Source organism: Paenibacillus sp. EKM10P (genome assembly GCF_011800655.1).
In the GTDB taxonomy this organism is placed as follows: Bacteria; Bacillota; Bacilli; order Paenibacillales; family Paenibacillaceae; genus Paenibacillus; species Paenibacillus polymyxa.
In genome coordinates this window covers 1-57,671 of the sequence record NZ_JAALET010000002.1, presented here as the reverse complement: position 1 = coordinate 57,671, position 57,671 = coordinate 1, and the positions used below count along the sequence as shown (strand labels likewise).

General features: G+C 41.8%; 37 protein-coding genes and 3 pseudogenes (1 of these 40 running past the window's edge). 33 read left to right on the top strand and 7 right to left on the bottom strand.

From position 1 onward, the window contains the following. The 18 genes and pseudogenes from HFE01_RS05235 to HFE01_RS05155 all read left to right on the top strand — a co-directional run. Window positions 1-102, top strand: partial view of a cache domain-containing sensor histidine kinase gene (locus HFE01_RS05235; RefSeq protein WP_107733577.1) — the 3' end only. 1,650 nt of this gene lie to the left of the window's left edge; the window shows 102 of its 1,752 coding nt (coding positions 1,651-1,752); the start codon falls outside the window, past its left edge; it ends in the stop codon at window positions 100-102. Between the two features lie 185 nt (window positions 103-287). After that, window positions 288-1,601 carry an ABC transporter substrate-binding protein gene (locus HFE01_RS05230; protein ID WP_107733578.1) on the top strand — a complete coding sequence of 438 codons (1,314 nt, stop codon included), beginning with the start codon at window positions 288-290 and terminating at the stop codon, window positions 1,599-1,601. A gap of 62 nt (window positions 1,602-1,663) precedes the next feature. Then, the gene (locus HFE01_RS05225; protein ID WP_049828176.1) at window positions 1,664-2,599 is read left to right on the top strand and encodes a carbohydrate ABC transporter permease; all 936 of its coding nucleotides are present in this window, start codon (window positions 1,664-1,666) and stop codon (window positions 2,597-2,599) included. A 1-nt stretch (window position 2,600) separates the two neighbouring features. After that, window positions 2,601-3,437 (top strand): carbohydrate ABC transporter permease, encoded by an 837-nt coding sequence (locus HFE01_RS05220; RefSeq protein ID WP_174821081.1) that lies wholly within the window; start codon window positions 2,601-2,603, stop codon window positions 3,435-3,437. Window positions 3,438-3,492: 55 nt separating this feature from the next. Further along, complete coding sequence (locus tag HFE01_RS05215; RefSeq protein WP_167438483.1) at window positions 3,493-5,112, top strand: glycoside hydrolase family 43 protein; 1,620 nt, start codon at window positions 3,493-3,495, stop codon at window positions 5,110-5,112. 102 nt (window positions 5,113-5,214) lie between these two features. Beyond that, the gene (locus HFE01_RS05210; RefSeq protein ID WP_107733580.1) at window positions 5,215-6,363 is read left to right on the top strand and encodes a glycoside hydrolase family 88 protein; all 1,149 of its coding nucleotides are present in this window, start codon (window positions 5,215-5,217) and stop codon (window positions 6,361-6,363) included. A 438-nt stretch (window positions 6,364-6,801) separates the two neighbouring features. Next, window positions 6,802-9,192, top strand: a complete 2,391-nt coding sequence (locus HFE01_RS05205; RefSeq protein ID WP_107733581.1) for a cellulase family glycosylhydrolase — start codon at window positions 6,802-6,804, stop codon at window positions 9,190-9,192. 325 nt (window positions 9,193-9,517) lie between these two features. After that, on the top strand, window positions 9,518-10,717 hold the full coding sequence (locus HFE01_RS05200; protein WP_107733582.1) for a macrolide family glycosyltransferase: 1,200 nt from the start codon (window positions 9,518-9,520) through the stop codon (window positions 10,715-10,717). A gap of 99 nt (window positions 10,718-10,816) precedes the next feature. Then, window positions 10,817-11,266: an RrF2 family transcriptional regulator gene (locus HFE01_RS05195; RefSeq protein ID WP_016820848.1), complete on the top strand. Its 450-nt coding sequence runs from the start codon at window positions 10,817-10,819 to the stop codon at window positions 11,264-11,266. A gap of 270 nt (window positions 11,267-11,536) precedes the next feature. Continuing rightward, a complete protein-coding gene (locus HFE01_RS05190) occupies window positions 11,537-12,196 on the top strand; it encodes a nitroreductase family protein (protein ID WP_016820849.1) in 660 nt (219 codons plus the stop codon). A 102-nt stretch (window positions 12,197-12,298) separates the two neighbouring features. Continuing rightward, the gene (locus HFE01_RS27220) at window positions 12,299-12,409 is read left to right on the top strand and encodes a DUF6254 family protein (RefSeq protein WP_014599788.1); all 111 of its coding nucleotides are present in this window, start codon (window positions 12,299-12,301) and stop codon (window positions 12,407-12,409) included. Window positions 12,410-12,781: 372 nt separating this feature from the next. After that, window positions 12,782-14,311, top strand: a complete 1,530-nt coding sequence (locus HFE01_RS05185) for a right-handed parallel beta-helix repeat-containing protein (RefSeq protein ID WP_107733583.1) — start codon at window positions 12,782-12,784, stop codon at window positions 14,309-14,311. Window positions 14,312-14,621: 310 nt separating this feature from the next. Then, a pseudogene (locus HFE01_RS05180) lies at window positions 14,622-14,927 on the top strand (LLM class flavin-dependent oxidoreductase); the annotation flags it as partial. A 268-nt stretch (window positions 14,928-15,195) separates the two neighbouring features. Further along, window positions 15,196-16,158 carry a zinc-binding dehydrogenase gene (locus HFE01_RS05175; protein WP_025364932.1) on the top strand — a complete coding sequence of 321 codons (963 nt, stop codon included), beginning with the start codon at window positions 15,196-15,198 and terminating at the stop codon, window positions 16,156-16,158. A 116-nt stretch (window positions 16,159-16,274) separates the two neighbouring features. Then, window positions 16,275-16,592: a thioredoxin gene (trxA, locus tag HFE01_RS05170; protein WP_025364931.1), complete on the top strand. Its 318-nt coding sequence runs from the start codon at window positions 16,275-16,277 to the stop codon at window positions 16,590-16,592. 170 nt (window positions 16,593-16,762) lie between these two features. Beyond that, the gene (locus HFE01_RS05165) at window positions 16,763-17,869 is read left to right on the top strand and encodes a flavin monoamine oxidase family protein (RefSeq protein WP_107733584.1); all 1,107 of its coding nucleotides are present in this window, start codon (window positions 16,763-16,765) and stop codon (window positions 17,867-17,869) included. A 90-nt stretch (window positions 17,870-17,959) separates the two neighbouring features. Continuing rightward, entirely contained in the window at window positions 17,960-18,613 is a 654-nt protein-coding gene (locus tag HFE01_RS05160; protein ID WP_107733585.1) for a metalloregulator ArsR/SmtB family transcription factor, read from the top strand. A 28-nt stretch (window positions 18,614-18,641) separates the two neighbouring features. After that, a complete protein-coding gene (locus tag HFE01_RS05155) occupies window positions 18,642-18,968 on the top strand; it encodes a thioredoxin family protein (RefSeq protein WP_107733586.1) in 327 nt (108 codons plus the stop codon). Window positions 18,969-19,098: 130 nt separating this feature from the next. Here HFE01_RS05155 and HFE01_RS05150 read toward each other — a convergent pair whose 3' ends face one another. Next, window positions 19,099-20,067: a LacI family DNA-binding transcriptional regulator gene (locus HFE01_RS05150; RefSeq protein WP_025364927.1), complete on the bottom strand. Its 969-nt coding sequence runs from the start codon at window positions 20,065-20,067 to the stop codon at window positions 19,099-19,101. A 209-nt stretch (window positions 20,068-20,276) separates the two neighbouring features. On the opposite strand from HFE01_RS05150, the gene HFE01_RS05145 reads away from it, so the two are divergent. Together HFE01_RS05145 and HFE01_RS05140 are read left to right on the top strand one after the other, a co-directional pair. Next, window positions 20,277-20,564 (top strand): hypothetical protein, encoded by a 288-nt coding sequence (locus tag HFE01_RS05145; protein WP_107733587.1) that lies wholly within the window; start codon window positions 20,277-20,279, stop codon window positions 20,562-20,564. A 146-nt stretch (window positions 20,565-20,710) separates the two neighbouring features. Further along, on the top strand, window positions 20,711-21,199 hold the full coding sequence (locus tag HFE01_RS05140; RefSeq protein ID WP_107733588.1) for an OsmC family protein: 489 nt from the start codon (window positions 20,711-20,713) through the stop codon (window positions 21,197-21,199). Window positions 21,200-21,330: 131 nt separating this feature from the next. On the opposite strand, the gene HFE01_RS05135 is transcribed toward HFE01_RS05140, so the two are convergent. After that, window positions 21,331-21,993: an ArsR/SmtB family transcription factor gene (locus HFE01_RS05135; protein ID WP_019687315.1), complete on the bottom strand. Its 663-nt coding sequence runs from the start codon at window positions 21,991-21,993 to the stop codon at window positions 21,331-21,333. 716 nt (window positions 21,994-22,709) lie between these two features. Between HFE01_RS05135 and HFE01_RS05130 the strand changes: the two genes are divergently transcribed. The 13 genes and pseudogenes from HFE01_RS05130 to HFE01_RS05075 all read left to right on the top strand — a co-directional run. Continuing rightward, window positions 22,710-24,416: a sensor histidine kinase gene (locus tag HFE01_RS05130; RefSeq protein WP_019687314.1), complete on the top strand. Its 1,707-nt coding sequence runs from the start codon at window positions 22,710-22,712 to the stop codon at window positions 24,414-24,416. Between the two features lie 2 nt (window positions 24,417-24,418). Further along, window positions 24,419-25,840: a response regulator transcription factor gene (locus tag HFE01_RS05125; RefSeq protein ID WP_019687313.1), complete on the top strand. Its 1,422-nt coding sequence runs from the start codon at window positions 24,419-24,421 to the stop codon at window positions 25,838-25,840. A gap of 276 nt (window positions 25,841-26,116) precedes the next feature. After that, window positions 26,117-27,853, top strand: coding sequence for a type 2 periplasmic-binding domain-containing protein (locus HFE01_RS05120; protein ID WP_019687312.1), 1,737 nt, complete (start codon window positions 26,117-26,119; stop codon window positions 27,851-27,853). A 63-nt stretch (window positions 27,854-27,916) separates the two neighbouring features. After that, window positions 27,917-28,831: an ABC transporter permease gene (locus tag HFE01_RS05115; RefSeq protein ID WP_019687311.1), complete on the top strand. Its 915-nt coding sequence runs from the start codon at window positions 27,917-27,919 to the stop codon at window positions 28,829-28,831. A 13-nt stretch (window positions 28,832-28,844) separates the two neighbouring features. After that, window positions 28,845-29,738 (top strand): carbohydrate ABC transporter permease, encoded by an 894-nt coding sequence (locus HFE01_RS05110; protein WP_016820867.1) that lies wholly within the window; start codon window positions 28,845-28,847, stop codon window positions 29,736-29,738. Window positions 29,739-29,802: 64 nt separating this feature from the next. Then, window positions 29,803-31,440 carry a glycoside hydrolase family 13 protein gene (locus tag HFE01_RS05105; RefSeq protein WP_019687310.1) on the top strand — a complete coding sequence of 546 codons (1,638 nt, stop codon included), beginning with the start codon at window positions 29,803-29,805 and terminating at the stop codon, window positions 31,438-31,440. Window positions 31,441-32,383: 943 nt separating this feature from the next. Then, entirely contained in the window at window positions 32,384-35,002 is a 2,619-nt protein-coding gene (gene ppsA, locus HFE01_RS05100) for a phosphoenolpyruvate synthase (RefSeq protein WP_019687309.1), read from the top strand. 23 nt (window positions 35,003-35,025) lie between these two features. Next, complete coding sequence (locus HFE01_RS27540; protein WP_019687308.1) at window positions 35,026-35,157, top strand: hypothetical protein; 132 nt, start codon at window positions 35,026-35,028, stop codon at window positions 35,155-35,157. A gap of 435 nt (window positions 35,158-35,592) precedes the next feature. Then, window positions 35,593-36,288 carry a response regulator transcription factor gene (locus HFE01_RS05095; protein WP_019687307.1) on the top strand — a complete coding sequence of 232 codons (696 nt, stop codon included), beginning with the start codon at window positions 35,593-35,595 and terminating at the stop codon, window positions 36,286-36,288. Between the two features lies 1 nt (window position 36,289). Continuing rightward, window positions 36,290-37,345 (top strand): HAMP domain-containing sensor histidine kinase, encoded by a 1,056-nt coding sequence (locus tag HFE01_RS27695; protein ID WP_019687306.1) that lies wholly within the window; start codon window positions 36,290-36,292, stop codon window positions 37,343-37,345. Window positions 37,346-37,568: 223 nt separating this feature from the next. Continuing rightward, complete coding sequence (locus tag HFE01_RS05085) at window positions 37,569-38,729, top strand: alpha/beta hydrolase family protein (protein ID WP_016820873.1); 1,161 nt, start codon at window positions 37,569-37,571, stop codon at window positions 38,727-38,729. Between the two features lie 85 nt (window positions 38,730-38,814). Then, window positions 38,815-39,057 (top strand): hypothetical protein, encoded by a 243-nt coding sequence (locus HFE01_RS05080; RefSeq protein ID WP_019687305.1) that lies wholly within the window; start codon window positions 38,815-38,817, stop codon window positions 39,055-39,057. Beyond that, a pseudogene (locus HFE01_RS05075) lies at window positions 39,056-39,271 on the top strand (tyrosine-type recombinase/integrase); the annotation flags it as partial. The gene HFE01_RS05080 and the pseudogene HFE01_RS05075, both read left to right, overlap by 2 nt. Window positions 39,272-39,761: 490 nt before the next feature. On the opposite strand, the pseudogene HFE01_RS27210 reads toward HFE01_RS05075, so the two are convergent. The 5 genes and pseudogenes from HFE01_RS27210 to HFE01_RS05045 form a co-directional block, all read right to left on the bottom strand. Continuing rightward, window positions 39,762-40,969 (bottom strand): annotated as a pseudogene (locus HFE01_RS27210) (IS5 family transposase); the annotation flags it as partial. A 288-nt stretch (window positions 40,970-41,257) separates the two neighbouring features. Then, entirely contained in the window at window positions 41,258-41,506 is a 249-nt protein-coding gene (locus HFE01_RS05060; RefSeq protein ID WP_019687304.1) for a hypothetical protein, read from the bottom strand. A gap of 201 nt (window positions 41,507-41,707) precedes the next feature. After that, entirely contained in the window at window positions 41,708-42,430 is a 723-nt protein-coding gene (locus HFE01_RS05055; RefSeq protein ID WP_019687303.1) for a thioesterase II family protein, read from the bottom strand. A 23-nt stretch (window positions 42,431-42,453) separates the two neighbouring features. Continuing rightward, a complete protein-coding gene (locus HFE01_RS05050; RefSeq protein WP_049789211.1) occupies window positions 42,454-52,563 on the bottom strand; it encodes a non-ribosomal peptide synthetase in 10,110 nt (3,369 codons plus the stop codon). A gap of 29 nt (window positions 52,564-52,592) precedes the next feature. Next, window positions 52,593-57,587 carry a non-ribosomal peptide synthetase gene (locus HFE01_RS05045; protein ID WP_207714826.1) on the bottom strand — a complete coding sequence of 1,665 codons (4,995 nt, stop codon included), beginning with the start codon at window positions 57,585-57,587 and terminating at the stop codon, window positions 52,593-52,595. Window positions 57,588-57,671 lie beyond the last annotated feature (84 nt).

Here is a 57,671-nt window from a genome sequence, read left to right as displayed (position 1 = left end):
CGAATACGTTCCATGTACGGAGAACAATATGGGCTATCCATAAGCAGTCATGAAAATATTGGAACGTCTGTGCTGCTCTGTTTTCCTATCCCTGAAAAGTAAAGCCTGCATCAAGAGCGGATGACTCGTCCGTTCTTTTTTCATTCTTAAATTCCCCCCATATGAGGCTTAAAAAAGTTCATACAAGTAAAAACCAGCCAATGTTATTCTAAATAACGAAAGCGCTTACTTATGCCGCAGCCGCTTTCAACAGCTTTTATTACATTAAAGAGGGGGTTTCAGTAGCTATGCTGAAAAAGGCAAAATTTACGTTAAGTGCACTAGTGCTTACAACGACCATGTTCTTGGGAGCTTGTAGTGGAAGCAACAGCGATACGAATGGAACGAGGTCTGATCATGAGGGAGAGAAAGTGAGCTTTACCATTGGATATGCCTCAGGAGATCCGGCTGCCAAAAAAGCGATAGCCGATACCATCCAAAGATTCATGAAGGCCAATCCTGATATTAAAGTAAAGGATTACAGTGAAAACTCCAGCAGCTCCTACCTCGATTGGCTGAAAACGAAGGATGCGGTTGGCGAGTTTCCTGATCTGGTAGAGATGCGGGATACAGAGGTCTTTGCTGATGCGGGTAAAATCGTTGAACTGCCTTCAGACTTAGTGCAGTTGCTAGATTCACCTCCGGCAGTAGAAGGTAAAGTGTGGAATGCACCTTTATCAATGAATGCACCCCAAGGCATTATCTACAGCAAAAAAGCATATGCGGATGCAGGGATCACTGAGCTTCCTACAACGTATGACGAGTTTATTGCCATCCAAGAAAAATTGAAGGCTTCCGGAATGACTCCGCTTGTGGTTGGTGGAAAAGACATTTTTCATATGGGATTTTGGGTAAACAAGTTTCTTATTGATGATGTGTATTCAAAAGATCCAAACTGGAATTCCAAGAAAACAGCCAAGAAAGTCAGCTTTACGGATGAAAATGTCGTACAGGCGATGGCGGATTATAAAGAACTGTTCAAAAATTATGTGGATAAAGGTTGGCTTAGTACTCCTGACAATCAAACGGCTTCCTTTCTGATTACAGGCAAAGCCGCTCAACTATACTCTGGGACCTGGATGTTTTCACAAATCGAAGAAGCTGACCCGAACTTTGAATACGGCTTCTATGCGGTGCCTGACCGCAACGGCAAAGTGAATATTATAGGGCTTCCATCGCCTGCCGGATGGTCCTTGTCCGCTGAAGTAGCCAAGGACCCTGAGAAAACAGAAGCGATCAAAAAATTTATTCGTTTTTTCTTCGAGCCAGAGCAATATTCGCAGTATCTTGCGAGCATTAACGGAATTCCGTCTACGAAAGAGAAAGTCAAGTATAAGACCGGGGAAGCCATGCAGGTGGCTCTTGATCTGATGAACGACCCGAATGTTACAAAGTCTTTGGCTATTAATAACTGGTGGGGAGAAAACTTGATACAGCCTCAGTTCCGCAACTGGTTCTACAAAAAGCTGCAGGAGATGGTCGTGAACGACGGAGATGTCAAGACTTATATGCAGCAGGTGGACACAGAATATGACAATCAGGTGAAGGCGAATTCGATGTGAAATAAAACCTTTGGAGGAATCAGCTCCTAAGTGGTTCCTCTTTATAGGAAGGAATGGATTGTATGAGAGCACCCACAGCATCAACAGGAGGGCGCATTGCTACAGCGACAGCTCACCTAAAAAAGAAAAAGCAGCACCCCTTTGCCATAATATTTATACTTCCATCATTGATACTGTACACCTTGTTTGTTATCGTTCCTACCCTTGGCAGTGTTTATCTCAGCTTTACCTCTTGGAATGGAATAAGCGAGGATATCCGATTTATTGGCTTCGCAAATTTTGTTGAGATATGGAATAGTCCCCGGGTTCATAATGCGCTTAAGAACACACTCATCATGACCATAAGTCTAGTCATTCTGGAAAACATAGCGGCGATTGCCATGGCCCTGATGGTTGATAGGATAAGGTGGTTCAAAAATTTATTTCGCAGTATTTTTTATTTTCCCACTTTGCTTAGCGGGATCGTTATGGGCTTCGTATGGGCGATGATCCTTAATTATAATTTTGGCGTTGTAAATAAAATCCTAGACACAGTCGGACTTGGAAGCTGGGCTGTCGATTGGTTGGGAGACCCCAAATACGCAATGCTGTCCATCATTCTGTCCACGGTCTGGAAAGGTGCTGGTTATTACATGATCATCTATCTGGCAGGGCTACAGGGAATCCCAGCAGACCTGTCCGAAGCCGCAAGCATTGATGGAGCGAATGGCTGGCAGCAGTTCCGTTATATTACCTTTCCGCTGCTTGCTGGCTCTATGACCGTATGTATGGTGCTTTCCATGATCAGTGCACTAAAAATATTCGATCAAATTGCTGTTATGACGGATGGGGGACCCGGCTTTGCGACTGAAACGTTGACCTACATTATTTACAAGGTAGGCTTTGGCGAATTGAGACAGGGCTTCGGCACTGCTCTTGCTATGGTATTGTTTGTCATTATATTGATCATTACCGTTATTCAAGTGAAAATTCTCCGAAAAAGGGAGGTGCAGTATTGATATGAGCATGCAAGCACGTCAAAAAATAGGCGAAGTGATCCTGTTCGTGGTTACTCTGCTAGTAGCGGTCGTATTCTTTTTTCCGATTCTATATAACCTAATGTCTGCCTTCAAAAGCAATGGTGAAATTATGCGCGATGCTCTGTCATTTCCGACCTCACTGTATCTAGGCAATTTCAAATATTTGTTGACTGAGACTGAGTTCCCAAAAGCAATTGTCAATAGTTTGATCTTGACCGTTGTTTCAATCGTTATGCAAATCTTGATTATTCCGATGGCAGGGTATGCGATTGAAAGAAGAAACGCCAAATGGACCCATTTCGTGTTCCTTTATTTTCTTGCCGGGATGATGATTCCTTTTCAGGCTTACATGATTCCGTTATTCAAAGAGCTTAAAATCCTTGGCCTTTACGGAAGTCTAGCAGGACCGATTTTTATTTATATCGCAGGCGCTGTGGGCTTCGGATGCTTGCTCTACACAAGCTTTGTAAAAGGGATTCCTAAGGAAATTGAAGAAGCAGCAGAGATTGACGGCTGTAGCAGGTACACTATTTTCTGGAGAATTGTATTTCCGTTGTTAGGTCCGGTTACGGCTAGTATGGTCGTATTGAACGGGCTTGGCATCTGGAACGATTTTCTCTTGCCAATGCTAGTACTTCCATCCGGTGAACCCAAAACGATGGTTGTAGAAATTTATCGATATATCGGGGAGTTTTCGTCAAGATGGGATATGATTTTCGCCGGAACCGCCTTGTCCGTTGTTCCTGTGCTTATTGCATTCGTTTTTATGCAAAAGTTCTTCATTAAAGGAATTTCGTCAGGGGCCACAAAAGGATGAAAAATCCTTCTTCTTTCCATTTAACAAATTACTCTACAGGAGGTTCTCCTTAGACATGAACAAAATTGTTAACCCTGTTCTGGTTGGCTTTCATCCTGACCCCTCTCTGATCCGAGTCGGGGATGACTACTATATGGCTACGTCTACTTTTGAGTGGTTTCCTGGTGTGGAAATCCACCATTCTCGGGACTTGATTCATTGGAGGCTGACAGCCAGAGCTCTTACAGAATCCTCTCAAGTTAATTTAAGAGGCAATGTCGCATCCGGATCAATCTGGGCGCCTGCAATTTCCTATGATGATGGTTTATTTTATTTGTTATTTACGGATGTAAAATCGCGCAGCAGAGTGTATAAGGACCTGCATAACTATATCATTTGTTCGAAAAGCATTGAGGGTCCTTGGAGCCAACCGGTAAGACTGAATGGCAGCGGTTTTGATCCATTTCTGTTCCATGACGATGACGGACGCAAGTGGCTGCTCAATATGCGTTGGGACTTCAGAAAAAATCACAACAACTTTTCAGGTATTATCATGCAGGAATATGATGCAAAGTCTCAATCCCTGATTGGACCAATACACGAAATTTATAAGGGTACGCCAGTAGGCGTTACAGAAGGACCCCAGCTGTATAAACGGGGAGCGTTCTATTATTTATTAACCGCAGAGGGCGGAACAGGGGTCCAGCACATGGTAACTCTTGCGCGCAGCCGCAATCTGACCGGACCTTATGAAACTGACCCCCATTTTCCGCTCATGACCACGGCGCACGATCCAACATACCCATTGCAGCAGGCGGGTCATGGGACACTGGTCGAAACGCAGCTCGGGGAATGGTATATGGCCCATCTGTGTACCAGGCCTTTTTCTGACATTTCTTTAATGAATCCGCTCGGCAGGGAAACAGCGATTCAGAAGTGTATATGGACCGAAGATGGCTGGCTACGTCTGAGCCAAGGCGGCAAATTACCGGCTCTGGAGACAGAAGCTCCGAACCTGCCAAGCCATCCTTTTCCAGCAGAAGAACCTAGAGACCACTTTGACAGGGAGGACATCGGCCTTGCGTATCAAAGTCTGCGTGTCCCATTCGATCCCTCATGGGTTAGCCTGACCGACAGACCCGGATTCTTGCGCTTACGCGGAAGAGAATCGCTTGCGTCTTTACATGATCAAAGCATGGTTGCCCGCCCAATCCAGCATTTCCATTGCTCGGTGGAGACCTGCATGGAATTTAAGCCCGAAAGCTTTTATGAAATGGCCGGTTTGGTTTGCTACTACGATGATGGAGATTACTACTATTTACGAGTGACTGGCGACGAAATCCGGGGAGTTACGCTAGGTGTAATCCTATCTAAGGCAGGCAAATATGATGAGATTTCGACAATGCAGCTTTCAGTAGTAGATTGGAAGCAATACTATTTGAAAGCCGTAATTCATCGACGGGATTTGATATTCTATGCATCTCCTGACGGGCAGGAGTGGACTGCCGTATGTAATCCACAGGACTTTGGCACACTGTCAGACGAATATGGAGGCAAACTCGGATTTACAGGAGCTTTTGTCGGAATCTGTGTCCAAGATCTGGATAGGCAGAGCAAGGAGGCCTGGTTTGACTATTTTGAATATCTTCCTCTGGAAAGTCTTGTAGACCATACTTCTCCGCAGAAAGAGAAATAGAGGGTTACGCCCATTTGCATTAATGGTTAAGCCCATGTTTGGTTATTTTCGTGACAGGCTGGAGTTATCTTCATATTAGAGAAAAAAGAAGGGATGAAATTCATGCTTACTTTAGATAGCACAACCGTTTGGGTTAACGAGATCGTAGACCAAATCATCGCTAAGATGGACTGGCTCAGCGAAAAATCAAGAAACAAAATCCCGTATACAACAATCGATGGTGAACATGATGACCGATCGGTCTGTAATCCTACCCGTACGGAAGCGGATGGAATAAGTTGGTGGACCAATGGATTCTGGGGGGGAATGCTGTGGCAGATGTATCATGTAACAGGCAATCCGAAATACAAGGACGTTGCCGAAATCTCTGAGCAGAAACTGGATGCCTGCTTTCATAATTATTATGGTCTGCATCATGATGTAGGCTTCATGTGGCTCCCCACGAGTGTGGCTAACTTTAAACTCACCCAGAATCCAGTATCCCGTAAACGGGCAATGCACGCGGCAAACCTACTTGCAGGTCGCTACAATCCGGCAGGGGAATTCATTCGGGCCTGGAACGACCTAGAAGGCGAAGATACCAGAGGCTGGGCCATCATTGACTGCATGTTGAACATTCCGCTCTTGTACTGGGCTTCCGAAGAAACTGGCGATCCTCGTTTTCGGCAGATTGCAGTGAAGCATGCGGACATGACCATGAATGCTTTTGTGAGAGCAGATGGGTCCGTCAACCATATCGTTGAATTGGATCCATTTGTAGGCGGAGTGGTTAAAACCTATGGAGGACAGGGGTACGAGGAAGGATCTTCATGGACGCGAGGACAAAGCTGGGCCTTGTACGGGTTCATGATGAGCTATAACCATACGCAAAAGGAAGAGTATTTGAATACGGCCAAAAGGGTTGCCCATTATTTTATCGCCAATATTCCTGAAAATGGGGTTACTCCAGTCGATTTCAGACAGCCCAAAGAACCGGCGCTTGAGGATTCGACGGCTGCAGCAATTGCCGCCTGTGGTCTGATCGAGATTGCCAAAGTGGTCGGGTTGCATGAGAAGGATATGTATTTGCGAGCAGCGATAAAACTACTGCAGGCGCTACATGTCGACTGGACGACTGGCTGTGACTGCATCCTCAAGAACGGCTCTGCCTCATACCATGCCACTACTCATCATCAATCCATCATTTATGGCGATTATTTTTTCATAGAAGCTATGTTCAAGCTCAAGGGGAGCGATTTATATTTCTGGTAAACAAGATTACAACCCTGAGAATATCGAGTTTAATCGACAACTATATAAATATAACAAAACTAGACAAGACAACTGTTGAGAGAAAGTTGTCTTGTTTTGCACTTTTAGGACCCATACCATGGAGTTAGGAAAACAGATTTTAAAACTTTTTGATCATCAAGGCATAGTACTGGAAAACAAAAATATATATGCTTTAGGTCGCTTTAATAAAATTTCATCGCTGGGAATGATACAGAAAATCTATTAAAGCGAATAAATTTTTAGTTGTAAAAGAAAGCGGTTACTTAAGGGTTGTTCCACGTTTGTTTGTTTTTGTCCCAATTATGAACGGAAAGGAGAAGACTTTGCCATGCCTCAGGGATAGAGATTGGAATTGAAAGCTATGAGACGCAGGGGTAACCAATTAGCTGTTTATTATGCTCAATAGGAGGTTTGGGAATGAAAAAAACCATAACATGCTTGATTTTGTTTGGACTGCTTATGAGTATGTTGCCGATCAAAAATGTGAGCGCTTCCGATAATACTAGGCTTACCCAATCGGCAACCGCAAGCTCCGTCGAAGATTCGAGTAAAGCGGCTGATTTTGCGATCGACGGTGACCCGCTAACTAGATGGTCCTCACAATATTCAGATCCGCAGTGGATAAGTGTAGATCTCGGTAGCACCACCAAAATCAATGGCGTTACGCTTAACTGGGAAGCCGCTTACGCGAAGTCTTACCAAGTTCAGACATCGACGGATGATGATCATTGGACTACCGTCTATTCCACCACGACTGGAGATGGAGGAATCGATAAGATATCTTTCGAAGCAACAGACGCTAGATATGTAAAAATGAGTGGCATTGAAAGGGCTACCAGCTACGGATATTCCCTTTGGGAATTTGAAGTGCATTCGGCTGACCAGCCGGAGGATAACTCACCTCCAACAGCGCCCTCCAATCTGGCCAGTTCCTCTGTATCGGATACGACAGTAAGCTTGCAGTGGACGGAATCTACAGACAATGTAGGTGTTTCAGGCTACGACATCTACAAAGGATCAGACCTCGTAGGTTCCAGTGCGTCGACATCCTTCATCGTTACCGGCTTAACAGCCAACATGGCGTACAGCTTTTACGTGAAAGCTAGAGATGCCGCAGGTAACGTGTCAGATGCAAGCAATGTGATTGATGTTACCACCACCACAGCTAACACAAATATTGTTTCAGGTGAAACATATAAACTAACGGCACAGCATAGCGGCAAAAATCTGGAAGCAGGAGACTCAACTGCCGATGGAGCGAAGGTGCAGCAGTGGACGGACAGCGGCAGCGCTCGGCAGAGATGGAAAGTCATTGACGTTGGCGACGGATATTATAAATTGATTGTACAATCCAGCGGTAAAGCATTAACAGTAGCCGGAGGCTCCTCAGAAGATGGTGCTAGTGTACAGCAATGGACAGACAGCGATTTAACTAATCAAAAATGGAAAATGATTGACGTCGGCGGTGGATATTATAAGCTGCTTGTACAATCTAGCGGTAAAGCGCTGGATGTAATCGGAGGTTATACTAATGACGGGGCAAATGTGCAGCAATGGACGGATAACGGAAATGATCAGCAGAAGTGGAAGTTTACGCTTGTTGACTCAACCCCTGATACGACGGCACCAACGGCACCAACAAATCTGAAAAGCTACTCCAAAACAAACACTTCGGTGAGTCTTGTATGGACCGCATCAACAGACGATGTAGATGTTACCAGCTACGATGTGTATAATGGAACAACTTTAGTCGATTCAACAACCACGACAAGTTATACGGTGACGGGACTTACCGCTAATACAGCATACAGCTTCACTGTAAGAGCCAGGGATGCAGCAGGAAATATTTCAGCAGCAAGTAATATCATAAAAGTTACGACGAATTCTACAACTGAGAATACAGGTTTTTATATTAACGGAACAACGCTCTACGATGCCAAGGGAAATCCGTTTGTGATGAGGGGAATCAATCACGCTTATACCTGGTATAAGGGACAAGAGTCTGTAGCGATCCCTGCCATTGCGAAAACGGGAGCGAATACTATTAGAATCGTACTGTCAGATGGTCAGCAATGGACGAAAGATGATCTGTCAGCGATACAAAATTTAATCACATTATCAGAGCAAAACAAATTAGTCGTTGTTCTTGAAGTCCATGATGGCACAGGGTCTGACAGCGCTGCTGTATTGGATAATATCGCTAATTACTGGATTGAAATGAAAAGCGCACTCATTGGGAAAGAAAGCACCGTCATCCTCAATATCGCGAACGAATGGTATGGAACCTGGGATGGAGGAGGCTGGGCGCAAGGTTATCAGTCTGTTATTCCTAAGCTCAGAAATGCTGGCATCAAAAATACAATTATTGTTGACGGTGCAGGATGGGGGCAGTACCCGCAATCTATTTTTGACTACGGAACAGAAGTCTTTAATGCAGATCCACTTAAAAATACGATGTTCTCCATTCATATGTACGAATATGCCGGCGGAAATGCCGCCACAGTAAAGAGCAATATGGATAATGTACTGAATAAAAACCTGGCTCTGCTGATTGGAGAATTTGGTATTAAGCATACAAGCGGTGATGTGGATGAGGCTACCATTATGAGTTACGCTGAGCAAAAGGGCGTAGGTTATCTTGCATGGTCTTGGAAAGGAAACAGCCCGGGTCTTGATTATCTGGATATGGCCACTGACTGGCAAGGATCCAGCCTTACGGAACAAGGTCGTATTATCATTGAAGGCCCTAATGGTATTAGGGCGACATCAAGATTAAGCACGGTTTATAGCGATTCAGCCAACAAATAGTCATCCAGTAAACCATGAGTATTTAACGTTATCCAACAGTGTCCAGCATGAAAACAAGTCTTTGCTGTATGCAAAGCCGCCAACTTGGCGGCTTTTTTTGTTGCAGAGTAAGAATATACATCGAATCAATTCAAATGTCGTCTTACAACCTACTAACTTAAAAGAATAATAAACAAGTTATGGAGACGGAGACGATTGAAAGTATATTAACTTGAGAAAGCAGCTACAATGTTCATTAGAGAAGCAGCACCCTGAAATTCAGAGAACATGTTAGAATCAGAAACGGATAATTTTACTGAAGAAAATGAACTAAGGAGCGGTTGAAATGGCGCGTGTTTTATTTATTAATGGTGGATCAGAGGGACATATCAATCCAACCATTGGAGTTGTACAGGAGCTTATTTCGCGCGGAGAAGAGGTAGTGTACTTTTCTATAGAAGCCTTTCGGGAGCGTATCGAGAGGACGGGAGCTTCAGTACGAACATTTGACGATCAAAAATTTATAAAAGCTTTTATCTCAGGTGGAAGAGATTATTTGCTGGAAAGAATTAACGGTCTTTTACTTACGGCAGATATCATCATTCCAAGCGTTCTCGAACAGATCAAAGGAGAGCATTTTGATTATATCATCCATGATTCCATGTTTGGGTGTGGACGTATACTTGCTCAAATTCTTAAGCTTCCTGCAATCAATTCTTGTACTTCTTTCGCCCAGACAAAAGAATCATTCAATCATATTATGGAACAATTCTCCATTAATGTCCCTAAAGATATAGTTAAACCTATAAATGATAAATTTCAAAACCTGACGGCAATGGTAAAGGAGAAATATGGAGTGGAGATCCATTCACCTTACGAAGTGTTTTGTAATCCTGCACCACTTACAATCGTATATACAACAAGAGAGTTTCAACCTTATGGAGAAGCATTCGACCAAACTTATAAATTTGTAGGTCCATCCATCTCTTCACGATTAACGCAAGAAAGCTTCGATTTTACTGCAATCAAGGAAAAAAAACCAATTTACATCTCATTGGGTACAGTCTTTAACCGAGCAATTGACTTCTATAAGCTTTGTATTGAGGCATTTGGGAACACGGATCATACGGTTGTCATGTCGATTGGGAATAGAACCCAAGTTTCCGATTTAGGGGAAGTTCCTGAAAACTTCATCGTAAAAAATGATGTACCACAAACGGATATCTTGCAACACACTAAATTATTTATTACACATGGTGGAATGAACAGTACCCACGAAGGTCTATATTACGGGGTTCCGCTGATTATAATCCCGCAAAGCGCGGATCAACCGATCATCGCAGGACAAGTCGCCAATATGGGAGCAGGTATTAAGTTACAAATGGAAAGCTTGACTGCAAATCAATTGCGTGAAGCCGCAGATCATGTGTTAAGCCTCCCATTCAAAAAAGCTGTTGCACATATGAGAGAATCTTTTCAAAAAACTGGTGGATATCACCAAGCTGTTAATGAGATTTTCGCATTTAAAGGTCAATATCATATTTAAATATATATTGGATGTAAGCTCGTCTATTGCAGCATATTAGGGAATTCGGTAGAATTTACTCATACTACTTATGAGTAAGCTGGAAGGAGAGAGTAAAGGTTGAAGCAGGAGTATTGTACGCCGACTCAGCACCCAAAGTGGTTTGGACTGGCTGTTCAAGCACTTGTTATATTGTCGCAGGAAGACAAAAGCATAGCTTGTCCAAGTATTGAACTCGCCAAATATCTTCAGTCGGAGCCTTCTTTGCTGCGCCGCATACTTTCCGTTCTCGCAAAGGAAGGGTTTATCGGGACCCGGGAAGGCCGTGACGGTGGGTACCACCTTAGGAAACCGGCAGAATCTATACAACTGGTTGATGTATATGATGTATTTCGTTCAGGCAGCAGGCTTTCCTTCGGTATTACCGAGACAGCTGGCACGCATCCGCTCGGTAAATGTATGAAATCTACACTTGAGGATATTACTCAAGAAATGGACGACAGCATACGCGGAGTATTAAGCAAGTACACGATTGCAGATCTCGCCAACCAACTGGAAGCCAAGCTTTAGATGGACCTGGAAAAAGACGGTTGACAGCGGCTTGCTTAGATTTTATACTGTGCAATATAAACCACAGTTAAATGCAAGCCGCGCGCAGCGTTAATTTTTAAGGTTATCTGTGTGAAAATAAACACAGTTATGTCTGTGCGCAGAAGCGGAAATATCTTGGATTTTTCAAGGTACTTCGTTTTAGTAGGAATTCAAGCTCTGACTAGCCGCAAAGTCTGAATTTAACTGTGCTGAATAAAAAACAGTATTTATTTAAAAGGAGGATTCATAATGTCAACTTCAACTCATACTGGCCAGAGCTCCGCCTTGTTCGCCGATGTCATCCGCGAGCGCCGCTCTGTGCGTCATTACGACAAATCGGTTCGTCTATCTCACGAGGAAATTAAGGATATTCTGAAAGAAGCGTCGCTTGCACCTTCTTCGAGTAATGTTCAGCCCTGGCGCTTCTTGGTTATTGAAACAGAGGAATTGAAAGCAAAACTGCAGCCCATCGCCTATAATCAATCCCAGGTTACTGAGGCTGCAGCGGTGATCGTTGTGCTTGGTGATACGGAAGGATATAAGAAGCTCGATGAAGTTTTCGGCGAAGCAGTAAAACATGGCTATATAGCGGAAGATACCGCTAAATCGTTCGTAGAAAGATCGATTCATACGTATGCTTCGTTACCAGAGGAAAGCCTTCACAAAGTCATTCATATCGATGGTGGTATTGTATCCCAGCAGCTCATGCTGGTTGCACGTGCTCACGGCTACGATACGGTCGCGATGGGTGGCTATAATGCGGCCGAGCTTAAGCAAGCGTTCGGTATTAGAGACCGCTACATTCCAATCATGCTGATTGCACTCGGTAAAGCGGCACAACCGGGTCATCAGACAACTCGGCTGCCGATAGACGACATCACATTCTTTAACGAGATGCCCGCTAACTAAAAACAAAACCCAACGAATTTAATTTTATGAATGAATAGAGACGAGAAATGACAACTTAAGGAAGTAGTATACATTCACAATTTCCAAAGGAGGATATCTGTTATGGCTCACCAGAAGAGAAGGAAAGAAGCTGCATGGAAGTCACGAAAGCAAGAACAGCATCCCCATGGTAAAATCAAATCGCTCAAGGAATTGTCCAGCGAACAGGATTGAGGAGTATACTACTTGGAAAAGAAGGGCTGTCGATGAAATTTATCGGCAGTCTTCTCATGGTGTGTGATCATAAAGGCCCTTCATACAGGCGGCATCCAATATGTTTTATTTCAGTGGTCAGTAATATTGGAGGCATTGAGTTAGCTATTCACCCCTGAAAATATACATAATATTTTCAGGGGTGTTTTTATTAGGTTTTCTTTGTCAAAGCGAAAAATTACTGCAATTCACCAATGCGTGTGGGGTACTGTCGGCCCTTTTACGGAAAGCTTACCGACGGACGGTAGAGGACGTTCTTCGCTTGCAAGAAGCCGTAAACTGATGATAACGTTAATTTGACGAAAGCTAAATTAGGATGGGAGTTGAAAATTCTTGAAGAAACTCGGTAAATTTTTGCTTGTAGGTTTAAGCTTGGGGTTGGGCCTTGCAATCGGTAATCTACAGACTCCTGCCGCCTCTGCCGCTAGTACCGAATATTATGTGTCGACAATTGGTAGCGATTCCAACGCGGGAACAAGCGACGCGCCGTGGAAAACGCTCCAGCATGCGGCTGACACAGTCTCTCCAGGCAGCAAGGTCTATGTCCGAGGCGGTGTTTACAAGGAGAAACTGAAAATCACCCGCTCTGGCTCCGCCTCGCAAGGCCCCATCGTGTTCGCAAGCTATGGCAACGAAACCGCCATTGTTGACGGAACAGGCCTATCGGTCAGCGGGAACGAGGGGTTAATCGAATTGGCCGATGTCGATTACGTTACCATCCAGGGGTTTGAAATCCGCAATTTTACCACAGCTTCCAAGAACGCAGTGCCTACAGGCATTTACGTTCACGGTGCAGGGAGCTTCATCAATCTGTCCGATAACAAAATCCACGACATCAAAAACACGGCCACCCCAACCGGAAAGGACCGGCTGGGACGGGACGCTCACGGCATCGCTGTTTATGGCACGAAAGCTCCTGCATCGATTCACAACCTTACAATCAGCGGCAATGAACTATACAATCTCGTGCTCGGCTCCAGCGAATCGCTTGTTTTAAACGGTAATGTGAACGGCTTTGCAGTGACCAGCAACCTCATTCACGATAACGACAACATAGGAATCGATCTGATCGGCTTTGAAGGAACCGCACCGAATACTGCTTACGATCAAGTGCGAAACGGGTTGGTAAAGGGCAACCGAGTGTACAATAATTCGGTTCGAAATAACCCATCCTACAAGAGCGATGACAACTCGGCCGGCGGCATTTATGTAGATGGGGGCAAGGACAACATTATTGAGCAGAACTACAGTTATAACAATGACATCGGTGTCGAAATAGCCTCCGAGCATGCCGGCAAAGCCACCAGCAATATTACGGTCCGCAGTAACGTGATATATAACAACCGATTGACCGGCATTGCTATGGGCGGCTATGATGACGAACGTGGCTCAACGGTAAACAGCAAGATCGTGAACAATACGCTGTACAAGAACGATACATTGGACGATGGAAGCGGCCAGCTTTTAGTTCAGTATGATACACGAAACAACGTGATTAAGAACAATATTTTTGTAGCGAGTTCGACTGATGTGTTGATCTACAATGGATATACCCAAAATTCCGGCAATGTTGTTGATTATAATTTATATTTTGCACCTGGTGGCAGTTCGGGAGCCAACTGGACCTGGAAAGATAAAGAATATACGGGATTCGCCACGTACAAATCGGGAACGGGTAACGATGCGCATTCTCTGTTTGTCGATCCTAGATTCGTGAATGCCACGAATGGCGACTTCCATTTGCAGCCCTCGTCACCAGCGATCGATTCAGGATCAACGGATAACACCATCATCGGAACCGAGGATATCGACGGGGAGCCCCGCGTGAAAGGGAAGGCCGTGAATATCGGTGCAGATGAGTGAAACAAAACTAGACTCAAATGAATAGCTGATTTATCCCAAAAGCCCTCTAGATTCGAGGGCTTTTGTCTTTATACATATAACATTCATAATTTGTGTATTTGCAATTTTGTAATTCTTGATACACTATAATTGATAATGAGAATCATTATTGATTAATTGAAATGTCACTTTATGATCACCGAGCCCTTGTTGCTATGGAGAGGCATTCGTCCTGGATGTTAACTCGGTTGGCTTTGCCTACTTGAGCATACACTGATCGGAACATTTCCTAGGTGCAACATTATTTTTCTATAGAGAAAGGTTGATAGTATTGGCTGCAAATAGACAATTATGTATTGGGTTATCCTTATCTGCAACATGGATGAAAGGAGACGGTTGGCGGCGCCAAGACAGCGGTGTGGAAAAGATGGGGGCCATTGACTATTACATTGATTTGGCGAAAATGGCGGAGAAGGCAAAGCTCGATTTTCTTTTCAAGGCGGATTATCTGTATGTTAGCCCACAGATGCTGGGCGATTCCGCTAATTTGGGTAGTCCTGACCCTACAATGATGTTTGCGGCGATTGCTCGTGAAACCGAGCGAATTGGATTAGTGACAACAATTTCCACTACCTTTTTACTTTGTCATTTTCATAATATATTAATAATTACACATATATTATTGCAAGGAAAAGGCGCTATTTAGCGTCTTTTTTGTTTCAACGGAAAAAGTTATTAAACCATATTGAGGACAGGATCTTGTTCCTTATATTATACCAGCTTTGCCCAAAAAATAAGTGGAATGCAACCAAAATAATTTTATTATTCAATTAAACAATTGAGTAATATCAAACTATATCATATACTAAGAAAGTTCTATAACAGAATCTAAGGAGGTCAATCTTATGACTATGATGAGAGCGATACAAGTTCCTGCTAAAGGCGAATCCATGAAATTAGTTGAAATTCCTATTCCTGTACCTGAAGAAGGGCAAGTACTTCTCCGTATAGAAGCGTGCGGCGTATGTAACGGTGATTCCATGGCCATTGGTGGTGCTTCCCCAGAATATCCGCGGATACCAGGTCATGAAGTGATCGGAATCGTGACGGAGTTAGGATCTGGATCTACCAGATGGGAAATCGGACAACGAGTAGGTATTGGATGGCATGGAGGACATGATCATGTTACCGGCCTGACTATGGATGGAGGCTATGCTGAATACATGGTAGCATTTGAAGATAGTCTGACCCACATACCTAATGAAGTGTCTTCTGAAGAAGCAGCTCCTTTGATGTGCGCAGGAGAAACTACATTTAGTGCACTGCGAAATAGCTCAGCCCGACCAGGGGACCTCGTTGCGATTTCCGGAATTGGTGGACTTGGTCACTTGGCTGTACAATACGCAAAAAAAGCTGGGTATCAGACCATAGCAGTATCTCGTGGTAGTGATAAAGAGAAGCTTGCTCGGGAACTTGGGGCACATTATTATATTGATTCCGAAAAAGAAGATCCTGCTAAAGCTTTACAAGCGCTAGGGGGAGCAAAAGTTATTCTTGCTACAGCACCAAATGCAAAAGTCATTTCCACATTAATTGATGGGTTAGGAAAAGATGGAGAGCTCATTATTGTAGCCGGTTCTGGTGAACGTTTAGAACTGTCTGCCATGGACTTTCTGAAGGGACCCCATACTGTTCGGGGTTCGTTTACAGGACAATCGAAGGAAATTGATGCGGCAGTTCGATTTAGTGTACTGACCGATGTACGACCTATGATCGAAGTTTTCCCGTTGGAACAAGCTAGTGAAGCATATGAAAAAATGATGTCGGCTAAGACACGATTCCGTGCCGTGTTGAGCATGACCAAATGATAAATCCTTCGCAAATCTCTTCACTCTTGACAGATAAAGAGTACAGTTTTATAATTCAATTAATCAATTGAATATTATATGATTGATGAATATTATATTTATTGGAGGTATTTCTAATGGGAGCAACTGCATTGACAAAAAATACGTTTTCAAATCAAATCCAGTCTGGTGTGACCTTGGTAGACTTTTGGGCTCCATGGTGTGGACCTTGTAAAATTCAGCTTCCTATTGTGGAAGAATTAGCTGATGAACTGAAAGGACAGGCGACATTGGCAAAAGTTAATGTCGACGAAGAAACCGAATTAGCTTCACAATTTGGCATTCGAAGTATTCCAACTTTGTTGCTGTTTAAAGATGGTAAGCTCGTTGATACCATGGTTGGTGTGAATCAAAAAAATGTTCTTAAGGACAAAATTCTTAAATTGGCTAATTGATATGAAAATCGACAACATTATAATGAAATAATGTTGTCGATTTTTTGCTCTTAGAGCGCCCCTTTCAACGTAGCGGATACAATTTGAGAGTGACTCAATATCATCATATAAAGAAGATAATCTTTTAACATATGTGGCTCCCTGCTGAAACATGGAGAAGGAGAGAAACAATGAGAAACCAAGTTAAAAAAAATGCTCCGGTAATCATCGTTGGTGCAGGTTTGAGTGGACTTCGCGCAGCATCGTTACTCACCGCTCACGGTATAGAATGCATTGTTTTAGAATCTAGAGATCGTATCGGTGGTAGAGTTTTGACTTTAGAGGTTTTAGACAATCCTGAACTCGGAAAATTCGATCTTGGACCCACATGGTTCTGGCCACGCTCTGAGAAAATTATTACTCAGCTCACGAAAGAACTGGATTTGGAGACTTTTAATCAATTTAACGAAGGACGAATGCTCCTAGAACGCTCCCAACATGAAACACCACAACAGCATCTTTTGCCAGAGGGGGCAATGGAGCCCTCGCTAAGATTTGTTGGTGGAGTACAGTCTCTGATTGAGGCGCTTAGTGCTACTTTGCCATCAGGAGCAATCCAGCTCAATACACGTGTAACTTCGATTCATCAAGAAGAAGACGGTACAATCTGCTTAGAAGCCAATGGAAAACAATTTTACACAACTGCAGTTATTATCGCTATTCCACCACGGCTGGTTGAAAAAAATATTAAATTCGAGCCAGAACTTCCTTATGAACTGAAGTCTTTTTTAATTGATAAACCAACATGGATGGCCGGTCAAGCTAAAGTGATTGCCATTTACGACCGACCATTTTGGCGTGAAGCTGGGCTCTCCGGTTTTGCATCAAGTTGGGTGGGCCCTTTACAAGAAATTCATGATGCTTCACCAGGTACAGGAACAGGTGCGCTATTTGGCTTTTTTGGTTTACAGGCAAAAAAGCGGAAGATTTTGGGCGAAGGTAAACTCATGCAGCTTGTGTTGGAACAATTGGCTAGACTTTATGGGCCTGCTGCCGAGAATGTAAATACATTACTATTTAAAGATTGGTCAAGCGACACCGATACAGCTGTTGAGGAAGACGCCGAACCACTTCGTGACTATCCAAATTATGGCCCTGTTTACGGAGATCCTTGGGGAGAGGGCATATTTTTTACGGGCACTGAGACGGCTGATCAACAGGGAGGACATTTGGAAGGGGCGATTCAATCAGCTGATCGAATCGTAGCAAGATTTTTAGAACGATATGATGAAGCATAGTACAGATAGTTGTAAAAAAACGGTCATGCTTCGCTAACTTAACATGCTATTGAATATGAAGTGTTTCAGATAAAGTTTGGGGGCTTCAAAATGAAAGAAACAGATATCAAAGATCGATTATATCAACAATTTTCTCGAATCGGGAAATGTTTATCGAGTGACAAGCGCTTAGAGATCATGGACATTTTGTCCAATGGTCCAAAATCAGTTGAAGGTTTAGCAACACAAACGGGTATGAACGTTGCAAATGTCTCTCGTCATCTACAAATCTTACTGGATGCTAAATTGGTCAAGTGTTGCAAAAAGGGGACATACGTCATATACAGTATAGGTGACCCTTTAGTAATTGAATTTCTATCTTCTTTGTGGAAAATATGTGAAGATCGACTATCTGATATAAAGCAGATTAAAACTGAGTTGGAATTACAATATCCAGAGGTTCAAACCATCACCAAACATGATTTGTTAGAAAAAATGAAAAAAAAGACTGTTATTCTTCTAGATATTCGTCCCACAGATGAATATGATGCTTCTCATATTCCAGATGCCATTTCAATACCATTAGACCAACTTGAGAATTACCTGAAGACAGTTGATAAAAGTACTATAGAACTTGCCGCATACTGTAGAGGCCCATACTGTTCACTTGCATCTCAAGCGGTTGATTATATGCTGAAGCAAGGGTATATGGCTTATCGAATTGAAGAAGGAGTTCATGATTGGAATGTGTGTGAGGAGTCATAAGTATCTTTAAGAGAGGAGCAGTTTTATTATGAGTGTAGTGGAACTGACATCAATAGAAGAAATAGATTCCTTTATCGAAATTAATCCTTTGAGTATGTTATACGTATCCCAAGAAGATTGTAACGTATGCCATGCCATTTACCCCAAGCTCAAAACAATGCTTAAACTATATCCTAAATTGGCTCTTGCTCGTGTTAATGCTAGTCAAGTGGAGGAAATCACAGGAAGATTTTTGATTTTTACTGTACCGACAATCTTGATTTTTCTTGATGGGAGAGAATATCTACGCGAAGGGCGTTTTGTTCAATTTGAACAATTAAAAAAACAATTACAGTTATTGTCCGATGAAGTTTAATTTTTCGATGAAAAACAAACGATGCACCTTCAGTATTATGTCCTTTTTTAGGCGTTTTATTGAAGGTGCATTTCAAGTAATGGCCAGTTTTTGTTGTGATTCCACTGAAAAACATGCGTTATGTGTTCTTTTATGTTGATTTTCGTTCCACCAAAGTAAACTCTAATGAATTTAGTGCGTTCTCCGTCTGGTTAAGCTTATTACGAATAATAATAAAGGCATTCTCAGCCTGTAAGTCAACAGGATAGTTGATCGTTGTTAGATCCAACAACTGAGCGGGTACGGAATTATTGAACCCCATAATACCTAGATCTCCAGGGATCGAAAAACCTGAGGTACGTAATGCTTTTGCCAGACCTGCAGCTACTTCATCATTCGCACAAAATATAGCATCTGGTCGATCTTTTTGTGAAATCCACCAATCTGCAAGTTCTTCTCCATCCGGAACAGATAATTTGTCTTCAATGTGAGGGAACTGATTCGCGTTAAGCTGATGCTTTTGCACAAAATCTCTATGAGCACGGATACGTTCTCTTGTATTCAAACCTTCCGTCATTGGATAAACACTAAGTATCTTACGATACCCTTTGGAGTAAAGATACTCCAGTCCATTGAAATAAATTTGATATTGTTCCATAAACACGGAGGGAAGCTTCTCATTAAGAACACGCTGCCAGGTCACAATAGGACCATACTGTGCATACGATTCGATGATATCCCAACTATTACTCCTGATTAGACATAAAATAGCATCCAATTGTTTCCGTTTAAGCATTTCTAGAGCAACAAGTTCTTTCTCTGGATCTTCATTCGTTATAAACAGCGAGATATTAAATCCATGCCTTTCAGCAAAAACTATAAACGCTTGAACAAAGGTTACGATAATAGAACTAAATGAAGTAGCAATGATCCCAATCAAACGGGTCTCGCCCTTTTTTAGAGAGATCGCATTGGCATTTGGGACATAATCAAGTTCCTCCATAATTCTCAACACTTTTTGCCTAGTGGATTCCCGTACGTAGGGATGTTTGTTAATGACGCGTGATACCGTTGCTGTGGAAACCCCCGCTAAATCAGCAATTTTCTGAATATTGGCCAACTCTACCCACCTCTTTGTGTCAGCATAGCATGTTTTAATTCTAGAAACAAAAATTAATAAGACAAAATATAAATTTATATTACAAATATGTGAATGTGTTATTTGTAGCCTTGACGTTAGAAAAATTGTCTATTATAATTCAATTGATCGATTGATTAGTTGATCCTTTAATCGAGCGATACATAAATTAAATTGGAGGTTTGATTTCAATGGCAAAAGCATATCTTCAAATTACATTAAAAATTAATGCACCAGAACGTGAGGCAGCTGCAAAGGTTTATACAACTTATAAAGAGCCTTTCCTGTCTGTTATTCCTGGTGCGGTTTCTAAAGAATTGCTTGTGCGTGATGAGGATGTTCAAGTTTTGCATGGCTTTAACAGTGAAACCGACGCTAAGGCTTATCTCGAAAGTGATCTATTTAATAATGATGTCGTTGTTGGACTCAAAGACCTGCTTCAAGCTGAGCCAGAAATCCGGATTTATAGCACATTCTAGAAATTGATTTAGCACACTCTGACTATTTCAATTAGGTTTAAAATCAGGAAAGAAACCGACAGAGCACAGCTGTAATGTCGGTTTCTTTCGTTAAATAGAGCAAACTATAAGTTTTGGACTTACAATACCTAAAAGGGGATGTTAACATGGCAGAAAGGATAATTAACTTGAATACGGTTTGGTACAAAGATGCAAAGGGCGATGGACGCATTAAAAGTGACAATCTCCAAACTCAAATTGCAATTCCAGTCCCCAAAGGGGGAAGTGGTAAAGGGGCTGAACCACAACAACTTCTTATCTCTTCTGCGGTGGCTTGTTACACGATGACCTTAGCATATATGTTAGATAAAAATAAACTTCCTGTGACTGGATTCTTTATGGATACAGAAGGTAACATAACTCAAGGTGATCAGTTAAGTATTACCCACCGCCCGCATGTTGTTCTGAATCCAGGAGCAACCCATGAAGACGTAAGCATGACGGAAGATTTTATACAAAAAGCAGAAGAAAATTGCCATATTGGTCAATTACTAATAAAGGCCGGCGTCTCCGTAGGAACTCAAGGAAAAGTAACCATTGATTCTGGAGAGGATCTTACTAGTAGCTATATTGCAGAACACGGATTGGAATGGTAAGTTTAAGCAACAATTTTTAGAAGTATTTTTCAATCTCGTGAAGTGGCCTAATGTGCATCACAAAAAGACTTCAAAGTCACAAATATGTGGGCTTCGAAGTCTTTTTTATTTGATGCTTAGATTGGTTACTGTTAGTGAAAATGTTCCTGCCACTCATTCAATCCGTCTTCCATACGATACGCCTTGAATCCCTCAACTTGCAATTTTTGCGTAGCAAGTGCCGAATAAACGCAAAATGGCCCTCTACAATAAGCGACCACTTCAGCTTCCTCTGGTAACTCTCCCATTAATACGTCTAGGTCTTCCATAGGCATTGAAATGGCTCCTTGAATATGTCCTGTTTCAAACTCTTCTTTGGGACGCAAGTCAACTAAGATAATGGAGTTTTCATCTAGTTTTTTCTTTACTTCATCCATGGATAGGGTATGAATGTCATTCAAGTTGTTTAAGAAGTCATCTTTCATTTTCCCGATATCAGGAATTTGTTTCTCACTAATCTTCCACAGTGAAGAGAGAAAGTCAATGATCTCCGGGTCTGCTAGCGAGTATATGGCGTAAGTTCCTTTCTTTGTAAACTTAACAAGCTTAGCGTCCAGTAACACCTGTAGATGACGAGAAACATTAGCTATATTCATATCCGTACATGTCGCTAATTTCTCCACTGTTCTGGGACTTTGTGATAGTACATTCAAGATTTCAAGACGTTTGTCACTTGATAGACACTTACCAATTCTAGCCAGTTGCTTATATAGATCTTCTTTGAAAAGCTTTGCGCACTTTAGCATATCTTCCATTCATTTATAACCTCATTTCAACTTGGTGACATATGTTAAAGATTCTACACTTTATATTTTGACCAATATGGCAAATCAAAAATACTTTTTATACACTGAAAAACCCTTTGAATCCAGCATTCTCCTCATAATAGGGCACTATATCAATTGATGAATAGAATTTTAACATGTGGAGAGACGAAGTCAAGGGCCCCTGAACTAATGGATAATATGAGGATGGGACACAAATGTACAGTGACGCAGCGTTTCACCCATTCGAAGAGCTTGTGACGCAAAACGTGAACAGGTAGAGTGGTGAGGTTTGTGGATGTGCTGTTAAAAGTGGTTGGCATTTGGGCTGGCTGAAGACTTTGCTTGGTAGCGGAAACAGAAGAAAACACGTAAAGACAAGAAAAAACCTTGGTTAGGATTTTGAACGATGTCGCTTTTTTTGGTGGAATGACTACAATTAGCAATTAAAAAACGGCAAGTCGATGTATGTAAAGAGGAAGGGAAAATAAATTCCATGTAAGCGTTTGACATATTGGAATATCAATCTATAATTATGAACAGACTTGACCTCACCGAGAGGGAAGAATCCTGACTTTTCCCAGTCTGAATCGGATGAAGTTGTTGCCTATCAGGAATACGATAATCGATAGAGCTGTTGTTCAATAAACAGCAAGCTCCATAATCAGGGGCTTGCTCTTTTAGTTACCTAAGGAGAATGGGGCGGAATGACACTTAAAAAAAGGATCTTTTTATTGTTTTTTCTCAGCGCGTTTATTCCCTTTATCAGTATATTTGCAATTTCTTCTTATACCATTGATTCCATCTTTGTGAATAAAATCAATGATGGAATTAGGAGCAATCTTCAGCAGGTAACTTCATCACTGGAAAATTCAATTACTAACCTGAATCATGTGACTCAGCAATTATCATATCGCGGTACATTAGGCAAAAAACTGGATGAAGTCTTGAAGCCTTCCTCCAATATAATTGAATTGATTGAGGCTAGAGATGAATTAAAGAATGAGTTAAATGTTGTAACGTTTACTAATCCGAATATAGGTTTGACCTTATATTATTTCCAGAAAGAAGGTGCTACACAGTTCGCTAACTTTCCTATCAAAGATCGTTTTTCTCCCGAGTCTTTGCCTGTACTTTTCAAATCATATGGCATTACGTGCTATGGTCCCCATATCAGTATGAACCGATTTAATGACCAGCTCGTTTTATCTGCTATGCGGAAGGTACAACTGCCTCAAAGGGACGATGTGTATATTTACGTCGAATCCGGCTTTCGTCTCACACAGGATATACTGGGTTACAATCAATACCAAGGAGCTTTATCGCATTTGATCCTGAATGGTGAGGGCAAAATTGTGTATAGTGAAATTCCAGAAGTGATGAAAGTTGGGGAGAATTTCTCCAGCTTATCGAAAGGTGCTGCAAAAGATGGAATAGCCCGTGATTACCATTGGTTTAAGGAGGACTCCACTCAGAATTGGAGCGTCATATCGGTAATTTCGCAGGCGAAGTATCAACAGGAGAAAAACCAGTGGTTGCTTCAAATATTACTGGTCGCTTTATTTTTTCTCGGCTTTACCGTATTCCTTGCTTGGCTTCTATGGAAGATGGTCTACAAACCACTCAGTCTGTTCCATTCGGAAATTAATGGAATGTCTCAGAATCCACAAAAGACAGGCAGCCAGACCCGCACTCAAATTCCTGAGTTCGACTTTCTGTTGGGGGAATTCTCTAATATGCAGCATCAAATCGGTGACCTGTTCAAGGAAGTGCAGCAGAAAGAGAAGATCCGTGCAGATTTGGAAGTGGAAAAACTGTTATATCAGATCAATCCTCACTTTTTGATGAATACGCTAGATACTGTGCACTGGCTGTCCGTCATGAATGGACAAGGGGAAATTGACAAGTTGGTGCAATCCTTGAACAAGCTGTTGTATTACAACTTGGGTAAATTAGGGCAAGTATCCACGATGGAAGAGGAAATTGATGCGCTAAGACAGTATCTAATCCTGCAGCAAATTCGATATGACTTTGAATTTGACGTACGTATTTCAGCGGATGATCAAGTGCTTCAAATACCTGTGCCTCGTTTTATTTTGCAACCGTTGGTTGAAAATTCACTTTATCATGGACTGAGTGACGAAGGTTTTATTCAAATTGAGGTTACACTTGCCAAAACACTGAATATTTTAATACAGGATAATGGAGCAGGCATGACCGAGGAAGCGATTCAAAGACTTCTGAACAATCGTATAACTGAACATAAAAAAGTAGGGATGGGCATCGGACTCAATTATGTCCACCGCATGTTGAGGGCACAGTACGGAGATCAAGCACAACTGGTGATCGAAAGTGAATTGGGTACAGGGACAAGTATACTGCTCATACTTCCGATCAAAGGAGAAGATGTCTGAGGATGATTAAGGTATTGATAGTGGATGACGATAAATTAGTACGAAAAGGAATAAGCTCCGCGATGCCGTGGAACGAGTTCAATATGGAGGTTGTAGGAGAAGCAAGTAACGGGTTGAAAGCACTGGATTTTCTAAAATCCCAACCGGTCGATCTGATGTTGACGGATCTCGCGATGCCGGTGATGTCAGGTATTGAACTGATGCGAGCTGCAAGGCAGCTCTATCCAGAACTTCATATTGTCGTATTAACACTGCATCAAGATTTCGATTATATCCAGGAAGCGCTAAGGCTTGGGGCCATCGACTATATAGCCAAGGTTCAGCTTGAGAAGGAGCAATTCGAACATGTGCTGGACCGAATACATACACGGATTGACGAGCTGGCGAATACAAGACCAAAGCTGCCACTGCTAAGTGAGACCAATGTCCATTATCGCCATGTGTATGCACTTATTTCACTGGATCGCAAGTTAGGACAGAGTTGGCCGATTGAACCGACATCCGATGGAGATGAGATCCGGTGGGAGGTTGAACGGAACAGTTGGATGTGGACGGCACCCATGGACGTAGAGGAACAGCTTTTCCATAGGCTGAAGGAATACCTAGACCAAGTTCCTCAAAGCGCCTTGCTGGTTATGTCCGATGTACAAGAGCGAACGTGGTCGCAAATCCAAAACTGGATTATGAATTATACTGAAACGTCCTTATTCTATGCATACGACCCTTATAATCCTGTCATTGCTGTTTCGATGAATGTGGAGGACTCATTTCCAATAGAACCGCAGGATGAAGACATGGATCGAATTAAGCAAAGTTGGTTTCTAACACCATGGACCCATAACGACAGTTACTACAACCTACTGATTGAACAGTTTAAATCACTAAGACTGCATAAAAGCCAGCTGATGGGATTGCTATACTCGATAGTTATGGAATGGAATCACCTTTTTGCCCAGACTAAGCTGGGTAGAATCTCAATGATCCATTCTTTTCTATCCTGGTACGAGGTAGAAGCTTGGATCAAGCAGACGTCTGTGGGTATTCGTAAGGCAGATGAACAGACTTCATATTCACAGGAAATTGTAGACGCCGTCAAAAAATCGATCATGATCATGCAAAATGATTTGGATCAGGCTTTTACTGCTTCAAGTTTGTCCCAGCAACTGAACATCAGCCGAAGCTATTTCAGTCAATGCTTCAAGGATCTGATGGGGAAGACCTTTAATGAATACTCCCGTTTTATACGAGTAGAGAAGTCTAAAGAGTATTTATTGAATACAAACAACACGATTTTCTGGATTGCGGAGCGAGTGGGTTATACGGATGAAAAATATTTCAGCCGAATTTTTCGCGAATTGACAGGTCTGCTGCCAAGTGAATATCGACAGCTGGGCAGAGGGGATAAAAAGCGTACTCTTTTATAATTCCATTAATCAAGCCGACAGTTTTCTGTTTTAGGAGCTGCCGGTTTTTTGTTCTTTACTTTGATTAGTAAGTATGGATAGACAGATGTATGTCGTGAGGTAGGATAAATGATTACATGCTAAATATGGCTTTTTGGCTCACAATGAAACCGCATACATTTTTCTATCCAAACAGACGTTAAATCCCTATCTCGATTTGTCTTCATCGAGTTTTATAATGAAAGCGTAAACAACAATGATAGAGAAATATTCAGAACGAAGGGGAATCGAAATGTGATGAGAACTAAATGGTCCATAAAAAGCAAACTGTTAACGAGACGTCTGGCCGTACTGTCGATATCTGCCCTGATGATTTCAACCCTTGCAGCCTGTGGGGGGTCATCCAACCCTCCCACTGCGAAGGAAGCGGGGAAATATGAGGTAACACCGGGAGACCCATTCAGTGCCTATAAAGACGAAATAACCGTCACGATGGGGCGTGTGACTACAGCCAACCCAAAACTGCCGGCTGGAGATTCGTATGAGAACAATGCGTATACTCGACTGGTCAAAAAAGCGTTTAACGCTCAGATTAAAGACCAATTTGAAGCCAACGGAGAAGATTACAGCCGTCAGGTTTCTCTCGCCATCGCCTCTGGAGAACTGCCTGACATGATGCGTGTCGATTCCAAGGATGAACTCAAAGAACTGGTTGATAATGATCTGATTGAAGATATGACGGAAATTTACAAACAGTATGCCACGGATAATATCAAGAATATTTACGACTCTTATGAAGGCCGTGCATTAGACAATGCGACGATAGATGGACGTTTAATGGGGCTTCCGGCTACTTCCCTAGATTCCGCACCAACCATGGTCTGGGTTCGTCAGGATTGGCTGGATCTACTGGGAATCCAACTTGACGCAGACGGAGATGGTGCCATCAAGCTGGACGATGTGGAGAAAACGGCCGAGGAATTCTTGAAAAGAGATCCGGGTCAAACCGGGAAACCGGTAGGTATTCCCTTTGTGAACACCCTGAATACAACTGACTATAATGGTTCTGCCTATACCATGCTCGGAGTTGCCTCAACAAAGGGTTCATTCCCTCAGTACTGGATGAAGGGTGAAGACGGCAGCATTGTTTATGGCTCGACAACAAAGGAAACCAAGCAGATGCTAGGCGTCATGGCAGATTGGTTCAAGAGAGGCATCATCGATCCGCAATTTGGAACACGCACATTTGATGACATCACGGCACTGTACACCAACGGCCAATGCGGCATTGCTTTTGGACCATGGCATATTCCCGACTGGGGTCTGGGCAACGTGAAGCAGAAGGATAAGAATGCGAAATTCACGGCTTACACTTTGGAGGATGCAGATGGAAAGGTAAACGTGGCACACGCCAATCCAGCTAATCAGTTTATCGTTGTAAGAAAAGGATACGAACACCCGGAACTCGCTGTTAAAATAGTAAACCTTTTCTACGATAAACTAGCAAATGATAAAAATGTGGGAACATCTATGCCAGAAGCTGCCAAGTATCAAGAGAACGGCGTAGACGGTTCTACCAGACCGTTTAATATTGAAGTCAACTCGGCGACCTCGTTACTGGATGACTACTCTGACATCGTTCGCGGGATTAAAGGAGAGATTAGTCTGGATCAGGTCCGGACAACAGAATCAAAAAACAATATTAAGAGTATCCAAACTTACCTGAGTGATATGGATACGGATAACGTAACAGCCTGGTCGAAATATCACTCGCGTATCAACGGAGTGGGGCTTATTGACAAACTGACAAGGGAAAACAAATTCGTTTGGATGACACCTGCTTACTCTGGAACTACACCAAGCATGAAACAGACCTGGGCTAATCTGACCAAGATGGAGCAGGAATCTTTCATCAAAATTGTGACTGGTGCTGAACCTCTGAATTACTTCGATACATTCGTTAGCAATTGGAAGAAGCAAGGCGGTGATCAGGTAATTCAGGAAATTAAAGACGAGGTTGCATCCAAAAAATAAACAATCTTGAACTGTTTATAGGGCTGCGATACGCAGCCCTGCTTTTAGGAAAGGGGTCCATCCATGAAACAGGGAAATGATAAAGCAAAGAGCCCGTTCGGTACGGGTGCCATATATCATCTGATGATGCTTCCGGGTATTTTATTTTTGCTGGTATTCAGCTATGTTCCGATGGTCGGTGTCATTACGGCGTTTCAGGATTATATACCAGCCAAAGGAATGTTAGGCTCCAAATTTGTAGGGCTGAAGCACTTTATTTATATGTTTAAGCTGCCGGACATCGCACAGGTTTTTAGTAATACGTTGGTGATTGCCATTGCCAAGATTCTATTGGGAACAATCATGGCTATCATTTTTTCCATTTTGTTAAATGAGATCCGCATCAAATTCGTTAAAAAATCCGTACAGACCATTGTTTATCTGCCACACTTTCTATCCTGGGTAGTTCTAGCGTCCGTGGTTGTTAACATGTTCAGTTTGGATGGAATTATGAATCAAATTTTGGCTTTTTTCGGTCTGCAGAATATTAATTTTCTCGGCAGCAACACCTGGTTCCAGCCGCTGATTATTGGGACAGACGTGTGGAAGGAGTTCGGCTACAGTTCCATCGTCTATTTGGCTGCAATTACTTCGATTGATCCGGGCCTGTATGAAGCGGCAGGAATGGATGGAGCCAGCTGGTGGAGAAAAGTATGGCATATTACGTTGCCAGGCATGCTGCCTATTATCCTGCTCATGGGAGTGATGAGTCTGACCAATATTTTGAGTGCCGGCTTCGATCAAATTTATAATCTGTATAACCCCGTTGTCTATGAGTCGGGAGATATTCTGGATACTTATGTATATCGGATTGGACTTGTCGGGCGACAGTATAGCTTTGGTACGGCTGTTGGTCTGTTCAAGTCAGTGATCGGTATTGTTTTGCTATTGTCCGCCAACCAATTGGCCAAAAAATACACTGACCGAAAAATATTTTAAGGAGGTCAAGCCTGTGTCCTATTTTGTAAACCAAAAAGGTCGAATTGGCGGGTTAATCATCTATGCCATCGTCATTTTGCTGGCATTGATTTGCCTTCTTCCATTATGGAATATCGTTGCGATTTCATTTAGCAGCAGTGAGGCCGTGTCAGCTAATGCTGTAGGTCTCGTACCGGTCAATTTTACAACCGCAGCGTATACGAAAATTATCGATGATGCTCAGTTCTGGCGTTCCTTTGGCATATCTGTTCTACGTGTTGTGCTCACACTTCTTCTCAACATGATTCTTATTGTTCTAATGGCATACCCGCTCTCCAAGTCGAAAAGAGAATTCAGGGGCAGAAACATTTATATGAACGTCATGATTTTTGCCATGCTGTTCAGCGGTGGGATGATTCCAAGTTATCTATTGATCAAAAACCTCAATATGCTCAATACAATTTGGTCGCTTGTTCTACCAGGAGCTGTCCCTATATTCAGTGTCATCCTTGTCATGAACTTCTTCTCTGCTGTACCTAAGGCCCTAGAAGAAGCAGCATTCATCGATGGGGCGAGTCCGCTGCAGGTCCTGTTCAAAGTGTATGTTCCCGTGTCCATCCCTGCGCTGGCGACGGTAGCACTATTCAGTATCGTGGGAACGTGGAATGATTTCTTCAGCGGTTTGATCTATATGACTCAAGTCAGCAATTATCCACTAATGACTTATATTCAGTCCCTTAACGTGAATATTGCGGAACTTCTTCAATCCGGGACCAACTCAGCACAACTCAGCAACTTGACTGAAATTTCAAACAAAAATCTAAATGCGGCCAAAATCGTAGTCGCTGTCATCCCGCTGCTGCTGATTTATCCGCTGCTTCAAAAATATTTTGTGACTGGAATTGTTGTAGGATCGGTAAAAGAGTAATTGTATGATGTGACTTGATTAAGATAAAAACACTATTCGTCTATTGGAAAGGTTGTAATGAACAATGGAAAATAAAAATTGGTGGAAAGAAATTGTTGTATACCAGATATATCCACGGAGCTTTCAAGATAGTAATGGTGATGGAATCGGCGATTTGAAAGGAATTGTTTCCCGTCTGGACTATTTGCAGCAACTCGGTGTCGGTGCAATTTGGCTATCACCAGTTTGTAAATCCCCTCAGGATGATTATGGTTATGATATTTCGGACTATCGGGATATTGATCCGATGTTCGGGTCTTTGGATGATATGGAGATGTTAATTCATGAAGCTGGGAAACGTGACATTCGGATCATAATGGATTTGGTATTGAACCATACTTCCGATGAGCATCCCTGGTTTCAAGAAGCAAAAAAAAGTAAAGAAAATCCGTACCATGACTATTATGTCTGGAGAGATGGCGTTGAAGGAATGCCACCAAACGACTTGGGTTCCACCTTTGGTGGTTCAGCTTGGGAATGGGTACCCGAGATAGGACAATATTATTTACATCTTTTTTCTGTAAAACAGCCGGATCTCAACTGGGAAAACCCAAAAGTCCGACAAGAGATTTATGAAATGATCAATTGGTGGATAAGCAAGGGTGTAGGCGGTTTTCGGCTTGACGTAATTGACTTAATCGGAAAAGAACCAGATTTGAAAATTACCAGCAACGGGCCAAATCTGCATAAGTATATCAGGGAACTCAGCAAGGAGACGTTTCAAAAAGCTGGAGACCTGCTGACGGTTGGAGAAACATGGGGCGCTACGCCAGAGATCGCCAAAGTGTATAGCAACCCGGACGGCAGTGAGTTTTCAATGGTATTTCAATTTGAACATATTAGTTTGGATGAACAAGAGGGAAAAGGGAAGTGGGATCTTAAGCCTCTAGATTTTCTAGAATTAAAAAAAGTGTTGTCCAAATGGCAGACAGAGCTGAAGGGGGATGCCTGGAACAGTTTGTTTTGGAATAATCACGACTTACCCCGAATCGTTTCTCGTTGGGGAAATGACGGAGAATACAGGATAGAATCGGCTAAAATGTTGGCAACCCTTCTTCATGGCATGCGAGGCACACCATACATTTATCAGGGGGAAGAATTAGGAATGACGAATGTTCAATATCCAATTGAAGACTATCGGGATATTGAGTTACTAAATTTCTATAAAGATAGAATTGAGAAAGGATACCCCGAAGACAAAGTTATGGAGTCAATCTTTGCAAAGGGTCGTGATAACGCTCGAACACCAATGCAGTGGGACGCTTCAGACAACGCTGGTTTTACATTAGGGAATCCTTGGATTAAAGTAAACCCGAATTATAAGGATATCCATGCACAAGAAAGTTTAAATAACCCTGAGTCCATATTCCATTATTATCAGAAACTAATCCGATTAAGGAAAGATCATGAAGTGATTATATATGGGGATTATGAGCTGATGTATCCCGAGAATAAAGATTTGTTCGCGTACACTCGAACGCTGAAAGGGGCTAAACTACTTGTAGTATGTAATTTTCAAAAATACACAACCGATCTCCCACTTCAGAAAGAGCTGGCAGAGACTAAACAGCTGCTAATATCCAATTATCCAAATAACATGTCTGATGTAGAAATGCGCCCTTATGAAGCGAGAATGTACCTTATCGATACACTCAATAAATGAAAATGAATATCCCACAAAAGTATATTGTCGGACATTCCATCGGTGGGCAAGTGGTGACTGAGTTTGCGTTATCATATCCATTTATGTTTAAGTGGCTAGTGGTGATTGCCCTTTCATTAACGGGATTTGCATATTCGCAAGAATTCACCCATTATAACTAGCTAATAGCATCTGACGTTTTTGTCACAGGTAAGAACCATACGTGAATAGATTGGGTATCCCTTGAATCAAAAAAGAGCAACTCCGAAGAAACATCTTGGTGCTTGGAAGCGGCGGGTGAGTGGAAATCGGTTGTTTACAGATATGGAACAGCGACAGTCTAGGACTTTATTTTCTCGTCCTTGATTGTCGCTGTTTCAATTTCTAGGCTCAGTCTAATAAGGAATTTATTTAACAGATATAGAGAATGAGATGGTGCAACAGACAAGCGGATTGACACAAGAGATTGAGAACGAACTTATAACTTCCATGTCAATAAAGGAAATGAAACAGTTCCCAAGAAGGAAGCATCATCACTAACAAGCCAATAATAGATCTAAGAGGCAGCGGGACGATAAATCATCAAGAATGACTAACTAAACTAACATGATGGTTCAACTGAACACAAAAAGAGATAACCCTAATAAATTCAAGGATCATCTCTTTTTATATAAAACAATTGAACACGAATAAACGCTATGATATAATCGATAACGCTACTGACAAATCATATAAATGCCAATAATTTTATTATCCATATTTTCATAATACATCTAGAACTTTGATTTGTCAATGCTTTTTTTGCCCCCAAAAAATAGAAAAGGATGGTGGAATGTGCGATCAGGCTGCGTACATCCTCAAGCGGTTTTGAGAAGAAGTACGCGGCGACTTACTTCAGTGGTGACTAGACATAATCATGATTGTTCGCTTTTTTCTCTATATTAATGGTTAGGAGAGATGTTGAATGAATTCACTGGTTCTCGATTTTCAAGAAATGGATAACACTCAGCTTTTGCTTGTTGGTGGAAAAGGGCTGCACTTAGGGGCATTAGCCAAAATGGAAGGAATACAAGTGCCAGAAGGGTTTTGTGTTACAACAGTGGGATATCAAAAAGCCATCGAACAAAACGAAATGGTTCATGCTTTGTTGGATCAGCTAACTACGCTTAAAGTAGAAGATCGAGAACAAATTGACGAAGTCAGCAAAAAGATTCGACAGGCCATTATGGAAGTAGCCATTCCTTCCGATGTTGTGAAAGCAGTTGCCCACTATCTCTCCCAGTTTGGTAATGAATATGCTTATGCCGTGCGTTCTAGTGCGACTGCTGAGGATTTGCCGCATGCTTCTTTTGCTGGTCAACAAGACACCTATTTAAATATTATCGGCAAAGAATCCATCTTGGAGCATATCCGCAAATGTTGGGCTTCTTTATTTACAGAACGCGCGGTAATTTACCGAATGCAGAATGGATTTGATCACAGCCAAGTTTATTTATCTGTTATCGTTCAAAGGATGATGTTTCCACAGGCTTCAGGGATTTTATTTACCGCTGATCCCATCAATGGCAACCGAAAGCTGCTCTCTATCGATGCTAGTTTCGGACTTGGAGAAGCGCTGGTCTCCGGCTTGGTATCTGCCGATTATTATCAAGTACAGGATGGGGTAATCGTCAACAAGAGGGTGGAAACCAAGAAAATGGCTATTTATGGACGAAAAGAAGGCGGAACAGAGACCAAGCAGCTCAGTCCTGATCAGCAAAAGACGCAAACCCTTACGGATCAACAAATTTTACAACTGGCACGCATTGGAAGACAGATCGAAGAACATTTCGGCTGCCCACAAGACATTGAATGGTGTTTGGCTGATGATACATTTTATATTGTTCAGAGTCGGCCGATCACCACTTTATATCCCATTCCTGAAGCAAATGACCAGGAGAATCACGTGTATGTATCTGTCGGCCATCAGCAAATGATGACTGATCCTATTAAACCACTGGGGATATCTGTTTGGATGTTAACAGGTGCTACACCCATGTTTAAAACTGGTGGTGGAAGGCTGTTTGTGGATATCACGATGGGCCTATCTTCACTGGATGGGAGGCAGAATTTATTGGATGTTTTAGGACACTCCGATCCGCTCATAAAAGACGCGCTTATTACCATCATAGAGCGGGGAGATTTTATAAAATTGGACCCATCTGACAAAAGCGAACCGGGGCCTGTTAAAAGCCATAAGGGTATGTCGTCTGCGGATATTCTGGAAGAGGCAGGAAATGACCCGGTAATTGTTGCTGATTTGATTAAGAGTAGTGAGACATCGTTATCAGCGTTAAAACGTAACATCCAAACGAAATCAGGATTGGATGTATTTGATTGTATCCTGGAAGATATGCAGCAACGGAGGCAGCGTGCATCAGATCTGAAAAATTTGAGTGTAATTATGTCCGCCATCCATGCTTCAGCATGGATCAATGAAAAAATGAATGAATGGTTAGGAGAAAAAAATGTAGCAGACACACTTTCCCTATCTGTACCTAATAACGTCACTTCTGAAATGGGCATGGAGCTACTGGATGTTGCAGATGTGATTCGTCCCTATCCGAAAATAGTTGAGTATTTACAACAGGTAAAGGATGATAATTTTTTAGATGAACTGGTTCAATTTGAAGGTGGGCAGCAGGTGCGTGATGCTGTCGCTACTTATCTCGACAAATATGGCATGCGATGTGCCGGGGAGATCGATATTACAAGAACACGCTGGAGTGAAAAACCAAGTATACTGGTGCCTATGATCCTCAGTAACATCAAAAACCTTGAGCCTGGCGCCAGTAAACGAAAATTTGAGCAAGGGCGACAGGAGGCTTTGAAAAAAGAACAGGACTTATTAGCCCGATTGAAACAATTACCAGGTGGTGAACAAAAAGCCGAAGAGACAAAACAAATTATCGACCAGATCCGGAATTTCATCGGTTATCGTGAATATCCGAAATACGACATTGTTAGTCGCTACTTCATTTATAAACAGGCTTTACTAAAGGAAGCGGAACGACTCGTACAAGCCAACATTCTTCATGAAAAAGAAGATATTTACTATCTCTCTTTTGAAGAATTGCAGGAAACTATACGCACCAATAAACTGGATTACCAGGTCATCGACAAACGAAAAAATGAGTACAGATTATATGAAAAATTAACTCCCCCACGTGTTATCACATCTGATGGCGAAATCATTACAGGTCAATACAAACGAGAAAATATCCCCGCTGAAGCTATTGTAGGCCTGGCTGTTTCTTCGGGCGTTGTAGAGGGGCGAGCTCGTGTGATCCTGAATATAGAAGGGGCTGATCTGGAAGATGGCGACATACTAGTCACCTCCTTTACTGACCCCAGCTGGACTCCATTGTTTTTATCCATAAAAGGCTTAGTTACGGAAGTGGGCGGACTGATGACGCATGGAGCCGTTATCGCACGTGAATATGGCTTGCCAGCCGTTGTCGGAGTGGAGAATGCAACCAAACTGATAAAAGATGGCCAACGAATTCGCGTGCATGGAACAGAAGGGTATATCGAATTTTTGTAATGGATAATTAAGGGGGGGTAATTATGGGCAGTGGCGGTCATTTAAGCTTGCCGCTGCATTTAATTCAAACACATACAGGCCTAGCATTCGTTTCACCTAACCCACAGGGCAATACCATGATTCCGCTAACTAGCGGTAGTATCATCCAAAAGTGATTTCCTGCATGAATTAGTGTTCAATTCTCCTGTATGATAAACTTGCAAGAAGTTATTAATAACTGCAAAGTGACCGACACTCAAGTCATGTGGAGTGCGGAGCTCGGATGGACTTTATCGGAAAAGGCTGAAAACCAAAACTTGTGATGGTTTTCTTGCTCCTTTTCACACTGTCTTTTGATTAGACACACTCCCGGACATTACGTCAAAAGCTATGTGCAGGCCTTCAAGCTGGAATATGTACATAGCTCGAACGCTATTGAAGAGCATACCAGTTTGTTAAAGCCAGCATTGCCCAGGTCGTTGCTCAAGCTCTTTTTCCAGCTTATCCGGGACTGGAGAGACGCTTTGAGCGCGACTTTTTTCAAAGCGAGAAGTCCATGCGGCTTTTGTTTTATAAATTCAGTCCATTTAAAGCGGCTGGGAGGTATAAATATGCTAAAAACGATATTAGTTGTAGACGACGATGAAGAAATCGTAAAACTCATCACAAAGAGTTTAAGATACGAGCAATTTGCAATAACTTCGGCATATTCTGGGAAAGAAGCCTTATCCGCATTGGAAGAAAATCATATTGATTTCATCGTTCTTGATATAGTGATGCCTGATATGGATGGACTTGATGTCTGCAGAAGTATCCGAAACTCTTATAATGTTCCAATTTTGTTTTTAAGTGCGCGTGATAAGGACATTGATAAAATCGTCGGGCTCGAAATAGGAGCAGACGATTACATGACCAAACCTTTCAGTATTCAGGAGCTTGTCTCCAGGATAAAGGCTCACTTCAGAAAAGTGGACAGGCTTTTTAAAGAGTGGGATGAACTTAGTCCCAGTAACGAAAAGGCGGATTCTCCGCTCATTCTGAACGATAAGACGTTTGAAGCATTCCTGAATAGCAGGAAGCTCGACTTGTCAACGAAGGAATTTCAGATTCTGTCTGTCCTCATGCGCCACCCCAATAATGTATTGACTCGTGAGCAGATATATGAAAACGTCTGGGGAGACGAATACGGAGAAATAAATACCGTAACGGTTCATATAAAAAATATCCGTAAGAAACTTGGTCCTGAATATGACTTTATTAAAACAATATGGGGCATAGGATATAAATACACGGAAAGAGAGCAATAGTATGAAACTGAAAATAAAGCTTCCTCTTTTGTTCCTGCTGATGTTTATAATATTCATGTTTTCGATTGGAATGTACCTGAAGCTTGTCTTTGCAGTATATTCTCCTATACGCAGTTCATTACTGGACTCGCGATATATAGCATTGCTCCTGCCCATATTTGCAATTGCCTGCATCATATTTATTATTCTAATTATCTATATTCATTTTTGCATAGAGAAACCCATTCAGCTTCTGAATACCAGGCTTGAAGAAGTAAATATTGTACATCCACTGCCTCCCCTAGTTCTAAGAAGTAATGACGAGATCGGAGAACTTTATAAACACTTCAATAAGATGGAGCATCGGCTTCAACTCGCGCACAAAGAGCAGACCGATATGATCGCGGCAATTGCCCACGACTTGAAAACTCCCTTGACATCTATTAATGGCTTTACTGAACTGCTGGCTATGCACAAGGATTTACCAGAAACTGAAAAGCAGGAATATTATGATTTGATTCAAAAGAAGTCAGGATATATGGTCGAACTCATCAATGATTTCTCCAGCTTCACCAAAGAAAAACTGGAGTTGGAATCTATGGTAGCTAAACCTGTAAAAGCATCAAAATTATTTGAAAACATTGCCCTTGAATATGAATATGAGTTGGCGGGACTTGACAATGAGCTTACTTGCCGCCATTCATTCACGGAAAATATATGGCTGATGATCAATGAACCGATGATACGTCGGGTTTTCGGCAACCTCTTTAGCAATGCTGTAAGATATGGAGGGAAAAATAAGCTGAAAGTGTATATGACCGGTTACCCGCTAGGACAGTATGCCTTTTTTCAAATCGAGGATAATGGAATTGGAGTGCCGGATAAGGATATATCTTCTCTGTTCCTCAAATTTTTCACTGTGAATAAATCGCGACAAATCCAAAAGGGCGGGCTGGGGCTGGGTCTTGCAAGCTGTAAATCCATTATTGAACATCATAGGGGCGAAATTGACGCCTACCCTTCCGAATATGGCGGTTTGGGGATAAGATTCAGCCTTCCCTTGGCCGCACAACACTGATTTTATTTTTTGCACATTTTCTTTTACTACAGGAGTTAAAGGCTGCTGCCAGCTATGAACACCCAGGCAGCAGCCATTTTTTATTTTTTTAGTGTTTTATAATTTTTTATATTCTCTTTACAAACATTTATTTTTCTTTTAAAGAAGCTTTATCTTTGTGTTGTAAAAATTACTTGTAGTAAAAAAACTACAAGAACTAGAACTGGAAAAGGGGGATGTTACAATGTCAATTGAGTTCAGCCGTTGGCCCAATCACTACATGATGTCATACCAAGTCACCAAAGCTTTAGGTATGGCAAGCCTCGGTGCTACGGACGTCACCGAGATCTACGAGGCCTGCAAAAAAATCGACCCCGAAGACAAGGACACGTGGCACAGGGAATGGCTCATAACGGCTCAGGCATTGGAAAGACACGGCAAGGAGGCCGAAACAGCTGGAAACTGGTATACAGCACGAAACTGCTACATTCGTGCCTGCAATTACTACAGAATTGCAGAATATACGGTGATGGATGATGACACCGAGAAAATCCGTGTATTTAAAAAAGTAAATGAACTCTTCGAAGCTGCCGGGAAGTACTTCGATGTCCAACCGGAGAAGATCCAAGTCGATTACGAAGATGTCAAGCTGGATGGTTACTTCTTCTCCCCTTCCTGGATAAAAGGTCCGAAGCCGACCCTTTTTGCTCTCAACGGTGGCGACGAGTGGTCAATTGAAAACTATTTCTGGCTAGGTCCCGCTTTTATTTCGTGTGGATATAACTTTCTGGTTTATGACCAGCCTGGCACCGGCCTCTCGCTGTACGAAAAGGGAAAAGGAAGACGAGCGGACAGTGAGGCTTTCCATTCCCGAGCAATCGACTTTCTTCTAACGCGGCCAGAAGTCGATCCCGATAAGATTATCGTGCACGGTGAGAGTTTTGCGGCTTACGACTCTTTGCGATTCGCTTCGTTCGATCACAGAATTGCTGCCGTCATCTCCGACGGCGGTACGCATGCCTTTGATTGGGATGCAATGCTTAAATGGATGCCACCGAGTCTGGCCGCACATGGCATGAGAATTCTGGGGGCAAAAAGCATGGAGGACTTTGCGGGTAATCCGCGTTTTGCCTATGATCTTGAGGGGGTGCTTCACCAGATAGAATGTCCGCTTCTTGTAATGCACGGAGCGGAAGAGATATTGGTTCAGCCAAATCCGCTGACACAAGCCTTGAAAAATTATGAGCAAGCGGGTTCGAAAAACAAGACATTCTTCCCGATAGAGGATAGAAGACTTGGGGGATTAGAACACTGTCAGGTAGACAACATCAACGTGCTACATGAGGTAGCGCTGAATTGGCTCTGCTCAATTGGGCTTGGACCAGCTGCACCTCGTCCTAAGTGATTGCCAGGACGTCATAAAGTAAACTGGGGAATACGTCTATCGGATTCCCCAGTTATCCTTTCCAGGGGAGGAGTATTCGCTGGAGATGCTTTCGCAAGAAGAAATCAAGGAATTTGAAGCCGTGCAACTGTTTATGGAACGTGCGTTTTTGGTTGCTCCTAAGCTTCAGCCCACGCTGGAAAACTTGCAGCTTGTAGGTGCCATATGCAAAAAAATAGAAGGGATTCCGTTAGCCATTGAGCTTGCGGCTTCCAGAATGAGCATATTGACATTGGAACAGATGGAAGAACGTCTGGCGAGTCTGCTGACATTATTGACTGCTGGATGAAAAGCTCGTTGAGAAATATGCGAAGGCATTTGGCAAACCCGCATTGACAGTGCATTTTTTGAGACATTCATTCGCAACTCGTTATCACCTGGAGAACAATAACGTACCTAGGTTGAAGAATCAGTTAGGGCATTCGTCTATACAAACAACCATGATCTATACACATTTGTCTGATGAAGAAATGAGAACTGCAGTTAATAATATGGATAAGTGAGCAATTTCCAACGTAAGGAAACATGAAATCAGTGACACAAAATCCCACTATAATAAGTGAGAACTATGCAATTTTACATCCAACATAAAATTACATAATGATTTTTCAATGATAGCACAAGGAATAAAGTTAAAGAGGGTGCTTTGGTATCGAAAACAAGGGGAGTTTTGTGTCAATCAACAGTTTATGTTAAGGCATTTTTATCTCCGAAGATCATGCTATACATATGTACAAAATACGGGTTTTGTGAATATGTCTGAAGAGAACCTTATAGATGTAGTTTTCTGCTGCAACTGTTGTTGTACATTGACACAAAATCCCCTACTAAAATGACACAAAGTTCCCTACTTTAGTAGAATACAAAGAGATTGTCTGTAGTTACTCCAACTGATGAGAGCAGCGAATCATCGCAAAGTGATTTTAGGTGAGTGTAGTTATGAAATAGCTCGACTATATCTAAGGTTATTGAAAATGCGAAACCATTATTAATACGACCCAACTGCGGTCCGCTTAAGCGAATTCCCTCTTTGCAGAAGCGCAAGTTGTCGCGGGTTCGATAGATCTGGTCGGCCAGCACCGCTTTGGGATAATAACCAAATCTGGCGCGGTAACGCTCTACGGCGTCCTGCAATGTCTGCCCTTCGTTGTAGCTATCCCACGACAGATGCTCGCGGAAAGCGTAGCCGTTCACCACGCTAATCGCCAGCTTCTCTCCGAACTCGACGTTTGCCCTGGCTTTGCCGCGCACGATCGGTCTGACATGTGGCTGTGCGATACTGACAATCCGATCCGATATGCTGTGTGTCCGCTTGTCATACATCGTTTGCTGCTGACGATAAAGCTCTTGAATGACCAGCAGTTCCTTGTACAAACGCCGCGGCAGGCCGCTCGTCATATCGGCGAGTTCGGCGATCATGCGCAGATCACGGGAAACGAACCTGAGCTGCTTGCCGATCGCTTTTCGTATCGCGCGCGGCTTCACGCGCCGCTGCTTGGCAACCGCCAGATAGGCTTTGCGGGCACACTCTCGGTATGTTCTGGGCTTGCGGGTCTTTCCACGTTCCGGTTCGTGCAGGATGTCGATGATCTTCTCCAGCTTTTCTCTGGCCTGATTCAGTAACGACAAATCCGTCGGGTAGGCGATATCCGCCGGCGCGCAGGTAGCGTCCAGCAGCAGTTCGCCCTCGTTCGTCAGTTCCATCTGCTGTGGCTGCGTTTCTGAAGGCTTACCGGACGCTGCGTCAGTTCCGCTGCCAGGTTCATCGTCGTCCGATGAATCATCCGACACTTGCGCGCTTCTTCCAGAGCGATCCATTCATTCACTTCATCCAGAATTTCGCCACCCAATCGCTTGCGGAAATGCGTCATGAGAGAATGATGAAACGGACGGCGGTACCGATATTCCGGCAGACCGAGGAAGTACTGCAGATACGGGTTCTCCAGAATCTGACGAAGTGTCTCCCGATCATCGGTGCCAAGCCGCTCCTGGATGATGAGTGCGCCGAGCGCGATACGGATCGAAACGGCTTTTTGGCCCTTGAGGCTTTTCTTGAAGTTTTTCGCATACTTCTCTTCGAGCATCCACCACGGAATCATCTGGGCCAGCAGCACCCAGCGGTTATCTTCTGCGAGCTTTCCGCCGAACGGCAGAAAAAAGTCGACGGGCAGGTTCATCTGGTTCTCGGTTCGCTGATACAATCCTGACGCCTCCAAGTGCACGGTTTTTCACGGGGCTGCCCCGTTTTCCTTCGACATAAGAGGCCCTAAACCCTTGTGCCTGTTGGAGTTTTGATTCGTTCAGCAAGCCCTAGGTAAACCGTGTCCTATGGGCATCGGCGCACGTGTTTAGACTCCGATGCCGCGAGGCTCATTGTCAAGGCGAATACGTTGTTTACATGTCTTCGATGTACACGCCCTTGATAATCAAGGATTTTCTAAAAGCGAGTTGAGATAATTAACGAAAATATACGCTAAGTATTAAACGGATTAATGACCCTTTGGCGGCTCAAACATCATATTGTTTAACTGGTTCACAAAAATACCTTCGTTCGGGCCCGGGTTGTTTCGAAATACTTTCGCTTCTTCCACTAGAACCTCGTCCGCATCCGTACCAAGTACCTTCATCGTTTCATCAATGAATGATGCTAGTAGCATAGAGCTCGGATCGTTATTGAAATACGTTTGAACCCCTGGCGGCGCAATTTCCAGGATTTTCACCGATGTGTCTTTAAGCATGTACCGTTGGGATAGCGTATAGGAATGGAGCGCTGCTTTCGTCGTAATACAGAAACATGAAAATAATTCCAATAGGACGTAGGTTCTACTTTCTTGAAATTCTTAATTAGACTGGAAAGAGGCTAAGTCTACAGGTCATTAAAGTCAACCTAAAAACTTAGCCTCTTGATTTCATATTAAATTTTAAATAAACTTCAGTCTTCACATAACATTGTCTGCAAAGTCGATGAGACTACTATTTATTACTGCTGCTACATCCCTTTTGTAATCGTGTATAAAAAAATGATCCCCGTCAAACATATGAATTTTACAACTTTTGGACGTATAATCATGCCATTTTGCAACGTCAAAAATAGTGGCTCCCTTTTCTCTTTTTCCCCACAATACACTTATATCGCAGTCAAGCTTAGCGTTTTTTTCAATGTGCCTGTATGTGTCAGTAATTCTAAAATCCGCTCTGAGTATCGGTAAAAACAACTCCATTAATTCATTGCTTTTCAGAACCTCTTTGGGCGTGCCTCCCAGCTTAAATACCTCATCCACAAACTCCTTATCCGGCAAATCATAGAGTACCTTCTTCTTACTTACAAAACCCGGAGGATATCTGCCGGAAATAAACATATGGACAGGATATGGATGTCCGAGCTCCTTTATTCTATAGGCAAGTTCATATACAAGTACACTGCCCATACTGTGGCCAAACAACGCATAAGGTTGTTCTTCAAGGTTGCTTATGATAATACGGTGTATATCTTCAAGCGCTTCCTCAACACTTCCGTAAAACGGTTCACCAATCCTGCTGCCTCTTCCCGCAAGCTCAATCGGGAAAAGCTCAATCCTATCATGCAAGTATTGTTCCCAATATTTATATACTGCTGCAGAACCTCCTGCATACGGCAGACAAAACAATTTAATCTTATCCATTATATCTACCCCTTATATCTGAACTATTGGTTGATCTCTTCCAATATTTCTTTAATAATAGCCGCATTTTTATCTATATATCCTGTACTTAACATATCAAAATGACTGCCAAATCCGTTATATACTTTGAACTCTCCCGTTGTTGCCTCTCTCCATCCTTCACATAAATCAGCTTCACCTTCATTGTCTTGCTGCTGTGATATAATAAGATGGATATTGGAGTTTATCTGTCCCGAGTTTATAACACTTCTAGTGTATTTATGATAATTTCTCATTCTTTCAATGGCCTTTTCAATAACTGCCTGGTTATCTCCAAACATGCCTTTTATAAGTTTCTCATTTTCTTCTATAAATTCTTTATCCTGTTGCTCAGCAAGTTTCTTAGCATCTTCGCTTTCTTCCTCAATAAGGACAAATGATTTAGCCGAATCCAGAAAGATTATATCGGATACATGATGTCCAGTTTCAATTAATACTTTAGCAACTTCAAATGCCAGATTACCTCCTGCCGAGTAACCAAATAGAATATATGGGCCCTCGGGTTTGACAGAAGTAATTGCCTTCACATACTCCTCCATCCTGCTCTCATTTTCTATAAAGTCAAAGGAATATATGGAATAAGCATTCATTTGTTTTGATAAACTACCATAAGCTATTCCATTTCCTCCTCCTGGAGGGAATGCAAACATAAGACTCTCCATTGCTGAATTAAAATGAATTGCCGGACTTGGTGTAATATAATCATTGGCGTACGTATTGTGTATAAAACGGGCAATTTCCTTTATGGTTGGGGCCATATAAAAGTCTTTTAGTGGTACCTCAACATTTAACTGTTCATAAATTCTGCTTATAAGGGATATTGCCTTCAGTGAGTATCCTCCCAGTTCAAAGAAGTTATCATTCACACCAATTTTTTGTACTCCAAGGGCATCATGCCACAGCAGTGCAAGCTTCTCCTCAACTTCACCGCAAGGCTCTACATACTCTACTGATGTAGCTAAAGTACCGTCATTTTGGGGTAAATTATTCCGATCTATTTTGCCATTGGCTGTCAAAGGCAGCTTTTCCAGCTGAACAAAGTATTGTGGTATCATGTAATCGGGAAGTTCTTTTAAGAGAAGCGCCCTTAAATCTGATATTGTAAATTCACTTTCCCCTGCTATATAAGCACACAAATACTTGTTGCCCTCCTGGTCTGTCTTTGCAATTACCGCAGCTTCTTTTATTGAAGGATGCTTTAATAGCTGCACTTCTATTTCCCCAAGCTCTATCCTAAAGCCCCTAATCTTTACCTGATGGTCTACTCTGCCTATAAATTCGATGTTTCCGTCAGGAAGCCACCTTCCAAGATCACCGGTACGATACATTCTTTCTCCAGAGCTGAAAGGATTAGCTACAAATTTTTCCGTAGTCAATTCAAGTTTGTTCAAATAGCCTTTTGCCAGCCCATCTCCAGATATATATATTTCACCAGTTGTATTAACCGGTAAGATATTCATGTCTTCATTAAGTATATATATCTTATAATTCTGCAATGGCATACCTATAGGTATACTTGTTAGATTTCTCACCTTCTCACGGCTTAAATGGTAATAAGTTGAATCTACGCAGCATTCTGTTGGACCATAAACGTTTGTTATAGTAGGGTTATTATCTTTAAACCGATCATAGAAACCTTGTATACCTTTACATGAAAGTTCTTCCCCTCCGATAATAAACTGCATAACTGAAAGACTTTCGCCAGGCCTGGCAGTATCTGTTAAAAGCTTTATATGTGCTGGTGTTCCGTCTGAAACAGCAATTGAATTCCTGTTATAGTACTTTAGAAGGCCCTCACCATCTAGCCTTGTATCCTCAGGAACTATAAACAGCGTATGGCCAAGGAGAGAAGCCGCAAATATTTGTTTTACAGATGCGTCAAAAAAGTAAGGGGACACAAGGGCAACATTTAAATAATTATCATAATTTTCATAGACAAGCTTTCTTAGTCCATAAACCAAGTTAACTACACTTCGATGCTCTATCATTGAACCCTTCGGAACTCCAGTAGATCCCGATGTATAAATGATATAAGCTAAGTCCTCTGGTTTATTTATTTTATCAAGGTTTTCAGCACTTCCAATGTATATTTCAGGGGAATCAAGCAGTAATATATTACCGTAAAACTCTGCTTTATCCGCTAAATGTGATTGCGTCAACAGCATAGTTGCATTACTATCTTCCAGTAATTTTTTTATTCTTAGTTCAGGAAGTTTGGTTGAAATTGGTAAATAGACACCTCCTGCTTTTAAAATTCCCAGTATTCCAACCTGCATATCTACGGATCTTTCTACCATTATTCCAACTATGCTGTTTTGCTTTACACCATTACTTCTTAGTGCTCTGGCAAGCTGATTTGCCTTTTCATTGAGCTGCCTGTAGGTTAATTGCTTGTCCTCAAACACTACAGCTACATTATCAGGTGTCCTTTCCACTTGGTCTTGGAACAGCTCATGTAGAGTCTTATCCCTAGGGTATTCTGCCTTTGTATCATTAAAACTATTTAGTATTTGCTGTTTTTCATCCTGAGATAGTATATTTATTTCGGACAGCATCTTTTCGGGGTAAGCTGTGATCTCTTCCAGTACATTGATGAAATGGACCCTAAGTTTTTCTATTGTCTCTTTCTTAAACAGACGAGTAGCATACTTTAACCCAAATACAATATTATTCTGGGTCTCTTGGGCGTTTAGGGTCAAATCAAATTTGGACGCCCTGAACTCATTATCATAGGGCATGAACCTTAGCCCATTCATCTTAAATTCTGATGCTTCTTTATTTTGCAAGACAAACATAGTATCAAACAGCGGATTTCTGCTCAAATCCCGCTTAATGCTAAGCTTCTCCACAAGTTCCTCAAATGGGTAATCCTGGTTTTCATAAGCCCTTAGAGCGTTTTCTTTTACTACCCTCAAAAACTCGCTGAAATTCTTTTTACCTTGAGGGTAATTCCTCATAGCTAGGGTATTGACAAACATGCCTATGATGTCCTGCAAATCTGTATGTGGCCTTCCTGCTATAGGGCTTCCAATTACGACATCTTCCTGTCCGGTGTATTTGAAAAGAAGCACATTGTATGAAGCTAGAAGCACCATATACAGTGTTGCTCCATGATCCACGGCAAGCTTGTTCAGTTTATGTGCAAGTTCCCGGCCTGTTTCAAAACTGACCATATCGCCTTCAAAACTCTGTATAGCCGGCCTTGGGTAGTCTACCGGCATATCAAGTACTGGTATTTCTCCCCTAAATGCCTGGAGCCAGTATTCTTCTTGTTTACTGATTGTGCCGTCAGCAAACAATTTATTCTGCCATACGGAATAGTCCTTGTACTGAATCTGAAGTGCTGGAAGATTCATTCCTTCATACAAGCTTATGAATTCTCTTACCAGTATTTCATCCGACACCCCGTCAGATATGATATGGTGTTTATCAAGCATCATGACATGCCTGTCTTCTCTAATTTTTACGAGCCCTGCTCTTAGTAAAGGAGCCTTGCCAAGGTCAAATGGCCTTATGAATTCATTTGCTGCTTCTGAGGCTTTTTCTTCGCCGGTTTCCATGTACATGATACTAAATTCCACCTCATCATGGACCTTCTGCACCGGTTCACCATCTACCATATGGAAGGAGGTCCGGAAAGCCTCATGCCTTTTTACCAGCTGATCTAAGGCTTTCTCAAAACGTTCTATATCAATACTGCCTTCTAACAACATAAACTCTGGCATATTGTATGCCACCCTTGCTCCTTCAAGCTGATTTAATATATACAGCCTTCTTTGGGAAGACGACATAGGATAGTATTCCATTTCTCCAGTGGGCTGGATAGATTGATAAATACTCTCTTGGGCTTCCTGGATGTACTTGGCAATTTCTGCAATTGTCGGCAGCTTGAATATCTCCTTAAGAGATATATTTACATTGAACTCTTTGTGAATTTTGGCTGCAAAGTTTATTGCTTTTAATGAGTGCCCCCCAAGCACAAAGAAATTATCATTTCTCCCTATTTTCTCAACCCCCAGGATATCCTGCCACAATTGTACAAGCTTCTCTTCCACTTCACCTGAAGGTGCTTCATACTCTACTCCAGTATTTAAATGAGCAGCAGGGTGGGGCAAGTTCTTCCGGTCTATCTTACCATTGGCTGTCAAAGGCATTTCATCCAGCTGCATGAAGTATGCCGGAATCATATACTCGGGCAATTCTTTTGAAAGGCATTCCCTTAGTTCAGTTATTGTCAGTTCATTTTCCCCAACGAAATATGCACACAGATCCTTGTTCTTCTGTTGGTCTTCCTTTACAATAACCACAGCTTCTTTTATTGAAGCATGTCTTAATAGCTGAGCCTCTATTTCTCCAAGTTCTATTCTAAATCCCCTTATCTTTACCTGGTGGTCCATCCTGCCTAAAAATTCTATATTCCCGTCAGGCAGCCATCTTGCCAAGTCCCCAGTACGATACATTCTTTCTCCCTTTATAAACGGGTTAGATACAAATCTTTCTGCAGTAAGCCCCGTCTTGTTTAAATAGCCTTTGGCAAGACCATCCCCAGATATATATAATTCCCCAGCGATACCTATAGGATTTACTTCTAATTTCTTACCAAGTATATATGCTCTGGTGTTTGGCAAAGGACGGCCTATGGGGATATTATCCAATCTACTAAGCCCCGCCGCAGTAATCAAATATTCCGTAGAATCCACACAGCATTCGGTAGGACCATAAACATTTGTGATGCAAGGTTGCACATCCTCAAATCTGCTTAGGAAGTCTTTTACTGCATCAAATGGAAGAACATCTCCGCCTATAATAAAATGTCTCACTTTTAGGTTATTATCTATAGGAGGAGAATTTAACATCATATTTACGTGTATGGGCGTTCCATCCGAAATATCAATCCTATTTTCACTATAGAAGTCCAGCAGCTTTTTACCGTCTTTCCTTGCTTCCTCCGGTACAATGTACAATGCATGCCCCATTAGCAGTGCTGCGAAAATCTGCTGCACCGAAGCATCAAAAACATAAGGGGCAATGAGGCAAACATTCAACGGTGATTCATATTTGCTATATATTCTCTGGAACAGACCCTCTACCAGGTTTAATACACTCTTATTATCAATGCAAACACCTTTAGGGTTTCCCGTTGAGCCAGAGGTATAGATGATGTACGCTGTATCACCAGGCTTATTTATACATTTTATATTCACATCGTTTATAAAATTATAATCATAATCAGATAAATCAATAATCTCACCATCGAAATCATCACGATCCATAAGATGATTTTGGGTGAGTAAAATTTTGGCCTTGCTGTCCTCCATCATATACCTTTTTCTTTCCAATGGATAATTAAGATCTACAGGAAGGTACGCCCCCCCAGCCTTGATTACTGACATTATACCTATAACCATTTCAGGCGAGCGGTCCACCATTATGCCTACAATATCATCAGGCTTTACTCCCTTTTCTCTTAATGCCCTGGCCAATTGGTTTGCCTTTTGATTCAGTTCTCGGTAGGTTAATTGTTTACCTTCAAAAACCACTGCAATATGATCAGGAGTCTTTTTCACTTGCTCCTCAAACATTTGGTGTATGGTTTTATCCAGGGGATATTCGAGAGCAGTATCGTTAAAGCTGTATAATACTTGCTGTTTTTCTTCCTGTGATAACATTTCGATTTCATAAAGCCTTTTTTCGGGGTATGCTGCAATTTCTTCCAGCAAATTGATGTAATGAGCCCCAAGTCTTTCAACTGTTTCTTTCTTAAACAGTCTTGTACAGTATTCGAGTTCAAAGGCTATACCATCCTCAGTCTCAAATGCATTTAAGGTGATGTTAAATTTTGATATTCTGCCTTCTATCCCTTTGTTGTACGGCTTGAAGCTTAGATCAGACGTTATGAGCTCTGCTTTTCCAACATTGTATATGGCAAACATGGTATCAAAGAGGGGATTCCTGCTCATATCCCTCCTTATGTCCAGCTTATCCACTAATTCTTCAAACTGATAGTCCTGATTGTCGTATGCTTTCAAAGCATTTTCTTTAACTTCTTTCAAGAATTCAATAAAAGTCTTTTCTCCTTGCGGGTGGTTTCTCATGGCCAGAGTGTTTACAAACATACCTATGATGTCTTGAAGGTCAGCATGAGGCCTTCCAGCTATAGGACTTCCCACAATAATATCTTCCTGTCCAGTGTATCTAGATAACAGCACATTGTATGCAGCAAGAAGCGTCATATATAATGTAGCTCCATTGTCTGATCCAAGCTTGTTAAGTCTAACCGCAAGCTCGCTATCAGCTTCAAAGCTGATGTAGTCTCCTTCAAAGCTTTGTACTGCGGGTCTTGGGTAGTCGGTGGATAAATCCAGCACAGGGATCTCTCCCTGAAAGGTCTGGAGCCAGAATTCCTCCTGCTTACTTATGGCAGCTCCTGCAAACAATTCCCTCTGCCAAACTGAGTAGTCCTTGTACTGTATACGCAGTGGAGGAAGTATTTTCCCTTCATATAAGCTTATAAACTCTCTTACCAGTATGTCGTTGGACACTCCATCCGATATGATATGATGCATGTCAAACACCATAATATGTCTGGCTTCTCCAATCTTTACAAGTCCAACTCTTAATAGTGGAGCCTTTCCAAGGTCAAAGGGCCTTATGAATTTCTCCACTATTTCGGGAACCTTCGCTTCACTGGTTTCCAGGTACATGATACTTAGGTCCGCCTTGTCATGGACTTTCTGAGACAGCTCTTCCTCGATCATATGGAAGGAGGTTCGAAAGCTCTCATGCCTTTCTATCAGACTATGAAAAGCCTGCTCAAAACGTGCTTTATCAACAGTACCTTCCAGCAATATTATGCCAGGTATATTGTAGGCGATTCCAGCTCCTTCAAGCTGGTTTAATATATATAGTCTTTTCTGGGCGGATGACATGGGATAATATTCCATATCCCCAGCACGTTGAATGGACTGATATAGGCTCTCCTTTGAGTCTTCAATGTAGCTGGCAATTTCTAAGATGGTTGGTGTCTTGAATATTTCCTTAAGAGGTATGTCTACATTGAACTCTTTGTGAATTCTTGCTACAAGGCTTGTTGCCTTTAACGAGTGTCCTCCGAGCATAAAGAAGTTATCATTTCTTCCTACCTTCTCTATTCCAAGGATGTCCTGCCACAGCAGCGCAAGCCTTTCCTCCACTTCACCTGAAGGCGCTGCATACTCTGTTCCTGTATTTATTCTTCCATCAGGCAGCGGCAGCGCCTTTCTGTCCAATTTTCCATTTATGGTTAACGGTACTTTTGCTATCTTCATAAAATAGGATGGAATCATATAATCGGGCAGCTCTTTAGATATAAGCTCCCTTATTTCGGTCACTGTCACTTCTCGGTCAGACACTATATAAGCGCAAAGATACCTGCCTACACTTGAATCCTCCCGGTCAATGACCACCGCCTCATTTATATCAGCATGCTTCAAAAGGGCTGCTTCTATTTCCTCAAGCTCGATTCTATACCCTCTTATTTTAACCTGGTGGTCTTTTCTGCCGGCAAATGCAATATTCCCGTCAGGAAGCCACTTTGCAAGATCTCCTGTTTTATACATCAGTTCTCCAGGCATAAATGGGTTCGGTACAAACTTTTCCCTGGTAAGTTCCGGTTTTTTCAAGTATCCTCTCGCCAATCCTGCCCCGGAAACACAGAGTTCACCCTCAACACCTATGGGCTTAAGATTATTGTTTTCATCAACTATAAACACCCGGGTATTGGTAATAGGTTTACCAATAGGTACCGACTTATCGGCCGTCTCACAATCATCTGCTTTCCATACCGTTGCACATACGGTTGTCTCAGTAGGTCCATAAGCATTTATATATGAAATCCTGTTGCTCCATTTCTTTAAAAGTTCGAGAGTGGAAGCCGAACCTGCTGCAATTACCTTCTTTAAGGAAGTTACTTTTTCCGGGTCCAGATTTGCCAGATACGGAGGTGGTAAAGTAGCAATAGTTATCTCATTTTCATTTAGGTATTCTTCAAATCTTCGGTAGTCATTGATAATATCGCCTGAAGATATATATAGTGTTGCTCCTGCCAATAGTCCCATAAATATTTCCCAAACTGCAGCGTCGAATGAAATTGATGCAAATTGAATAATCCTATCGCTTTCACTTACATTTAAGCGGGTCTTGAAAAACGCCTCCAGATTTGCTACCCCTTTATGTTCTACCATAACCCCTTTAGGTTTTCCTGTAGACCCAGATGTATAAATGATATATGCCAAATTTTGCGGTGAACATACCACTTCCAGGTTCATAGGGTTTCCGGCATAAAGGCTTTCATCTTCTATGTCTATATACTTCCCGTAAAACTCCACTTTCTCCAGGAATTGCTTTTGGGAAATCAGCACCCCTATCTCGCTGTCCTCGAGTAAATATTCGATTCTTGCCTTAGGGTAGTCAGGATCTATAGGCATATATGCCCCTCCGGCTTTAAGTATGCCAAATATACCTATGACCATCTCCAGTGAGCGTTCTACCATAATACCCACTATGCTGTCTGGTTTAACTCCCTTATCCCTCAACACTCTTGCAAGCTGATTTGACTTCTCATTGAGTTCCCTATAGGTTAGCTGCTTACCCTCAAACACCACTGCCGCATTGTCAGGTGTCTTCACCGCTTGTTCCTCAAATAGTTGGTGAATGGTCTTTTCCCTGTGGTATTCCTCCGTTGTATTATTGAAGCAGTGTACTATTTCTTTCTTTTCCACTTCGGTGAGTATATCAATATTCCTAATATGCATATCGGGATTATCGGTTACAATTTCTATTACCGACTGAAAATGTCCCTTGATTTTTTCTATGAAATTACCATCATATACCAGTGAGTTGTAACTGAATTTAATAGATAATTCCTTACCGCCATCAACGAGTATCCCAAAATCATAATTCGTCTGCTCGAATATTTCCATTCCAACTACATTTAAAATGCCATTACTGGATGAAGCATTAACCGCTTCATCCATAGGGTAATTTTCAAAAGCCATGACATGATGTATCAAGGCATCTTTCAAGCATGTTTTTGACTGCACATCCGCCAGAGGATAGAAACTGTACCGGTCAGATTCAAGCACCGATTGCTGCATCTCTTTGATCAGTTCGGTAAAAGTTTTATCCTCATCACAACTCACCCTTACTGCAACGGTATTTATAAATAAACCCACCATGCTCTCAATTCCCTGTATTTCATGAGGCCTTCCCGATACCACCTCACCAAACACCACATCATCGGTATTGTTATACCGCTGTAATAATATCCCCCATATGGTCTTTATAATGGTACTCATGGTTGTATTGTTTTTGGCTGCAAACTTCTCAAGATCGCTAGTTATTTGTTCAGATATTTTAAACTCCGTTTCTTCAATCCTGAAATCATCACTTGCAGACCTGCCGTTTTGGGGAAGGACTGTCTGATGCTCGTAACCTTTAAGATAGGTTTCCCAGTAATCTGCGGCCTCGTTCTGATTTCTGCCTTCCAACCATTTGATATAGCGGCTGTAAGGATATACCTTTCCTGACTCCGGCTCCCGGCTATTCATCAGGGCTTCATAGTTTTCCATAAATTCTCTAAATATATTTGCGAGACTCCACCCATCAATAATGATGTGATGAAAGCTCCATACCATGTTATAAGATTGGTAGCCTGTTTTAATTACACTTAATCTTGTTAAAATATCCCTTGATAAGTCAAAGCCCTTTTTTCTGTCTTTAACCCTGTATTCTTCTATATACCTATCCCTTAGTTCTTCGGCAAGGGAGGTAATATCCTCATAGCTGACAGACAGCTTTCTTTCCTTCATGACTACTTGTAAGGGCTTGGCTACATTTTCATACAAAAAAATTGTTCTCAAAGCGTCATACTTTTCAATAATGATATTAACGCTCTTTTCAACACAATCAATGTCCAGGATACCTTTTATAGAAAGTGATATCTGCTCAAAGTAGGCGTCTGAATTTTTATCCATCATATAGTGGTACAATATCCCTTGCTGCATAGGAGTGAGCCGGTACATATCTTTTATATTTTGTTTCTTCAAATCACTCATAAGTACTCCTCCTTAAATACAAACTCTTTTTATTCGAAGTTTTTCAATACGTCTTCAAACTCATCCATATTCAGATCGTCTACTGTAAAATCACTGAGTGTAGCTTCTGAATAGTCCATTTCTGCACAATGGGTTATTATGTTTACTAAATGCTTTTTAAAACTCACCGCTACCCCTTCAATAGTACTCTTCTCATACTCTCCCTGGTTGTAGCTAAAGTTTAATTCCAGCTTCCCGCCTTCTACAGTTCCGCCGTTAATATCAATACAATACTCACTTTTATAGTTTGGTCCTGTAGACTCTCCGGCAGGAATATCAGACACTCCAAATAAATTGTCTACATTATCCTGGTTGAATTGACCGAGGTAATTGAAGCTTATTTCAGGGTTTAGATTAAAGTTTAAATCGGCTTTGTTTTCCGGCAAGGTAAGATATTTTAGTATGCCGTAACCTATCCCTTTGTTAGGTATCTGCCTGATGTTTTCTTTTACCGATTTGATCATGCGGGAAATATCGAGTTGTCCGCTGACATCTAACACCACGGGATACTGGGTGGTGAACCATCCCACGGTCCTGCTTATGTCAATGTCTTTAATGATTTCCTCCCTGCCGTGCCCCTCCAGACTGATCAGAACCTTATCATTTCCGGTCCATTCCCTCACTGCTAATCCCAAGGCGGTAAGCAATATGTCGTTTACTTCTGTGTTATAAGCATGGTTTACCCGCTTTAGCATCTTCTCAGTCTCTTCAATACTCAGCTCGATCTTGACGCTATTGTTATTCATATACCTTCTTTCTTCAATCTCTCGGTCTTTTGGAAGCGGTATTGTTTCAGTTTTTTCCAAATTGGTCCAGTAATTTATTTCTTTTAATAGTTCAGGGCTATTGGCATACTCATCAAGCCTCTGTGCCCAATCTTTGAAAGAGTCGGTCTTGTTGCTGAATTTTATTTCATCATTGTTTAGCGCCTGTCTGTATCCTATGTCCAAATCTTCCAGTATGATTCTCCACGATACCCCATCAACTACAAGGTGGTGAATAGCTATTAGCAGGTGGTCCCCTTCTTTAGTCTTAAACAGACCAACCTTAACTAAAGGACCGTTATACAAGTCCATGCTCCTCTGAATCCTCGACGCTTCCAGCTCTATTTTTTCCCGGTAATTATAGCTGTCCCTAAGGTCTACAATTTCCAATGAAAAATGTTCACCTTCAAGGTTTTTGTTGTATTGGAGTATATTTTGATCCTCTATTTTTACCACTGTTCTAAAAATATCGTGGTGCTCTACAAGCTTTGACAATACTTTTCGAATAATAGCTTCTTCAAATCCGTTACGCCCATATATCATTATTTCCTGATTAAAATGATGAATATCCTTGCTGTCTTGTTTATACAACCATCTTTGTATAGGTGTTATCGGTACTATGCCTTCTACCGGGCCTTGATGAATTCTTCGGCTTGTAGATTGTATATATTCGACGAGTTCCTCAATTACAGGATGTTTGAATAAGTCCCGCATTTCAAGCTTTAGCCCATGGACGTTAAGACGCGACATTACCTGTATGGCTTTTATTGAGTCTCCTCCAAGGCTGAAGAAATTATCTTTTACCCCGATGTTTTCAGTTTTTAGTACGTCTTCCCATACTTTGGCCAGTATTTCTTCTCTTTCGTTTCTAGGAACTACATGCTCTACTCCGGTATTAATATTCCCCTGTGGTTCAGGCAATGCTTTCCGATCAATTTTACCGTTGGCATTAAATGGCATCTGTTCCAGCTTCATGAAATACGCTGGTACCATGTAGTCAGGTAGTTCGTTTAAGAGATGCTCCCTTAGCTCGGAAATGGTCAATTCATTTTCCCCTACAATATATGCACACAGGTACTTCTTCCCTTGCTGCTCTTCCTTTGCAATAACCACTGCTTCCTTAATAGCAGTGTGCTTCACCAGATGTGCTTCAATTTCTCCAAGCTCTATTCTAAAGCCTCTTATCTTTACCTGGTGGTCGATCCTGCCCATGAATTCGATGTTCCCATCAGGAAGCCGCCTTACTAAGTCCCCTGTGCGGTACACTTTTTCGCCGGGAATAAACGGGTTAGGTACAAATTTTTCTGCTGTCAGTTCAGGTCTATTCAAATAGCCCCTTGCAAGACCGCTTCCACCTATCACAAGTTCACCGGCCACTCCTACAGGAGTTAATTGGTTGTGCTTGTCCAGTATATAAAGGTATACATTCTGTAAAGCTTTCCCTATAGGTACTGTTATAAGTTCTTCTGCTATTTTCTTTGTTATACTGTAACCCGCTGCATATATCGTGGACTCTGTAGGCCCATAGATATTTTCCAGAGATGTGTTCTCTGAGACATCGAAAAGCTCATGGACAAGCTTTTTGGGCAGCGCTTCTCCAGCAGCAAAAATATACCTGAGAGTTGATGGCAGTTTTATACCATTATCTTTTAAAGTCTGTACCATTATATTCAGCATTGATGGTACAAAGTTTACATGGGTTATCTTATGCTTGTTTATTACCTCTACTAACTCCATAGCTTCCTTTTCCACACCTTGGCGTGATATTACAAGCTTTCCTCCGTTGAGGAACCAGCCAAATATCTCAGCTACGGATACGTCAAAGGTATAAGTTGTTTTAAATAGAAAAGAGTCTTCCGCTTTAAGCGGATACATGGCCTGGAGGGCTGTAATTATGTTTACAACGCTAGTATGCTCAATCATTCCACCTTTGGGCTTCCCTGTCGAACCTGATGTATAAATGACGTACGCAAGGTCCGAGGGTTTGTTTACATTTTCAAGCTTTGAGTTCTCTTCATTTAAATATTCTTCCTCCAGATATATAATATCCGCATCAATCTGCTTATTTTCCATAAAGGTCCTGGAGGTCAAAAGGATCTGGGAACCACTATCGTCCAACAAATACTTTATCCTTGTATCAGGATAATTAGGATCTATCGGCAGATACGCCCCTCCAGCTTTCAATATGGCAAATATCCCCACAATCATCTCAAATGAACGTTCGGCCATAATTCCTACAATACGGTCAGGCTTTACCCCTTTGTTCCTCAATACTCTGGCCAAATGATTTGCCTTTCCGTTCAATTCCCTGTAAGTCAAGTGCTTGTCTTCATATACCACAGCTATGTTGTCAGGTGTCCTTTCCACCTGCTCAGCAAACAGCTCATGTATGGTTTTGTCCTGCGGATAGTCTTTCTTAGTATCATTAAAGTCTATCAGCAACTGCTTTCTTTCTTCATGACTTAATATAATAAGCTTGTCAACTGACCCTTTGGGGTTATGGATAAACATATTTAAAATATTAATAAAATAGTCTATACACTCTTCTGCCTGTTTTCTTTCCAATACTTTGTCCGAGTAGATCAAGCTTATATTAAGATCATCGAATGTATTACTTACTGTAAAGTCAAGACTTGTATTGGTTGCTTCATATTCATCAACTGAAATTCTATCTTTAACATCAGCGATTTCTTTGTTTATTATCTCGTTATATATATGAAAATCCACATAATTGAATATGGTATCAAATAAAGGATTTTCCTCTTTGTTTTCTTTTCCGCCCAGGATATTTATGATCTCAAATAAAGGCAGTCTTCCATAAAGCTTTAAGTTTATTAATTTCTTTTCTGCAACTTTTATCAATTCCTCCCATATATCGATTTTATCAAAACACATTTTGACGGGAACCGTATTTAAGAAGCACCCCAGCATCTTATCTCCATCTTCGCATACAGGTCTGTTATTTTCTACCAAACCTACGACAAAGTCATCCTCGTATGAAAGCATATTGAGCATATAAGTGTATGCAGCAAAGCAAAGTGTCTTTAAGCTTACATCATATCTTCTGGCAGTACTTCTTAAATCACCTAAAAATTCCTGACTTAAATGGCGTGTTACATGGTCTACTTTATAAGATTTTTTTGTTTTTCCATGAATATTTGCAGGCATATTCAACCTTTTATATTCACTTAATTCCTCTCTCCAATAATTAATTACTTCCTGGTTGTCCTTAATTGTCATTTGGTCTGCTATATAATCTTTATAGCTGCATTTAAGCCGTGTTGGTATATAATCTTTTTCTTGCTTAAGCTTAGAGTATAGGTTTGAAACTTCCGTAATCAATGAAGCAACACTCCAGCCATCCAGGATAGCATGGTGGAATATCAGAACCAGACAAATATGGTTTGCGTCAAGTTTGAATATTCTTATCCTCCAAAGGGGCTTTGATATATCAAACGGATTCGCTCTGTCATTTTCCAAATATTTGTTTATATACTCAACCTGCCCTGTCCTGCTAAAATTCATGATATCTATCTGCTCAATATCAAGACTACTGCCCTTGTAAACAATTTGCACAGGAGTTTCAAAATCCTCTAAATTAAAAACCGTCCTTAAAATATCATGTTTTGACGTCATTAGAAGCATCGCTTCTTTAAATGCTGGGAAATCAAAGTCTTTGTCATTCAGATGAAATGCAAATTGGTCATGATAAACTGCATTTTCATAGTCTTTTTTGGAATGATAAATCATACCCAGCTCTATGTGACTCATCGGATATATATCTTCCATGTCCGAAGGTAACTTTTCTGAGAGAGTTTCATTCATCAATATTCGCTGTTTAAATAACTCCAGTTCTTCCCTTGCTTTACCCATCTTACTGTTAAAAGCTTCCGTATCTTTTACTTTTAAGAATGCAGACAATCTCTCAATATCAGGATTCATGTATATATCCCTGATTTGGATGTTTATATCCAACTTTTTGCATATTGTGCTGACTAATGATATTGCACGTATAGAATCTCCGCCTATTTTAAAGAAGTTGTCCCTTATTCCTACCTGTTTTGCTCCAAGCACTTCCTGCCATATTTCAACCAGTTTCTCTTCCACTTCATTCCGCGGCGCTACATATTCTGTTCCCGTACTCATACTTCCGTCAGGCTCGGGCAATGCTTTCCTGTCTATTTTTCCATTAGGGGTCAATGGCAGCTTTTCCATCTGCATAAAGTAAGAAGGGATCATGTAGTCCGGGAGCTCTTTTGACAAGTGTTCCCTCATCCCCTGTACGGTTATTTCTTGATCCGGTAC

Coding starts and splice junctions, on each gene's coding strand:
- HFE01_RS05230 (WP_107733578.1), top strand. CDS start 288: ATGCTGAAAAAGGCAAAATTTACGTTAAGTGCACTAGTGCTTACAACG.
- HFE01_RS05225 (WP_049828176.1), top strand. CDS start 1,664: ATGAGAGCACCCACAGCATCAACAGGAGGGCGCATTGCTACAGCGACA.
- HFE01_RS05220 (WP_174821081.1), top strand. CDS start 2,601: ATGAGCATGCAAGCACGTCAAAAAATAGGCGAAGTGATCCTGTTCGTG.
- HFE01_RS05215 (WP_167438483.1), top strand. CDS start 3,493: ATGAACAAAATTGTTAACCCTGTTCTGGTTGGCTTTCATCCTGACCCC.
- HFE01_RS05210 (WP_107733580.1), top strand. CDS start 5,215: ATGCTTACTTTAGATAGCACAACCGTTTGGGTTAACGAGATCGTAGAC.
- HFE01_RS05205 (WP_107733581.1), top strand. CDS start 6,802: ATGAAAAAAACCATAACATGCTTGATTTTGTTTGGACTGCTTATGAGT.
- HFE01_RS05200 (WP_107733582.1), top strand. CDS start 9,518: ATGGCGCGTGTTTTATTTATTAATGGTGGATCAGAGGGACATATCAAT.
- HFE01_RS05190 (WP_016820849.1), top strand. CDS start 11,537: ATGTCAACTTCAACTCATACTGGCCAGAGCTCCGCCTTGTTCGCCGAT.
- HFE01_RS27220 (WP_014599788.1), top strand. CDS start 12,299: ATGGCTCACCAGAAGAGAAGGAAAGAAGCTGCATGGAAGTCACGAAAG.
- HFE01_RS05175 (WP_025364932.1), top strand. CDS start 15,196: ATGACTATGATGAGAGCGATACAAGTTCCTGCTAAAGGCGAATCCATG.
- trxA (WP_025364931.1), top strand. CDS start 16,275: ATGGGAGCAACTGCATTGACAAAAAATACGTTTTCAAATCAAATCCAG.
- HFE01_RS05165 (WP_107733584.1), top strand. CDS start 16,763: ATGAGAAACCAAGTTAAAAAAAATGCTCCGGTAATCATCGTTGGTGCA.
- HFE01_RS05160 (WP_107733585.1), top strand. CDS start 17,960: ATGAAAGAAACAGATATCAAAGATCGATTATATCAACAATTTTCTCGA.
- HFE01_RS05155 (WP_107733586.1), top strand. CDS start 18,642: ATGAGTGTAGTGGAACTGACATCAATAGAAGAAATAGATTCCTTTATC.
- HFE01_RS05145 (WP_107733587.1), top strand. CDS start 20,277: ATGGCAAAAGCATATCTTCAAATTACATTAAAAATTAATGCACCAGAA.
- HFE01_RS05140 (WP_107733588.1), top strand. CDS start 20,711: ATGGCAGAAAGGATAATTAACTTGAATACGGTTTGGTACAAAGATGCA.
- HFE01_RS05135 (WP_019687315.1), bottom strand. CDS start 21,993: ATGGAAGATATGCTAAAGTGCGCAAAGCTTTTCAAAGAAGATCTATAT.
- HFE01_RS05130 (WP_019687314.1), top strand. CDS start 22,710: ATGACACTTAAAAAAAGGATCTTTTTATTGTTTTTTCTCAGCGCGTTT.
- HFE01_RS05125 (WP_019687313.1), top strand. CDS start 24,419: ATGATTAAGGTATTGATAGTGGATGACGATAAATTAGTACGAAAAGGA.
- HFE01_RS05120 (WP_019687312.1), top strand. CDS start 26,117: ATGAGAACTAAATGGTCCATAAAAAGCAAACTGTTAACGAGACGTCTG.
- HFE01_RS05115 (WP_019687311.1), top strand. CDS start 27,917: ATGAAACAGGGAAATGATAAAGCAAAGAGCCCGTTCGGTACGGGTGCC.
- HFE01_RS05105 (WP_019687310.1), top strand. CDS start 29,803: ATGGAAAATAAAAATTGGTGGAAAGAAATTGTTGTATACCAGATATAT.
- ppsA (WP_019687309.1), top strand. CDS start 32,384: ATGAATTCACTGGTTCTCGATTTTCAAGAAATGGATAACACTCAGCTT.
- HFE01_RS27540 (WP_019687308.1), top strand. CDS start 35,026: ATGGGCAGTGGCGGTCATTTAAGCTTGCCGCTGCATTTAATTCAAACA.
- HFE01_RS05095 (WP_019687307.1), top strand. CDS start 35,593: ATGCTAAAAACGATATTAGTTGTAGACGACGATGAAGAAATCGTAAAA.
- HFE01_RS27695 (WP_019687306.1), top strand. CDS start 36,290: ATGAAACTGAAAATAAAGCTTCCTCTTTTGTTCCTGCTGATGTTTATA.
- HFE01_RS05085 (WP_016820873.1), top strand. CDS start 37,569: ATGTCAATTGAGTTCAGCCGTTGGCCCAATCACTACATGATGTCATAC.
- HFE01_RS05080 (WP_019687305.1), top strand. CDS start 38,815: ATGCTTTCGCAAGAAGAAATCAAGGAATTTGAAGCCGTGCAACTGTTT.
- HFE01_RS05060 (WP_019687304.1), bottom strand. CDS start 41,506: ATGCTTAAAGACACATCGGTGAAAATCCTGGAAATTGCGCCGCCAGGG.
- HFE01_RS05055 (WP_019687303.1), bottom strand. CDS start 42,430: ATGGATAAGATTAAATTGTTTTGTCTGCCGTATGCAGGAGGTTCTGCA.
- HFE01_RS05050 (WP_049789211.1), bottom strand. CDS start 52,563: ATGAGTGATTTGAAGAAACAAAATATAAAAGATATGTACCGGCTCACT.
- HFE01_RS05045 (WP_207714826.1), bottom strand. CDS start 57,587: ATGCAGATGGAAAAGCTGCCATTGACCCCTAATGGAAAAATAGACAGG.